General features: G+C 61.5%; 51 protein-coding genes and 2 pseudogenes (1 of these 53 only partly in view). 25 read left to right on the top strand and 28 right to left on the bottom strand.

Features of this window, described 5'->3' with window-relative positions; all coding sequences use genetic code 11:
• On the bottom strand, window positions 1-514 hold the 5' portion of the coding sequence (locus CGA21_RS24000; protein WP_110755005.1) for a cysteine hydrolase family protein. 41 nt of this gene lie to the left of the window's left edge; 514 of the gene's 555 nt are visible here — the first part of the coding sequence; its start codon is at window positions 512-514; the stop codon falls past the left edge of the window.
• A gap of 102 nt (window positions 515-616) precedes the next feature.
• On the opposite strand from CGA21_RS24000, the gene CGA21_RS23995 reads away from it, so the two are divergent.
• The 3 genes from CGA21_RS23995 (at window position 617) to CGA21_RS23985 (ending at window position 3,682) form a co-directional block, all read left to right on the top strand.
• On the top strand, window positions 617-1,609 hold the full coding sequence (locus tag CGA21_RS23995; protein WP_110755004.1) for a GlxA family transcriptional regulator: 993 nt from the start codon (window positions 617-619) through the stop codon (window positions 1,607-1,609).
• A gap of 215 nt (window positions 1,610-1,824) precedes the next feature.
• Entirely contained in the window at window positions 1,825-2,934 is a 1,110-nt protein-coding gene (locus CGA21_RS23990; RefSeq protein ID WP_188265194.1) for a DUF3182 family protein, read from the top strand.
• Window positions 2,924-3,682: an alpha/beta hydrolase family protein gene (locus CGA21_RS23985; RefSeq protein WP_020800587.1), complete on the top strand. Its 759-nt coding sequence runs from the start codon at window positions 2,924-2,926 to the stop codon at window positions 3,680-3,682. Before CGA21_RS23990 ends, CGA21_RS23985 begins: the two co-directional genes overlap by 11 nt.
• Window positions 3,683-3,782: 100 nt before the next feature.
• On the opposite strand, the gene CGA21_RS23980 is transcribed toward CGA21_RS23985, so the two are convergent.
• The 5 genes and pseudogenes from CGA21_RS23980 to CGA21_RS23960 form a co-directional block, all read right to left on the bottom strand.
• Entirely contained in the window at window positions 3,783-4,769 is a 987-nt protein-coding gene (locus CGA21_RS23980; RefSeq protein WP_188265193.1) for a lysylphosphatidylglycerol synthase domain-containing protein, read from the bottom strand.
• Window positions 4,756-6,052, bottom strand: a pseudogene (clsB, locus tag CGA21_RS23975) (cardiolipin synthase ClsB). The gene CGA21_RS23980 and the pseudogene clsB overlap by 14 nt, the downstream one beginning before the upstream one ends.
• Window positions 6,049-6,846, bottom strand: a complete 798-nt coding sequence (locus CGA21_RS23970; RefSeq protein WP_188265192.1) for an endonuclease/exonuclease/phosphatase family protein — start codon at window positions 6,844-6,846, stop codon at window positions 6,049-6,051. Before CGA21_RS23970 ends, clsB begins: the two are co-directional and overlap by 4 nt.
• Complete coding sequence (locus CGA21_RS23965) at window positions 6,843-7,769, bottom strand: DUF72 domain-containing protein (RefSeq protein ID WP_188265191.1); 927 nt, start codon at window positions 7,767-7,769, stop codon at window positions 6,843-6,845. The genes CGA21_RS23970 and CGA21_RS23965 overlap by 4 nt, the downstream gene beginning before the upstream one ends.
• 125 nt (window positions 7,770-7,894) lie before the next feature.
• Window positions 7,895-8,023, bottom strand: a pseudogene (locus CGA21_RS23960) (MFS sugar transporter); the annotation flags it as partial.
• A gap of 78 nt (window positions 8,024-8,101) precedes the next feature.
• Between CGA21_RS23960 and CGA21_RS23955 the strand changes: the two are divergent.
• Window positions 8,102-10,231, top strand: a complete 2,130-nt coding sequence (locus CGA21_RS23955) for a mechanosensitive ion channel family protein (protein WP_188265190.1) — start codon at window positions 8,102-8,104, stop codon at window positions 10,229-10,231.
• 113 nt (window positions 10,232-10,344) lie between these two features.
• Here CGA21_RS23955 and CGA21_RS23950 read toward each other — a convergent pair whose 3' ends face one another.
• Window positions 10,345-14,649 carry a DEAD/DEAH box helicase gene (locus CGA21_RS23950; RefSeq protein ID WP_188265189.1) on the bottom strand — a complete coding sequence of 1,435 codons (4,305 nt, stop codon included), beginning with the start codon at window positions 14,647-14,649 and terminating at the stop codon, window positions 10,345-10,347.
• A 306-nt stretch (window positions 14,650-14,955) separates the two neighbouring features.
• Here CGA21_RS23950 and CGA21_RS23945 point away from each other — a divergent pair, with 306 nt between their 5' ends.
• Window positions 14,956-15,840 carry a sugar nucleotide-binding protein gene (locus CGA21_RS23945; protein ID WP_110755047.1) on the top strand — a complete coding sequence of 295 codons (885 nt, stop codon included), beginning with the start codon at window positions 14,956-14,958 and terminating at the stop codon, window positions 15,838-15,840.
• On the top strand, window positions 15,833-16,762 hold the full coding sequence (locus CGA21_RS23940; RefSeq protein ID WP_188265188.1) for an NAD-dependent epimerase/dehydratase family protein: 930 nt from the start codon (window positions 15,833-15,835) through the stop codon (window positions 16,760-16,762). The genes CGA21_RS23945 and CGA21_RS23940 overlap by 8 nt, the downstream gene beginning before the upstream one ends.
• Before the next feature lie 162 nt (window positions 16,763-16,924).
• On the opposite strand, the gene CGA21_RS23935 is transcribed toward CGA21_RS23940, so the two are convergent.
• The 5 genes from CGA21_RS23935 to CGA21_RS23915 all read right to left on the bottom strand — a co-directional run bounded on the left by CGA21_RS23935 (window position 16,925) and on the right by CGA21_RS23915 (window position 20,991).
• A complete protein-coding gene (locus CGA21_RS23935) occupies window positions 16,925-17,623 on the bottom strand; it encodes an OmpW/AlkL family protein (protein ID WP_110755049.1) in 699 nt (232 codons plus the stop codon).
• Window positions 17,624-17,766: 143 nt separating this feature from the next.
• Window positions 17,767-18,282 (bottom strand): DUF3299 domain-containing protein, encoded by a 516-nt coding sequence (locus tag CGA21_RS23930; protein WP_020796268.1) that lies wholly within the window; start codon window positions 18,280-18,282, stop codon window positions 17,767-17,769.
• A 10-nt stretch (window positions 18,283-18,292) separates the two neighbouring features.
• Window positions 18,293-19,558: an ABC transporter permease gene (locus CGA21_RS23925; protein ID WP_110755050.1), complete on the bottom strand. Its 1,266-nt coding sequence runs from the start codon at window positions 19,556-19,558 to the stop codon at window positions 18,293-18,295.
• A 1-nt stretch (window position 19,559) separates the two neighbouring features.
• A complete protein-coding gene (locus CGA21_RS23920; protein ID WP_188265187.1) occupies window positions 19,560-20,270 on the bottom strand; it encodes an ABC transporter ATP-binding protein in 711 nt (236 codons plus the stop codon).
• A 136-nt stretch (window positions 20,271-20,406) separates the two neighbouring features.
• Entirely contained in the window at window positions 20,407-20,991 is a 585-nt protein-coding gene (locus CGA21_RS23915) for a DUF2796 domain-containing protein (RefSeq protein WP_188265186.1), read from the bottom strand.
• 136 nt (window positions 20,992-21,127) lie between these two features.
• Between CGA21_RS23915 and CGA21_RS23910 the strand changes: the two genes are divergently transcribed.
• Window positions 21,128-21,466, top strand: coding sequence for a hypothetical protein (locus tag CGA21_RS23910; protein ID WP_188265185.1), 339 nt, complete (start codon window positions 21,128-21,130; stop codon window positions 21,464-21,466).
• Between the two features lie 34 nt (window positions 21,467-21,500).
• Here the strand turns inward: CGA21_RS23910 and trxA are convergent, their stop codons facing one another.
• The 3 genes from trxA to CGA21_RS23895 form a co-directional block, all read right to left on the bottom strand.
• Window positions 21,501-22,373 carry a thioredoxin gene (gene trxA, locus CGA21_RS23905; protein WP_008065763.1) on the bottom strand — a complete coding sequence of 291 codons (873 nt, stop codon included), beginning with the start codon at window positions 22,371-22,373 and terminating at the stop codon, window positions 21,501-21,503.
• 128 nt (window positions 22,374-22,501) lie between these two features.
• Window positions 22,502-23,155: a class I SAM-dependent methyltransferase gene (locus CGA21_RS23900; protein ID WP_110755053.1), complete on the bottom strand. Its 654-nt coding sequence runs from the start codon at window positions 23,153-23,155 to the stop codon at window positions 22,502-22,504.
• On the bottom strand, window positions 23,152-23,610 hold the full coding sequence (locus tag CGA21_RS23895; RefSeq protein ID WP_110755076.1) for a YbaY family lipoprotein: 459 nt from the start codon (window positions 23,608-23,610) through the stop codon (window positions 23,152-23,154). The genes CGA21_RS23900 and CGA21_RS23895 overlap by 4 nt, the downstream gene beginning before the upstream one ends.
• A 127-nt stretch (window positions 23,611-23,737) precedes the next feature.
• Between CGA21_RS23895 and nrdR the strand changes: the two genes are divergently transcribed.
• From nrdR to CGA21_RS23835, 12 genes are all read left to right on the top strand, one after another.
• Window positions 23,738-24,202, top strand: a complete 465-nt coding sequence (nrdR, locus tag CGA21_RS23890; protein ID WP_003228656.1) for a transcriptional regulator NrdR — start codon at window positions 23,738-23,740, stop codon at window positions 24,200-24,202.
• The gene (ribD, locus tag CGA21_RS23885; RefSeq protein ID WP_188265184.1) at window positions 24,199-25,332 is read left to right on the top strand and encodes a bifunctional diaminohydroxyphosphoribosylaminopyrimidine deaminase/5-amino-6-(5-phosphoribosylamino)uracil reductase RibD; all 1,134 of its coding nucleotides are present in this window, start codon (window positions 24,199-24,201) and stop codon (window positions 25,330-25,332) included. The genes nrdR and ribD overlap by 4 nt, the downstream gene beginning before the upstream one ends.
• 47 nt (window positions 25,333-25,379) lie before the next feature.
• The gene (locus CGA21_RS23880; RefSeq protein ID WP_020796277.1) at window positions 25,380-26,045 is read left to right on the top strand and encodes a riboflavin synthase; all 666 of its coding nucleotides are present in this window, start codon (window positions 25,380-25,382) and stop codon (window positions 26,043-26,045) included.
• Between the two features lie 31 nt (window positions 26,046-26,076).
• Window positions 26,077-27,168 (top strand): bifunctional 3,4-dihydroxy-2-butanone-4-phosphate synthase/GTP cyclohydrolase II, encoded by a 1,092-nt coding sequence (gene ribBA, locus CGA21_RS23875; protein WP_020796278.1) that lies wholly within the window; start codon window positions 26,077-26,079, stop codon window positions 27,166-27,168.
• A 91-nt stretch (window positions 27,169-27,259) separates the two neighbouring features.
• A complete protein-coding gene (gene ribE / locus CGA21_RS23870) occupies window positions 27,260-27,736 on the top strand; it encodes a 6,7-dimethyl-8-ribityllumazine synthase (RefSeq protein WP_003228649.1) in 477 nt (158 codons plus the stop codon).
• Window positions 27,733-28,233 (top strand): transcription antitermination factor NusB, encoded by a 501-nt coding sequence (nusB, locus tag CGA21_RS23865; RefSeq protein ID WP_008000432.1) that lies wholly within the window; start codon window positions 27,733-27,735, stop codon window positions 28,231-28,233. Before ribE ends, nusB begins: the two co-directional genes overlap by 4 nt.
• Window positions 28,234-28,261: 28 nt before the next feature.
• A complete protein-coding gene (thiL, locus tag CGA21_RS23860) occupies window positions 28,262-29,227 on the top strand; it encodes a thiamine-phosphate kinase (RefSeq protein ID WP_188265183.1) in 966 nt (321 codons plus the stop codon).
• Complete coding sequence (locus CGA21_RS23855) at window positions 29,224-29,727, top strand: phosphatidylglycerophosphatase A (RefSeq protein ID WP_008059518.1); 504 nt, start codon at window positions 29,224-29,226, stop codon at window positions 29,725-29,727. Before thiL ends, CGA21_RS23855 begins: the two co-directional genes overlap by 4 nt.
• 23 nt (window positions 29,728-29,750) lie before the next feature.
• Window positions 29,751-30,488, top strand: coding sequence for a substrate-binding periplasmic protein (locus CGA21_RS23850; protein WP_188265182.1), 738 nt, complete (start codon window positions 29,751-29,753; stop codon window positions 30,486-30,488).
• A gap of 193 nt (window positions 30,489-30,681) precedes the next feature.
• Complete coding sequence (gene ribA / locus CGA21_RS23845; RefSeq protein ID WP_008059515.1) at window positions 30,682-31,299, top strand: GTP cyclohydrolase II; 618 nt, start codon at window positions 30,682-30,684, stop codon at window positions 31,297-31,299.
• The gene (locus tag CGA21_RS23840) at window positions 31,296-31,715 is read left to right on the top strand and encodes an MFS transporter (protein ID WP_110755058.1); all 420 of its coding nucleotides are present in this window, start codon (window positions 31,296-31,298) and stop codon (window positions 31,713-31,715) included. Before ribA ends, CGA21_RS23840 begins: the two co-directional genes overlap by 4 nt.
• A complete protein-coding gene (locus CGA21_RS23835; RefSeq protein WP_188265181.1) occupies window positions 31,715-32,515 on the top strand; it encodes a cobalamin-binding protein in 801 nt (266 codons plus the stop codon). Before CGA21_RS23840 ends, CGA21_RS23835 begins: the two co-directional genes overlap by 1 nt.
• A 127-nt stretch (window positions 32,516-32,642) precedes the next feature.
• Here the strand turns inward: CGA21_RS23835 and CGA21_RS23830 are convergent, their stop codons facing one another.
• The 4 genes from CGA21_RS23830 to CGA21_RS23815 all read right to left on the bottom strand — a co-directional run bounded on the left by CGA21_RS23830 (window position 32,643) and on the right by CGA21_RS23815 (window position 37,759).
• On the bottom strand, window positions 32,643-34,526 hold the full coding sequence (locus CGA21_RS23830) for a TonB-dependent receptor domain-containing protein (protein ID WP_188265180.1): 1,884 nt from the start codon (window positions 34,524-34,526) through the stop codon (window positions 32,643-32,645).
• Window positions 34,527-34,642: 116 nt separating this feature from the next.
• Entirely contained in the window at window positions 34,643-36,541 is a 1,899-nt protein-coding gene (dxs, locus tag CGA21_RS23825; RefSeq protein WP_110755061.1) for a 1-deoxy-D-xylulose-5-phosphate synthase, read from the bottom strand.
• A gap of 91 nt (window positions 36,542-36,632) precedes the next feature.
• On the bottom strand, window positions 36,633-37,520 hold the full coding sequence (gene ispA / locus CGA21_RS23820) for a (2E,6E)-farnesyl diphosphate synthase (RefSeq protein WP_110755062.1): 888 nt from the start codon (window positions 37,518-37,520) through the stop codon (window positions 36,633-36,635).
• A complete protein-coding gene (locus tag CGA21_RS23815) occupies window positions 37,517-37,759 on the bottom strand; it encodes an exodeoxyribonuclease VII small subunit (RefSeq protein ID WP_007970180.1) in 243 nt (80 codons plus the stop codon). Before CGA21_RS23815 ends, ispA begins: the two co-directional genes overlap by 4 nt.
• 400 nt (window positions 37,760-38,159) lie before the next feature.
• Between CGA21_RS23815 and CGA21_RS23810 the strand changes: the two genes are divergently transcribed.
• The 6 genes from CGA21_RS23810 to CGA21_RS23785 are packed head-to-tail and all read left to right on the top strand — an operon-like array spanning window position 38,160 to window position 48,349.
• A complete protein-coding gene (locus tag CGA21_RS23810; protein WP_188265179.1) occupies window positions 38,160-38,948 on the top strand; it encodes a YfaP family protein in 789 nt (262 codons plus the stop codon).
• A 36-nt stretch (window positions 38,949-38,984) separates the two neighbouring features.
• Window positions 38,985-40,712, top strand: a complete 1,728-nt coding sequence (locus CGA21_RS23805) for a DUF2138 domain-containing protein (RefSeq protein ID WP_188265178.1) — start codon at window positions 38,985-38,987, stop codon at window positions 40,710-40,712.
• A complete protein-coding gene (locus CGA21_RS23800; RefSeq protein ID WP_110755065.1) occupies window positions 40,697-41,347 on the top strand; it encodes a DUF1175 domain-containing protein in 651 nt (216 codons plus the stop codon). Before CGA21_RS23805 ends, CGA21_RS23800 begins: the two co-directional genes overlap by 16 nt.
• The gene (locus tag CGA21_RS23795; RefSeq protein ID WP_188265177.1) at window positions 41,344-45,900 is read left to right on the top strand and encodes an alpha-2-macroglobulin family protein; all 4,557 of its coding nucleotides are present in this window, start codon (window positions 41,344-41,346) and stop codon (window positions 45,898-45,900) included. Before CGA21_RS23800 ends, CGA21_RS23795 begins: the two co-directional genes overlap by 4 nt.
• A 1-nt stretch (window position 45,901) precedes the next feature.
• On the top strand, window positions 45,902-47,533 hold the full coding sequence (locus tag CGA21_RS23790; RefSeq protein WP_188265176.1) for a DUF2300 domain-containing protein: 1,632 nt from the start codon (window positions 45,902-45,904) through the stop codon (window positions 47,531-47,533).
• Window positions 47,534-47,536: 3 nt separating this feature from the next.
• Window positions 47,537-48,349: a YfaP family protein gene (locus CGA21_RS23785; RefSeq protein WP_188265175.1), complete on the top strand. Its 813-nt coding sequence runs from the start codon at window positions 47,537-47,539 to the stop codon at window positions 48,347-48,349.
• 386 nt (window positions 48,350-48,735) lie between these two features.
• Here CGA21_RS23785 and CGA21_RS23780 read toward each other — a convergent pair whose 3' ends face one another.
• The 9 genes from CGA21_RS23780 to CGA21_RS23740 form a co-directional block, all read right to left on the bottom strand.
• Window positions 48,736-49,482, bottom strand: coding sequence for a helix-turn-helix transcriptional regulator (locus CGA21_RS23780; RefSeq protein WP_110755069.1), 747 nt, complete (start codon window positions 49,480-49,482; stop codon window positions 48,736-48,738).
• A 228-nt stretch (window positions 49,483-49,710) separates the two neighbouring features.
• The gene (gene ppa, locus CGA21_RS23775) at window positions 49,711-50,238 is read right to left on the bottom strand and encodes an inorganic diphosphatase (RefSeq protein ID WP_020796295.1); all 528 of its coding nucleotides are present in this window, start codon (window positions 50,236-50,238) and stop codon (window positions 49,711-49,713) included.
• A 113-nt stretch (window positions 50,239-50,351) separates the two neighbouring features.
• Complete coding sequence (locus CGA21_RS23770) at window positions 50,352-51,164, bottom strand: zinc-dependent peptidase (protein ID WP_188265174.1); 813 nt, start codon at window positions 51,162-51,164, stop codon at window positions 50,352-50,354.
• A gap of 4 nt (window positions 51,165-51,168) precedes the next feature.
• Window positions 51,169-51,825 carry a DedA family protein gene (locus CGA21_RS23765; RefSeq protein WP_188265173.1) on the bottom strand — a complete coding sequence of 219 codons (657 nt, stop codon included), beginning with the start codon at window positions 51,823-51,825 and terminating at the stop codon, window positions 51,169-51,171.
• A 203-nt stretch (window positions 51,826-52,028) separates the two neighbouring features.
• Window positions 52,029-52,490: a GNAT family N-acetyltransferase gene (locus tag CGA21_RS23760; RefSeq protein WP_110755072.1), complete on the bottom strand. Its 462-nt coding sequence runs from the start codon at window positions 52,488-52,490 to the stop codon at window positions 52,029-52,031.
• A 116-nt stretch (window positions 52,491-52,606) separates the two neighbouring features.
• A complete protein-coding gene (gene eutC, locus CGA21_RS23755; RefSeq protein WP_411157087.1) occupies window positions 52,607-53,443 on the bottom strand; it encodes an ethanolamine ammonia-lyase subunit EutC in 837 nt (278 codons plus the stop codon).
• Window positions 53,440-54,834, bottom strand: a complete 1,395-nt coding sequence (locus tag CGA21_RS23750; protein ID WP_110755074.1) for an ethanolamine ammonia-lyase subunit EutB — start codon at window positions 54,832-54,834, stop codon at window positions 53,440-53,442. Before CGA21_RS23750 ends, eutC begins: the two co-directional genes overlap by 4 nt.
• A 168-nt stretch (window positions 54,835-55,002) precedes the next feature.
• Window positions 55,003-56,373 (bottom strand): ethanolamine permease, encoded by a 1,371-nt coding sequence (eat, locus tag CGA21_RS23745; protein WP_110755075.1) that lies wholly within the window; start codon window positions 56,371-56,373, stop codon window positions 55,003-55,005.
• A gap of 243 nt (window positions 56,374-56,616) precedes the next feature.
• On the bottom strand, window positions 56,617-56,745 hold a 129-nt coding region (locus tag CGA21_RS23740; protein WP_073664670.1), incomplete at its 5' end, for an aldehyde dehydrogenase family protein.

Raw genomic sequence — 56,745 nt, 5'->3', positions numbered from 1 at the left:
TGGCGTAGGCAAAACCCAATGCCGACATGAACGCGGCATGCACGTGGGCTGCTGGAACGGTCAGTCCGTTGAACTCCAGGTCACGGGAGGCACAGGCATCGTGGATCACCGTGACGCTGTAGCCGAGGTCGTTGGCGGCGCGGGTGATGCCGTCGATACACATGTGGCTCATGCTGCCGACCACCACCAGCTCCTTGATGCCTTGCTCGTCGAGAATGCTCTGCAGTTCGGTGTCACGGAACGAGTTGACGAAGTGCTTGAGCACCACCGGCTCATTGCCCTGGTTGAGGACTTTCGGGTGCAGTTTCGCACCATCGGAGCCCGGGGTGAAAAACGGTGCTTGTGCGGAGGTGAATTCGTGGCGGATGTGCACCACCGAATCACCGGCCTCACGAAAGGCCTTGAGCAGACGAACAGCGTTGTCTGCGGCGGCATCGGCGCCGACCAACGGCCACTTGCCCTGGGGGAAGTAGTCTTTTTGGATATCGACTACGATGAGTGCTTGCTTGGCCATGACGGTTTCCTCGAAGTGCGGTTTGGGTGTGGAATGAAGTATTGACCCTGACAGACCGTCCGGGGATTGGCCGCACCGACAATAGAAGGGGGAAAACTGACAATGGATGCACAAAGGGCAATCGCCGAGCTGGGCGTGTTGATCTATCCCGGCGCGCAGATGGCGGCGGTGCATGGGTTGACGGACCTGTTCGGGGTGGCCAACCGTATCGCTGCAGAGCATCAGGCGGCGCGCTTGCCTTTGTTGCGGATCAGCCATTGGCAGGTCGATGGCGAACAGGCGCCCGTTCGTGTCTATGACAGCCATCCCGCTGCGGACAGCGCATTGGTAGCGGTGTTGATTCCGCCGTCGATTGCCGGCTTCACCGAAGCCCAGGCGCCGCAAGCGCTGCTGCGTTGGCTTCGCCAGCAGCACGCCAATGGCGCGACCCTGGGGGGTGTCTGCGTGGGCTCGCTGCTATTGGCTGAAAGCGGACTGCTGGACGGTCGCAGCGCCACCACTCATTGGACTTCCGCGAAAACCTTCGCCGAGCGCTACCCGGCGATCAAGCTCAAGGCTGATACGCCCATCGTCGATGACGGCGACCTGATTACCACGGCCGGCCTGATGGCGTGGTCCGAATTGGGTCTGCGCCTGGTCAATCGTCTGTTGGGCCCCAGCATTGCCACCGGCACTGCGCGTTTTCTGGTGGTGGAACACAGCGACAGCGCCAGTGAGTGCGGCAGCAATTTCGCCCCGATTCTCAATCATGGCGATGCCGCGATCCTCAGGGTTCAACACTGGCTGCAAAGCACGGGTGCCACCGATGTCTCGCTGACGGCGATGGCTGAACGGGCAGGGCTGGAAGAACGGACGTTCCTGCGCCGATTTCGCGCGGCAACCGGCCTCAAGCCCACGGAGTATTGCCAGCACCTGCGAGTCGGCAAAGCCCGGGAAATGCTTGAATTCACCAATGGCACCATCGATCACATCGCCTGGACCGTGGGCTATCAGGATCCGGGGGCGTTTCGTTCGACATTCAAGAAGATTACCGGGCTGGCCCCCAGTGATTACCGGGCGCGGTTTGGGGCGATGCCGAGTGCGGGCCCCCGATAGACGCTTAGACGCTTCACCGCAAATCCCCTGTGGGAGCGCTTGAGTCGTGCAAAATGCCGGAATGTTGAAGGGTGTCGTGCAGAATAAAGCAGGCGCGGTGCCACTATTCTTTGTGCAACAGGTTGATTTGAGAGGCGTTTTTCTCAAGAGATGCTTGGCCTGAACCCTGCACCTCCATCAGCTACATTCATTTAGCGACAATTGAAGGGGGACGCATGACCCCAGCCAACCGCAAAAAACTGGTAGTCGCCCATTCGGTGCGCCCCGATGCGCCGCAGCACGAAGTCGAAACCAATCGCGCCCTGGCCCGTTGGCTGGCGCAAATCCTCGGGCTCAAATACGGCGGCAGCTACGACCCGCAGGTGCATGGCGGGCGGGACATCTATGTATTGCCGACCCAGACCCTGGTGGGCGCCGCTGCCGCCCGGCAGTTGGGCGTCAAGGGACCAGAGGACTTATGGGGCGGATACGTCGAGCACGATTTCATCTGCACCAAGGCCATCAGCCATGGTTTGTTGAACAGGCATGCCCATGCACCGCAAGGCTGGGCGCCGATGTTTTCCGAGCGGGTGCGCACGGTAGTGCTCGACGGTCTCAGTGTTTTCTCCTTCGACGATGCACGGCCGGCGGCGGAGCATCTGCTCTACAGCGGTCCGATCCGTATGAAGCCGATTCATGCCTGTGCGGGGCGCGGCCAGGAAGTCATCACTAGTCTCGACCAGTTCGACGAAATCCTCGCCCGTCCTGAAGCCAAGGCGCTGTTCAGTGAAGGTGTGGTACTGGAGCAGGACCTGGACCAGGTGATTACCCACAGCGTCGGGCAGAGTTTCATCGGCGCCAGGTTGCTCAGTTATTGCGGTGATCAATACTTGACCAAAGACGCTCGCGGCGAAGAGGTCTATGGTGGTTCAAACCTGCTGGTGGTGCAGGGTGGCTACGATGATCTGCTGGCGCTGGACTTGCCTGACGATGTGCGATTGGCGATCAGGCAGGCCAAGGTCTTCGACGCGGCCGCCGATGAAGCCTATCCCGGTTTCTACGCCTCGCGGCGTAATTACGACATCGCCCAGGGAATTGCCAGCGACGGCCAGCGACGCAGCGGCGTGCTCGAGCAATCCTGGCGCATGGGCGGGGCCAGCAGCGCGGAAGTGGCAGCGTTGCAGAGCTTCGTCAATGATCCTGGGATGCGCGCGATTCGTGTGTCTTCGGTGGAAACCTACATCGATCAGCCACTGCCGGCGGACGCCATCGAGGTTTACCGAGGGCCAGCGGAAAAAAGTGATTTTCTTCTCAAGTACGTAACGGTCAAATCCTATGACGGCTAGAAGCGAAAGCATTCAAATCGACATCGACGACGAACAGATGAGCGGGACGTTCCTGAGCCCCAAATCAAAAGTCCCTGGCGTGCTGTTCGTGCACGGTTGGGGGGGTAGCCAGGAGCGAGACCTGGAGCGGGCGAAAGGCATTGCCGGTCTGGGTTGCGTGTGTTTGACCTTCGACCTGCGCGGGCATACCGGCGGCACGGGTATTCCGTTGACCCGCGTGACCCGTGAAGACAATCTGCGTGACTTGCTGGCGGCCTACGACCGCTTGCTGGCGCATCCGGCGCTGGATACCTCGGCGATTGCCGTGGTCGGCACCAGTTACGGCGGATACCTGGCCTCGATCCTCACCTCGCTACGGCCTGTGCGCTGGCTGGCGCTGCGAGTGCCGGCGCTGTACCGCGATGATCAATGGCACACGCCCAAGCGCGATTTGGACAAGCTCGATCTGCGCGATTACCGCAGCACGCTGGTGCGCGCCGACAGCAATCGGGCACTGCATGCCTGTTCGCAATTCACCGGTGACGTGTTGTTGGTGCAGTCCGAAACCGATGATTACGTACCTCACGCGACCATCATGAGTTATCGCGCGGCGTGCCAGCAGACCCACTCGCTGACCCACCGCATCATCGACGGCGCCGATCATGCGCTGAGCGATCCGGTTTCCCAGCAGGCCTACACCTCGATCCTGGTGGACTGGATTACGGAAATGGTGGTGGGTGAGCGGTTGAGCATTATTCAGTCGAAATGAATGGTAGTGTCGCTCATGACGCCTTCGCGAGCAGGCTCGCTCGCACAGGGGAATGCATTTCAAATGTGGAAGCGAGCCTGCTCGCGAAGGCGTCCACCCATTATTTGGGTTCTTTCGATATTCGCAACGACTTGGCCTTGGCCTCCACCACCAGGTACATCACCAGCGTGATCAACAACGGTAACAGGAAATAAATCGCCCGATACGCCAACAAGCCCGCCACCAGGCTGCCTCGGGATACCTCGTGTTGCAGCAGTGCCACGAACACCGCTTCCAGCACACCGAGCCCTGCAGGTATGTGGGTGATGACCCCGGCGATGGCGCTGATCAGCAACACGCCAAGCACCAGCGGATAGTCCAGTTTGCTCGGTAGCAGCGTGAAAATGACCGCGGCCATCAACGACCAGTTCAGCGCCCCCAGGGCCAGTTGAAGGACCGCCATGCGCAGTGATGGCAAGTTGATTTCGACCCCGCGGATCGCCCACTCGCGGCGTTTGGAAAACTGGCAGGCCGCGAGATATCCCGCGCTCGCCAGCAAGAGTAAAACGCCCACGCCTTGCAGCGCGCCGCTACTGAGTTTCCAGCCTGGCGGCATGCGCACCAGCCCACTGCTGAACACCGCGCCGGCAATCACCATGTAGCCGAACCAGTTGGTCGCCAGGCTCAGGCCGAGGATTTTCGCAATGTTGGCCTTGCTCACCCCAAGTCGTGAATACAGCCGATAACGCATGGCGATGCCACCCACCCAGGCGCTCAGGTTGAGGTTGAAGGCGTAGCTGATGATCCCCACCGGCAGGATCTGTTTCCACGTCAGGTCCTGGCGGATGTAGGTTCGGCCGATCAGGTCGAAGCAGGCGTAGACCAGGAAACTCATCAGTGTCAGCCCTGACGCGATGATCAAGGTGCGTACCTTGAAATCGGCCAGGGTGTCGAGCACCTCGTTCCATTCGATGCGCTGGGCAAACATCGTCAAGAGGACGATCAACGCCAGGAAAAACAGCATTGTCAGTGGTCTTTTCCAACGACTCCAGCGCGATTTCGCCGGGTGCTCGGCGTGGGACGCCGCGTGCGCTTCAGTGCGGCTCATGTTGATCGCTCCCGGTCGGTGGGGGTGAACGGTTTCAAGCGTGGTTTGTGCGCTGGCAGCCAACCGGCCCATGCCGGGAAATGGCGTAGGAAGTGGAACACCAGAAAGCCCACGGTCATGTGCCAGATGCGCCCGCGTGGGGCCTTGTCCACCGACATGGCCTTGCAATGGTTATCGCTGAGTTCTTCAAGCCGATCGAACAGGTCGCGGTTGAACGCGCGGTCACGGATCAACACGTTGGCCTCCAGGTTCATCGACAGGCTCAGCGGGTCAAGATTGCTGGAGCCAACGGTGCTCCAGTCTTCGTCCACCAGCGCGACTTTGCCGTGCAGTGGCCGGTCGCAGTATTCGAAGATTTTCACCCCGGACTTGAGCAGGTAATCGTAAGTCATGCGCGCCGCCAGTTTGGCCACCAGCATGTCCGGCTGGCCCTGCAGGATCAGGCGCACTTCTACGCCGCGGCGCGCGGCGTTGCGGATTTCGCGCAGCAACCTGTAGCCCGGGAAAAAGTAGGCGTTGGCAATGACCACGCGCCGCTGCGCCGTGCGCAGCGCCAGGCGGTAGACCTCTTCGATGTCGGTCGCGTGCTCGGCGTTATCGCGGTACACCAGTCGTACCTGACCGTCGTGATCGGTGACGGCCAATTCCGAACGCCGTTGTCGACGCCGTTGCCACCAGTATTTGGCGCGGGCCGGGCGACCGCATTGCAGCAGGGCAAAGTGGTGAATGTCGGCCACCGCCGGGCCTTGCACTTCAACCGAATAATCCTGCTTGGCTTCGGGGCCGAAATCGGCCAAATGATCGGCGGAGAAGTTGATCCCGCCAATGAACGCAATCGTCCCGTCCACCACCACGATCTTGCGGTGCAGGCGTCGGAACCAGTTGGTGCGGATGCCCAGGCGCTTGGGTGCCGGGTCGAACATCTGTAAATGCACGCCGGCACCGCTCAGGGCGGAAAGATAATCGGCTGTCAGTTCTCCGCAGCCAAACCCGTCGAAGCTGGCAGTCACGCGGACACCCCGTTGTGCCGCCTCGATCAGCACCTCCTTCAATTCTTCACCGACTTTGTCCTCGAACACAATGAAGGTTTCCAGGAGGATTTCGGTGGTGGCCTGGCGCATCGCCTCGAACACTCTGGGGAAATAGGCTTCGCCGTTTTCCAGCAGTTGGACCCGATTGTTGCCTTGCCAACCGTACTCGACGTCGACGGCCGCCGGCTCGCTGATGGGCGGCGCGGCAATGGTTCTTTCCAGCGTGTTTTTTTCCATCGACGGGATGCTCATAGCTCGATCTCCACCGACAACGGTGCGTGATCCGATAGGTGTGACCAGGGACGGTTCGCCAATACCTGCGGATAGCTGGCCTTGAGGTTACGTACGTAGATACGGTCCAGGCGCAAGGTCGGCAATCGCGCGGGAAAACTGCGCGCCGGCTTGCCGTGGTGCTCGGCGAACACTTCGCGCAGACCACAAGGCTGGAGCAGGGCATCGGCGCGTTGGCGCCAGTCGTTGAAATCACCGGCGACAATCACCGGGGCGTCGCCTGGCAACGACTCAAGGCGGTGGCGTAGCAACCTGAGTTGTTCATTGCGATGGGTTTCGCGCAAGCCAAGATGGACGCAAATGGCATGCACCTCCGGGCCCTCTCCCGGCAGGCGCAATACGCAATGCAAAATGCCGCGGTTCTCGTGTCCGCTGATGGACACGTCGAGGTTGTCGTGCCGAACGATCTGGAATTTCGACAGCAAGGCGTTGCCGTGATCACCTGCCGGATAGACCGCATTGCGGCCGTAGGCAAACTGCGGCCAGAGGGTGTCCGCGAGGAATTCATACTGGGGCATCGCTGGCCAGTTGTCGTAGCGCTTGGGGTGATGCTCGTGGGTGCCGTGTACCTCCTGCAGAAACACCACGTCGGCGCAGACACTGCGCACCGCCTCGCGCAGTTCAGGCAGGATGAATCGCCGGTTCAGCGCCGTGAAGCCCTTGTGGGTGTTGACCGTCAGTACGGTGAAACGATGCACCATGGTATCGATGGTCGCCTGCTCGTCGGTGGTGCCAACCGGGTCGGAAACACTCATGGCAGCACCCCTTCTGCAGCGGGCTCACCGGGGGCGGTGAGCAACTCTTTGTCGAGGTCGAAGCGTGCCAGCAAACGGCGCGCATCGAAGGGCGCGCGGACCTTGATGTCGTTATCGAAATAGCAGAAAACTTCTCGAGACTTTCGCACCCTGGGTTTGAGGCGAGGTGCGATCAGGTGGGGATCAGCCGGTTGCCGACCATGATGCCAGGCATCGATCCGGTCACCCCAACGCTTCAGTGCCTGAGGGGTGTAGCCACTGGCGTAGAGCTCTTCGGCACCGTGCAGACGCAGGTACACGAAGTCGCTGGTGAGGTCTTCGCGATAGGGCCATTTACCGGCGGTGTCGGCAATCACCAGGGCCGTGTTGTAGCGTTTGAGCAGGCGGACAAATGCCGGATCGATGAAGCTGTCGTTGCGGATTTCCACGGCATGGCGCAAGGGCTTTTTCTTGCTTGTCTTAAGGCTGGCGTGGCCATTCACATGGGCGTCGTGCTGGCGGGCAAGGGCAGCGGCCTGCTCCGTGTCGTGGGGCAATTGCTCGAGGAAGCTCTCGAACAGTTCGGCGTCGAATTTGAAGTTGGGCGGGAACTGCCAGAGAATCGGGCCGAGTTTTTCCCTGAGTTCCAGGACGCCGGAGGCGAAAAAATTCGCCAGGGGTTTATGGATGTCACGCAAACGCTTGATATGGGTGATGAAGCGCGGCGCCTTGACGCTGAACACAAAGTGCTCCGGGGTTTCGTCATACCACTGGGCATAGCGTTCGGGCCGCTGCAGGGCGTAGAACGACCCATTGATTTCGATGCTGTTGACTGCCCTTGAGGCGAATTGCAATTCGCGCCTCTGGGCCAGTCCCTTCGGGTAGAAATCCCCCCGCCAGGGCGTGTAGCGCCAACCTGAAATGCCAATGTGAATCGCCGCCATGTCGCCTCCCGTCTGACTGCCCCCTGATCTTTTGATGACTGCCAGAGGCTGACGAAAGTTTCGGTGGGACTACGGACGGTATGCATTTCATACATCACCGCAATACCCGTAGGGGCCGGTTTGGTGGCGATCGCGTTGGCGGCTTTTTCCTCGGGCACTAGACTGGTGGCGACAGTCGAGCCAATCGAGAAAAACACCCCGTGCGCCAGGCCGGTGACGATCCGCGACAGGATCAGCGCGTAGCCCGGCGCTTGGCATTTGCCGGCCGACACCGAACTAGTCCGGCATTTCTCGATCAGTTCCTTACAGTCCTATCCAAAGGAGCGGATGCCTTGATCAGGCTCAAGACGGCGATATTAATGGGGGCGCTATTGTTCTTCGGCAGCGAGGAACTGGAAGCGGCGGCGATACCGGGTGTGCCGGCAGCGGCCACCGCCGCCACACCGCCGGCACATCCCGAACCCTTGGTTCAGGGCGGGTTGCTGGGCGCCATCAGTTCAAGCATCGATGGCATCCAGGACAAGCTCAATTTCAACAAGGACCTGCTCGACGCCTGGCGTCTGCGTGCGGATCGTGCGGCCGATGAGGTGGATCAATTGGTCAATCGTCCATCGGCCCGCTCGAGCTGGAGCGTGGCGGGCGATTTCCTGCTGCTGACGGCGGTGTGGGCAGGTGTCTTCGGCTTGCTGTGGATGTTCGGCAAGTTATTGACCGAACGCCTGTGCCGTCATCGCTTGCTGCTCAGTCGAGAGCGTGGGCAGGCATTGCTTGGGTATGTCTTGCCCTACAGTCTCCCTGCGGTGATCAGCCTGCCGTTGACGATCTATGCCAGCCAGTTCATGGCTTTGTCAGCGGGTCGGGCGCTGGCGTTGTGTTTTGCCTATGCCACCAGCAGTGGCGTGTTCGCGGCGTCGTTGGTGATGTCCCTGGTGGTACTGTTCAATGTCGGGCACAAGCGCCGGGCAGTGCAGATCATTCGCCAGGACAGCCCGCGGCCGCTGTTCGCGATCGGCTTCCTGGTCGCCCTCAGCGACGCCTTGACCAGTCCGCAGATCGCCCATCAACTGGGTAACAACCTCACCAGCAGCATCGCCGTATTGACCGGGCTCGCCGCCTCGATTGCCTTTGGTTTGCTGGTGATCCGCATGCGCCGTCCGGTCGCCCATGTCATCCGCATCCTGCCGCTGGCCCAGCGGCGGGCGCAGCCGGCCTTGCGCGAAACCCTACGGATTTTTTCCGGGCTCTGGTATTGGCCGATCCTGTTGATGGTGCTGGTGTCTGTCATCAACTTGATCGGCATTGGCGATGACAACCAGCAAGTGTTGCGCAGCGCGCTGTTCACCACGGTGCTGCTGATCGCGACGGTGTTTCTCAGTACTACGTTGCATCACTTGTTCAAGTCCCGCAGCGAATCCGATGTGCGCCGCAGTGGCGCCTACAAAGAGCGCTTCCTGAGCCTCTCCCATGCGTTGTTGCGTATCGCCATGGCCATCGTGTTCATCGATATCCTCGGACGAATCTGGGGCGTGTCACTGTTCGATTTTGCGGTCAGCAATGCGGTGGGGCGGGCGATCAGTGACGCGTTGAGCCATATCGGCTTGATCTTCCTGGTGACGTGGATGGTCTGGGTCGTGCTGGACACGGCGATCCAGGAAGCCTTGAAACCACCGCTCAACAAGCGCGGGGCACGCCAGCCAAGTACGCGGGTAAAGACGATCCTGCCGTTGCTGCGCAATGCGATCAAAATCATTTTGGTGGTGATCTGCGCCATCACCACCATGGCCAATCTGGGAATCAATGTTGCGCCGTTCCTGGCCGGTGCCGGGGTCATTGGCCTGGCCATCGGTTTCGGCTCCCAGCAACTTGTGCAGGATGTGATCACCGGTTTGTTCATCATCATTGAAGACACCCTGTCGATCGGCGACTGGGTGGTGCTCGATTCCGGGCATGCCGGCACGGTCGAAGGCCTGACTATCCGCACCCTGCGCCTGCGCGACGGCAAAGGGTTCGTGCACTCGGTGCCCTTTGGCCAGATCAAGGCCGTGACCAACCAATCGCGGCAATTTGCCTACGCGTTCTTCTCCGTGCAGTTCACCTATGACACCGATGTCGACAAGGCCATCGAACTGATTCGCGAAGCCGGGCATTCGATCAGCGACGACCCGTTCCTCAGGTACAACCTGCAAGGGCCGCTGGATGTGTTCGGCGTCGACAAGATGGACCTCAATGGCGTGGTCTTGACGGCACAATTTCGCACCGTGTCGGGAGGGCAGTATGCGGTAAGCCGGGCATTCAACCAGCGTTTGAAAAAGCTTGTGGATAACAGTCCCGAGGTGCATTTTGCGCAGACTTATCCACAGCAGGTCTTGATGCCGAGGAAGGCGGCGGAACCTGTGAATGATGGGGTGGCCGAGCCTGGGCATTCGGCGGTGTTGATGCCGGATCAGCTTCGGCCCCAATAAATTTGTTGGCAGTGATGGCCTCTTCGCGAGCAGGCTCGCTCCCACAATGGATTTATGTACACCGGTCCAATGTGGGAGCGGGCCTGCCCGCGAAGGGGCCGGATGAGACAACATCAATGCCGGATCAGCTTGCTCTGCACTTCAGCCATAGCCCGTTGATCCAGCTCCCGCCAAAAACACGGCTTGCCAGCTATTTGCGCAGCCACCGGCAGACCATCGCGATACACCAGTCGATTACTCGCCAGCGCCGGCACTTTCGCACCGGGCAACAGGGTGCCGGCGAGGTTCAGCGGATCGACCCCGCAGACCGCGATCAGGCTGCCATCCTGGGGCCGACGCCGGACTTCGCGCAGCAATGGAATCGCTTCTGGCAGCGCGAACTGTTCCCCCGCCAAGCCACTGACAAAGCGCCCGCCACGAATCTCACCGCGCGCTTCGAGCCGATGGAAGGTGCGCAGCAATTCCCGCCAGCTCGGCAGCCAATCGGCCTCACGTTCGAGCAATCGCCAGAACACCACGCCGTAGCGGCGCAACAAGGTCATGGCGATGTGTTCCAGGGTGTCAGCGGGTGTTGGCATCGGCCGCGGGTTATCCACAACCGGCGCGGCCACCGGGCGTCGCAACAGTGCCCAGCGCCCGGCATCGTCCATGCCGCCGACGAAGGCCCCGCGCCCGCGTCGGCTGCTGCGTTGCTGGCGCTTGCTGGCCGGCGTGATCAGCGCCCGCAGGCCGGCAAAGCTGTCGGCGTTCACCAGCCCGGCGCCCACCAGTTCCTGCAGGGCGATTTCCAGTTCCGTGCGCAACAGGTGGGCTTCGTGAATCAGCTCATCGAAAAACAGCGCGCCGTGCTGGCTGAGGGCGGCGTGAACCTTCTGTGTCTTGGGCGACAATTCGCTGACCGGCGTCTGCTCGGTCAAGTCGCTCCAGAGACCGACCCGCTGACGCGGCAACAACACGATCGGCGTGCTGCGCAGCGCGGTGCCGGTGCTGCGGTTGCGTGCGGTCAACCGGGTCCAGACCAGCTTGCCGCTACGGCAGGCATCATCGAGCCAGGTGGGCGAATAGTCCTTGAGCCTCGCGGGCAGCAGGTCGCTGTCCCAGGCCGAAGCTGCAGCGGGGTAGCCTTCGAACTGAGCACTGATGGCCGATAACATCGAGCTGCCCTGGCCTCGGGTGGCGTTGGACAGGTGCTGCCAGTCGAACAGAAATCGCATGAAATCCTGCAAGGCCACGGGCTCGATTTCCCGGCGCAGGCGCTTGACCGTATAGCGGTGAATCCGTGCCAGCAGGTGTCGCTCGCACCACTCATCTTCAGTGCTGCCCGGAGTGAACCGGCCGCGCAGCACATAGCCTTCGTGTTCGAGTAGCGCCAGCGCCCGGGTGACGTGTGTCGCTGGCAATTGGAGCGGTTCGGCGATCGCCTGCAGCGGCAATGGACCAAACGCGCTGAGCCGTGCGCGAATCACTTCAAGCACCGCGTCGTTCACTTCCCAGTGTTCATCGAACCCCGGCAACGCCTCCAGCGCCGGCATCAAGGCAGCCTGTGGATAAATGGCCCGCAGGCAGGTCAGTCGTTCCCGCGCCAGCCAAAGTGAATGGCTGATGCGGCAGGCGCGGCCGCTGTCGGCCAAGGTATTGAGCCAATCGAGCCACGGGGCGTTGGCGCTGGCCTCGGCTTCGGTGATGCACGCCAGGCTCATCAACGCCTCGTGCATTTCATCCACACCGCCTGGTGTCGGCCAGGCTTCTTCGCGCACGGCGGCAATCGCCTCGAGGTCCAATGCACCGAGGTCATCGGTGGATTCTGGCTCGCTCCAGCGTCGATTGATAACGGCTTGTGTGCGGCGCTCTTCCAGTGGCGCGTCGTCAAGAAAGGTGTATGGCCGGGCGCTGAGGATTTCCGCCGCCAGCGGCGAGGGCGCCGGCAGGTCTCGGCTGATCAGGCTGACCTCACCGCGCTCCATGCGCCGCAACAGCGCCAGCCAGCCTTCACTGTCCATGGCGTCGTGCAGGCAATCATCGAGGGTTTGTTCCACCAGCGGATGGTCGGGGACTTCCCGTTCGCCGACCAGGTTTTCCACGCAGGCAATCTGATCGGGAAACACATTGGCGATCAGGTCTTCACTTTTCATGCGCTGGATCTGCGGCGCGACCTTGCGCCCGCCGGTATAGCGCGGCAACGCCAGTGCCACACCGGCATTCCAGCGCCAGCGCACACCGAACAACGGCGCGTCGAGCACGGCCTGGATCAGAATGTGTTGCGCACTATTGCTGTGCAGATAGCGCCAGACCTCATCGAGTTCAAAGCTGTGGCTGGTGGACAACGACAAGACGATGGCGTCCTCGCTGGCGGCCGCCTGCAATTCGAAATTGAAGGTGCGGCAAAAACGCTTGCGTAGGGCCAAGCCCCACGCGCGATTGATGCGGCTGCCGAACGGGCTGTGGATGATCAGTTGCGTACCGCCCGACTCATCGAAAAACCGCTCCATCAGCAGCGTGTCTTGAGAGGGCAGGGCGCCGAGGGACTGGCGCGCACGGGCGAGGTATTCGACCAGTTGTTCGGCGCTGGCCAGGTTCAGGCCGAGGTTGTCGGTCAACCAATCGAGGCTTGGCTGCAAATTGCCTGGCGTGGCGCCCAAGAGCTCATCGAGTCGGGCCTGCAGGCGCGCTACGGCAAACGACAGTTCAGCACTGCGCCCCGGGGCTTCGCCAAGCCAGAACGGAATCGTCGGCGGCTGGCCCTGAGCGTCTTCGACCCGGACCTTGCCGGTTTCGACCCGCAGGATCCGGTACGAGGTATTGCCCAACTGGAACACATCGCCAGCGATGCTCTCCACGGCGAAATCTTCGTTGACGCTGCCGATATTCAGCGCTTGCGGCTCCAGCAATACGGCGTAGTCGGCGTTGTCCGGAATCGTCCCGCCGCTGGTCACGGCCGTCAGCTTGGCGCCGCGACGACCGCGCAGGGTACGGTTCACGGCGTCGCGGTGCAGATAGGCGCTGCGAATACCCTGCCGCCCGTTGTAACCCTCGGCAAGCATCCGCAGCAGCGCCTGATAATGTTTTTCGTCGAGCGCGGCATAGGGCGAGGCCTGCCGGAACAACGCCAGCAAGGCGTCCTCTGGCCATTCCTGGCAACTGACTTCGGCGATGATCTGTTGCGCCAGGACATCCAGCGGTGCCTCGGGGATCAGCAGGGTGTCGAGCTCGCCCCGGCGCACGCAGTCGAGCAGCGCGACGCATTCAATCAGGTCGTCGCGGGTGGTCGCGAACAAACGGCCCTTGGGCGTGCCGCCGACCTGATGTCCGGAGCGTCCAACCCTTTGCAAAAAGCCGGCAATCGAACGCGGCGAGGCGATCTGGCACACCAGGTCGACGTCGCCAATGTCGATGCCCAATTCCAGCGACGCGGTGGCGATCAACACTTGCAGCTCGCCGCGCTTGAGCCGCTGTTCGGCGTCCAGGCGAAACTCCTTGGCCAGGCTACCGTGGTGGGCGGCTACGGCGTCCTTGCCCAGGCGTTCGCTCAGGTGCCGGCTCAGGCGCTCGGCCAGGCGCCGGGTGTTGACGAACACCAGCGTAGTGCGGTGCTCGCGGGCCAGGGCGGCCAGACGGTCATAGACCAGTTCCCAGACATCGTTCGCCATCACCGCCGACAGCGGCACGGGTGGAACCTCGATGCCCAGATCTCGTGGGCGTGCATGGCCGATGTCGATGATTTCGCAGTCTCGATCGCGGCCGACCAGGAAGCGCGATACCGCTTCTATGGGTTTTTGCGTGGCCGACAGGCCGATACGCACCAGCGGTTCGGCGCACAACGCCTGCAAGCGTTCCAGGCTCAGGGCCAGGTGGCTGCCGCGCTTGCTGGCGGCGATGGCGTGGATTTCGTCGACGATCACCGTGCGTGCGGTGCCGAGCATTTTTCGGCCTGAGTCGGAGCCGAGCAGCACGTACAGCGATTCCGGGGTGGTGACCAGAATGTGCGGCGCGGTCTTGCGCATCGCCGCGCGGTCTTTTTGCGGTGTATCGCCGGTGCGCACGGCGGTGCTGATGCGCAACTCGGGCAGGCCCATCACCCTCAACTGTTCGCTGATGCCGGCCAACGGGTTTTGCAGGTTGATCTGGATGTCGTTGGACAGCGCCTTGAGCGGCGAAACGTAGACCACCAGGGTTTCGTCAGGCAAGCCTTCGAAGGTTTCCAGGCCACGGTGGACCAGGTCGTCGATGACGGCGAGGAAGGCGGTGAGGGTCTTGCCGGAACCCGTGGGGGCGGCAATCAGGGTCGAGCGGCGCTGGCGGATCAGCGGCCACGCCTGGGCCTGGGCGGCGGTGACCGTCGCGAAAGTCTTGCTGAACCAGGCGCTGACGGCGGGGTGGAAGCCGGCCAGGGCACTGTCTGCGGAAATGGGCAGGTTCATGGTCTGATTTATGCGGGTGACTCAGTGAAGATGCAAGTACCGCTCAAGACCTTTGCTGGCCTTTACGGCCCCTTCGCGAGCAGGCTCGCTCCCACATTGGGCCGGTGTACACAATTTCATTGTGGGAGCGAGCCTGCTCGCGAAGAGGCCAGTAGCTGCACTACAAATCTCGGACATCTACACTTTACGGATGACGGTTGCGCACTAAACCCGCAAAATGCAACGATTCCGGCAACTATCGACGACATTGCCCGCGGGCGCCGTCGATTAAGCCATCGTTCCAATCAGACTGGGCCTGCTGACTCTATGCGAATGCGCCTTATGTTACTGGGCGGCGGAAATGCCCTTGGGCAGGCGCTGATTCGCCTCGGTGCGGAGGAAGACATCGGTTTCCTCGCCCCCCGCCCACCTCAAGACGGCTGGGATGCCGCGAGCCTGACGCAACTGCTCGACGACACCCGTCCGGACGCGTTGATCAACCTCGCCTACTACTTTGACTGGTTCCAGGCGGAGACGGTCAGCGAACAGCGCCTGGCCGGGCAGGAGCGGGCGATCGAGCGCCTGGCCGAACTGTGCCAGCATCACAACATCGTCTTGCTGCAACCCTCGAGTTATCGCGTGTTCGACGGCTCCCGGGCGACAGCCTACAGCGAAAAAGACGAGCCGCAGCCGCTGGGCCTGCGTGGCCAGGCATTGTGGCGAATCGAACAAAGCGTACGCGCCACCTGCCCGCAACACGTGCTGTTGCGTTTCGGTTGGCTGCTCGATGACAGTCCCGACGGCACCCTCGGGCGCTTCCTCAGCCGCGCCGAGCAGTCACAGGAGTTGTTGATGGCCGACGATCGCCGTGGCAATCCGACACCGGTGGACGACGCGGCCCGCGTGATCATTTCGGTGCTCAAGCAACTGGACTGTGGCGCGCCGCTGTGGGGCACCTACCACTACGCCGGGCATGAGGCGACCACGCCACTAGCCTTGGGGCAGGCGATTCTCACCGAAGCACGCGCCCTGCATCCGCTGGCTGTCGAAGCCCCGACCGCCCAGGCTCACGCCGCGCGACCGGACGCCGCCGAAGAACCGCAGCACGCGGTACTGGCCTGCAAGAAAATTCTGCACACCTTCGGAATCAAGCCACGCGCCTGGCGTGCGGCCCTTCCGGGTCTTTTGGACAGGTTCTATCGTCATGGCTGATTGCCCCGTTTTGATTACCGGGGGCGCCGGTTTCATCGGCTCCCACCTCACCGATGCCTTGCTCGCCAAGGGCTATTCGGTTCGGATTCTCGATAATCTGTCTTCCGGTAAACGCAGCAACCTGCCGCTGGATAATCCCAAGGTCGAGCTGATTGTCGGCGACGTGGCCGATGCCGCCTTGGTCGCCCGTGCGGTGGCCGGTTGCGGTGCCGTGGCGCACCTGGCGGCAGTGGCATCGGTACAGGCGTCGGTGGACGATCCGGTGAAGACCCACCAGAGCAACTTCATCGGCTCGCTGAATGTCTGCGAAGCCATGCGCCAGGCCGGCGTCAAGCGCGTGCTGTTTGCCTCCAGTGCCGCGGTGTATGGCAACAATGGCGAAGGCGAGTCGATCGGTGAAGACACGCCCAAGGCACCGTTGACACCCTATGCGTCGGACAAGCTGGCGAGCGAGCAATACTTTGATTTCTACCGGCGCGAGCATGGGCTGGAACCGGTGATTTTTCGCTTCTTCAACATCTTCGGCCCGCGCCAGGATCCTTCCTCGCCGTACTCCGGGGTGATCAGCATTTTTAGCGAGCGCGCGCAGAAAGGCCTGCCGATCACCGTGTTTGGCGACGGTGAGCAAACGCGGGATTTTCTCTATGTCGAAGATCTGGTCGATTTGCTGGTGCAGGCTATCGAGAAACCCCAGGTGGAAGACGGCGCGGTAAACGTCGGCTGGAACCAGGCGACCAGTCTCAAGCAAATGCTTGCAGCCCTCGAGGTGGTCGTTGGCAAGCTGCCCCCGGTGAGCTACGGCCCGGCACGCTCCGGCGATATTCGTCATTCACGCGCCAACAACCAGCGTTTGCTGGAGCGCTTCAGAGCGCCCGAGCCGACGCCGTTGAGTGTCGGGTTGGCGCGGTTGCTGGGACAATAGAAAAAGGCGCCGGTCGAGGCGCCTTTTTTGTTGCTTGCAGATCGGCCACGCTCTGCGTGGGAATGCCTCAATGGACGCTCTGCGTCTGCTCTCGGGACGCGGAGCGTCCCTGGCTGCATCCCACGCTGAGCGGGGGAACGATCATCACCACCACGTGAATGCTTAGAACTTGTAACCCAGGCCGACCATGTAGATGAACGGATCCGCATCCACGTTCACCCGTGCCCGGGTGCCCGGCGCGATGGCGTTGTTTTCCACGGTCGCACGCGTGTCGATGTCGATGTAGCGCATCTGCGCGTTGAACAGGATGTTGTCAGTCAGCATGTAATCGGCACCTACCTGCCAGGCCACGCCCCAGGAGTTTTCGGTCTTGAAGTTGCTGAAACCATTGGCGCGCGCTTCGCTGCTCAAGTGTTCGTCATACATCCAGGTGTAGTTGACGCCTGCACCGACATAGGGCTGGAACGCGGACTTGGGGTCGAGCGGGTAGTACACCAGGCTCAAGGTCGGCGGCAGTTGATTAAAACTGCCGAGTTTGCCGTTGGCTGCGCTCAGGGCAGTGCCCTTGAGTTTTACGTCATGCTCGAACGGCGTGGCCGCCAGCAATTCGATGCCAACGTGATCGGTGATCATATAGGCGAAGTTAAGGCCCAGTTGTGTGTCGCTGCTCAGCGTCGCCTCGCCGCCCAGGTCGGCACCGCTCAATGGGCCCTGATCGACCTTGACGCTGGAACTGTCGGTATTCGGGTCGACGGTGATCGCGCCTGCACGCAGGAGGATATCGCCTTTTTCGTGAGCGTGGGCGAGCGGGGCCGCGAGCGCGAGGGCAAACAGCGAGGCGCCGAGCAAGGACTTGTTCATGGGGGCTCCAGAGGACGTTAAAAATGTTCGATGTCCAATGGTAAGTCGGCTAACGATTTGGTCTTTTGATGCAGCTCAATGAAAGTGGGATGAGATTTTTTTTGCGGAACCTATGAGGGGCTCTTCGCGGGCAAGCCTCGCTCCTACGGCAATTCATACAGGTAAATCTTGTCCGCCTCCATCTGGTAACCGGCATCCGCCAACTCGCTGGTGGACGCTTTTACCTGCAACGCACCCTCGATCCAGTACGGCTGATACAGCTCGTCGAGCTTCACGCCCACTTCGCTTTTGACATGCACGATCTGGTTCGACGGCGGTGGCGGTACGTGAATGCAGGCGCCGAAATACGGCACCAGCAGAAACTCCGTGGTGCGACCTTCTTCACTCACTTCCAGAGGCACGATGTAGCCCGGCAAGCGAATGTTCTGCCCGTCGAGGGCCTTGACCACCGGCGCGTTGGGCATGTCCTGCTTCGCGGCCGGTGCCGATTCGGCAGCCAGTGCATCGCTCATCTTCGACAGGTCATGCAGCGGCGTCATGTTCGGCACTTCCGCGGCCGCATCCGGAGGGATCATTTCCGACCAGGTCAGCTCTTTCGGCGCAGCCGCCCACAATGGCAGGGCGACCAGCATCAACAGCGCAAAGACAGCGCGGGGCATTTCGACTTCCTCATAAACGGATCGACAGGCCATCGGCCAGGGATTGGCGATAGGCGCGCCAGGCAGGCACGCTGCCCATCAGCAACGCAGCGATCAGGATGCCACCGAGTAGCGTCCATTCATATTCACTTGGCCACGCCAGTGGCAGAAACAGGCCGTAATTGGCTTGCACGTAACCCTGTGCCGCAGCGATGCCGATGTAAAGCAGCGCCACGCCTGCAACCACACCGGCCAGCGCCAGGGCAAAAGCCTCCAGTACCAGCAGCGTCGCGACATGCCAAGGTCGCGCACCTACCGAACGCAGGATCGCCATCTCCCGGCGGCGTTCGTTGAGGCTGGTAAGAATCGCCGTGAGCATGCCGATCAACCCGGTCAACACCACGAACAGCGACACCACGAACAAGGCTTTTTCCGCGGTGCTCATCAAGCTCCACAACTCTTGCAACGCAACGCCCGGCAAGATCGCCAGCATCGGCTCGCCGCGGAATTCGTTGATTTCGCGCTGCAAGGCAAAGGTTGAAATCTTGCTGTTGAGACCGAGCATGAATGCGGTGATCGCTTGGGGCGTCAAGTCCATGTTGCGCGCCTGATCGGCGCTGATCCGCCCGTTGCCACGGGCCGGCACGCCGTTATGCCAATCAACGTGAATGGCCTCCATCCCGCCGAGGCTGATGTGCAGTGTGCGGTCCACCGGGGTGCCAGTACGCTTGAGAATGCCGACTACGGTGAATGGCTTGTCGTCATGCTTGACCAGGCTGATCACGGCCACACCGTGGGCCAGCACCAGCTTGTCGCCGAGTTTGTAGTGCAATGCGTCGGCCACTTCGGCGCCGAGCACCACTTCGAACGGATCGGTGGCGAAGGCACGGCCATCGGCCAGTTCCAGGTGTTGCTGGCGGCCATACTGGTAGTGTTCGAAGTACGCCTCGGTGGTGCCCATCACCCGATAACCGCGATGGGAGTCGCCGAGTGACATCGGGATGGCCCACTTCACTTTCGGGTTGTTGGCGAAGTGTTCGAAGCTGTCCCAGCGGATGTTGTTGGTGGCGTTGCCGATGCGGAACACCGAGTACAGCAGCAGATTGACCGAGCCGGAACGTGCGCCGACGATCAGGTCAGTGCCGCTGATGGTGCTGGCGAAACTGGCCTTGGCCTCGGTGCGCACCCGTTCCACAGCCAGCAGCAGGCACACGGACAGGGCAATGGCGAACGCGGTGAGAATCGCGGTGAAACGGCGATTTGCCAGGCTGGCCATGGCTAGACGAAACAGATACATCTCAAACCTCGAAAGACGTGGCGGCGCGATTGAGTTCGGCCAGCGACAGGTGGCGGTCGAACAGCGGCGCCAGGCTCTGGTCATGGCTGACGAACAACAGGCTCGACCCGGCTTCGCGGCATTCGGCGAACAGCAGGCGAATGAAGTTCTCCCGGGCGTCGTAGTCGAGGGCCGAGGTCGGCTCATCGGCGATCACCAGTTCCGGTTGACCGATCAGCGCGCGCGCGGCGGCCACTCGTTGTTGCTGGCCGATGGACAGGGAGTCGGCGCGGCGAGCGAGGATGTTGTCGTCCTTCAAACCCAAATGGGCGAGCAGGGTGGCGGCGGCCTGATCGATGCTGCCGTGGCGCTGTTTTGCCCGCTCGGCGCGCAGTTTCGAGAAGTGGCAGGGCAGTTCGACGTTCTCGCGCACTGACAGAAATGGCAGCAAGTTGAACTGCTGGAAAATGTAGCCGGTGTGATCGACGCGAAAGTGATCGCGGGCCCCGGCAGAGAGTGCCGTCAGCTCCTGGCCGAGCAGGCGAATGCTGCCGCGATCGGGCTTTTGCACACCGCCGAGCAGGCCGAGCAGGGTGGTCTTGCCGCTGCCGCTGGGGCCCTTGAGGAACAGGGTTTCCCCCGGTTCCAGGCGAAACGCCGGGATATCCAGCAATGGCGGATGACCGGGCCAGCTGAAGCCCAGGTCGGACAGTTCGATGAGTACTTGGGTCATGGCGCCGATTTTATGAATGTTGATTAACCTGTGGGAGCGGGCTTGCTCGCGAAGGGGGAGTGTCAGTCGACATCTATGTTGCATGACACACTGCCTTCGCGAGCAAGCCCGCTCCCACATTGGTTTTGAAGTGAATTCAGAATTTGAGGGCGGCAGCCTTCGCCGTCACTTCAACCCCTTGCTGCCCGCTCGGGCCGATCAGTTGTACCTGAATTTTCTGGGTCGCCGGGAATGTGTTGAAGATATTCGCCAGGTCCAGGGTTTTCAGCGCAGCGGGTGTCGTGCAGGTGAACTGGTAGTGGGCGTGGATTTCGCTGTGATCGTGGTGATGCTCATCCTTGGCATCTTTGTCGTGATCGTCGTCGGCGTCCGGCTTGTCACCAAAGAGGGGGCTTTGCAATTTCTGAGAAGCCACCCCACAACCGGCTGCTGTCGGCAGGTTGAACAACGCCAAGGGTTTTTCAAGCTGACTGCGGACTGCGGCGACCTTGGCCTTGTCAGCGTCGGTGGTGGCGGCATGCTCGAACCCCACCAGGTTCATCGCCGGACTTTCCAGCTCCAGCTCCAGGGTCTGGCCGTCCAGCGCCGCGTTCAGGCGCCCGACGCCGTGCTCGTGGGCGCCGAGGCTGCCGTGCTCATGGTCGTGATCATGTTCGTCGGCGGCATGGGCGACAGCCAGCGGCAACAAGGCAAACGGCAGGGCGAGAAGCAAGCGGCGCATGGCGAGTCTCCGAAAGACAAGATGAAAAAAATGTTATGTAATCTTATAACGTTAGTGCGCGAATTGTGACTGTCAGCTTGGCGTTGCACAAGCCCCATGGGAGCATGGGCATGAAGAAATGTTCGGGAGCTGACTCATGTTGCGAATTCGCGGAAGCATCGGCGACTGGCCGGTGGATTTGACGCTGGAGATGGATGACGCCGATTGGGCGCGGCTGGGTGCGCAACTGCAGGTGGAAAAAACCGAAGTCAGTGCCCCAGCGGCGAAACCGCTGAATCAGGACGACGCGCTGTGGCAGGTTGCCAGGGATTTGCTGCGCAAGGCCGGGAAATTGAGCGGGCCGGACTTGCTCGATCAACTGGAAGGGCTGGCCGGCAGTGCGGCGGCGGGCAAGCGCCTGTTGGTGCGCTTGCGTCATAGTGCGGATGTAAAAGTCGAGAGCGGCGGCGATACGCCGATTTATCGCTGGCTGTAGGAGCGAGCATGCTCGCTCCTACAGGACGGGGCTGTTAATACAACGCAGCAAAGAGCTTGCGGCGGTAGGTCGTCACCAACGGATGATCGTTCCCCAGCAGTTCGAACACCTGCAGCAAGGTCTTGTGCGGCAAACCTTCGCTGTAGCTGCGGTTGCGGATGAACAACTTGAGCAGGCCATCCAGCGCCGCGTCGTACTGCTGGCGCGCAAGTTGTTGCACGGCCAGTTGGTAGACCGCTTCATCGTCCTGTGGGTTTTTTGCCAGGCGCGCTTTCAGGTCGGCGGCATCCGGCAAATCCTTGGCCTGGCCGAGGAACTTGATCTGCGCCTTGGCGCCGGCCAGGGCGGCCTTGTGTTCATCGCTCTTGACCGCGTCGAGTACGGCTTGCGCCTCGCCCAGCTCACCGCGCTCGGTGAGGCAGCGGGCGTAAAGAATCAGCGCCTTGGCATTGGTGTTGTCTTCGCCCAGCAGCACTTTCAGCAGGGCTTCCGCATCGGCGAAGCGGCTGTCATCGAACAAGGCCTGGGCCTGTTCGAACGGATCGGCGGCCGCCGGTGGCGGCATTTGGACATGGGGCTCGAGCAGCGCCCGCACGGCCGACTCCGGCTGCGCACCGGCAAAACCATCGACCGGCTGGCCATCCTTGAACAGCACCACGGTCGGCAGGCTGCGAATACCGAAGCGGGCGACGATGTCCTGTTCGAGGTCGCAGTTGACCTTGGCCAGCAGCAGTTCGCCCTGATAGCTCTCGGCAATGGTCTGCAGCATCGGCATCAGCACCTTGCAGGGCGCACACCATTCGGCCCAGAAATCCACCAGCACCGGTTTGTGAAAGGAGTTCTCGATCACCGACTGGTCGAAATCGGCAGTCGTGGCGTCGAAGATGTACGGCGTTTGCTGACTCATGGGGGATCTCTTGGAAGCGTGAATGTGCTCACTATAAGGGCTGGCGCAAAAGATCGCAGCCTTCGGCAGCTCCTACAGGATCGGGTTTACACACGGTCAATGTAGGAGCTGCCGAAGGCTGCGATCTTTTAACGGTTTGCGTGGTACAGGCTCACATGCCGAAACTCTTCGGGCTCACACAGATCCGGCAAGGTCATGGCTTCGAGCATTTCAATGCGCCGGTACAACGGATGCCGGAAATCCCGTACCCGCGAGTCCGCCACCAGCGCTTCCCGGCCACGACTGAGGAACTCATCGAGCAGCGGCAAATTCGCCCGGTCGTACAGCACATCCGCCACCAGGATCAGGTCAAAACGGTCGTCTTCGGCGAAAAAATCCGTCGAGTAAGTGAGCGCTACGTCATTGAGTTCGGCATTCGCCCGACAGGCGGCAATCGCCAGCGGGTCAAGGTCGCAGGCCACCACTTCCAGCGCCCCGGCCTTAACCGCGGCAATCCCCGCGACCCCGGAGCCGGCACCGAAGTCCAGCACCCTTTTGCCTTCGACCCAATGCCGGTTCTGCGCCAGATAGCGAGCCACGGCCAGACCGCTGGCCCAGCAGAAACTCCAGTACGGCGGCTCATGCAGAATGCGCCGGGTCTCTTCCGGGCTGAAGGCGCGGTCCATGTTGTCGCCATCGATCAGCCACAGCTGCAGATCAGTCTCCGGCAGCCCACAGGCGACCAGTCGCGCATCGCCGAGCAGTTCACCCAACGCCTGTTGCAGGTCCAGCGGCGTCTTCATGGCGCTTTGACGAATTGCAGCTGGCCCAGCGCCTGGGTGGTCGGCTGATAGATGCGCTGTGACGGCAGGTGCAGGATCAGTTGGCCGGACTGGCTGGCGCGGCCGCGCAGTTCAACACGGGCGCCGGCCGGGAACGATTCTGGATTGAAGCGCAGATGAAACGGCAATGCCTGGTTGGTGCCGATCAGGTTGGAACTGGCGAGCAATTGTTGCGGACGGTCCTTGTCGTCGATCACCAGCAGGGCCAGCTCGACTTCGGCGCCATCCGGGACGCCTTGCAGGGTGCCGCTCAATTCACGTTGATGGGCCGGCAAAGGACCGAGGTTGGCCGACTCTCGGGCTTTTTTCTGCGCTTGTTGTGGCGCAGGGCCAGGCGTTGGCGGCTGGGGGGCATCGCTGCTGCAAGCCACCAACAGGCTTAAAAGGCTGAGCAAAACGAGCGGTCGTAACGGCATTGGCAGCTCCGGAAGGGTGAAATCCATGGATCCAGTGATCATCCCGTCTGTATACCGCAAACCCTATGGCTTGTCTTGCCACCCGGATGCGCTACCATGGCCCTCCCTTTTTTTGTTGCCTGCCACCATGCACTGTCCCTTCTGCGGTGCCAACGACACCAAGGTCATCGACTCGCGTCTGGTCGCCGAGGGCGAACAGGTACGCCGCCGGCGCGAATGCCTGGCCTGCGGCGAACGTTTCACGACGTTCGAAACCGCTGAACTGGTGTTGCCGCGCCTGATCAAAACCGACGGCAGTCGCCAGCCGTTCGACGAAGAAAAACTTCGCGCCGGCATGCAGCGTGCGCTGGAAAAGCGCCCGGTGAGTGTCGAGCGCCTCGAATCGTCGCTGGTGCACATCAAACACAAACTGCGCGCCACCGGCGAGCGTGAGGTCAAGTCCCTCGTGGTCGGTGAACTGGTGATGGCCGAGCTGCAAAAGCTCGACGAAGTCGCCTACATCCGCTTCGCTTCGGTGTATCGCCGCTTCCAGGACCTCAATGAGTTCCGCGAAGAGATCGATCGCCTGGCCCGGGAACCGGTGAAAGAATGACCACGTCCGCTGAGCTTGCCATCCTCGACGCCCACTACATGGCCCGCGCGCTGGAGTTGGCGCGCAAAGGTCATTACACCACGCACCCCAACCCGCGGGTCGGTTGCGTGATCGTGCGCGACGGGCAGATCGTCGGCGAAGGCTGGCACGAGCGCGCCGGTGAGCCCCATGCCGAAGTCCACGCCTTGCACGCTGCCGGTGAGCTGGCCCGTGGTGCTACCGCCTACGTGACCCTCGAACCCTGCAGTCACCACGGTCGCACGCCTCCGTGCGCCGATGCGTTGGTGAACGCCGGTGTGGCGCGGGTCGTGGCGGCGATGCAGGACCCGAACCCGGAAGTGGCCGGACGTGGCCTGCAACGCCTGGCCCAGGCCGGCATCGCCACTGAAAGCGGTGTGCTGGAGGGTGAAGCGCGAAAGCTCAATCAGGGCTTCCTCAAGCGCATGGAACATGGCTTGCCGTTCGTGCGGGTCAAGTTGGCCATGAGCCTGGACGGTCGCACGGCGATGGAAAGCGGCGAAAGCCAATGGATCACCGGCCCCGCGGCACGTTCGGCGGTACAACGCCTGCGTGCCCAGGCCAGTGTGGTGCTGACCGGTGCCGACACCGTGCTGGCAGACAACGCCCGCTTGACCGTGCGCGCCGATGAGCTGGGCCTGGATGCCGATCAAACCGCTTTGGTCATGAGCCGTCCGCCGCTACGCGTACTGGTCGACGGGCGTCTGCGCGTACCGTTGGATGCCCCGTTCTTCAAGGCCGGCCCGGCGCTGGTCGCCACCTGTGTAGCGGTGGAAGAGCAATACGCCAATGGCCCGGAATGCTTGATCGTGCCTGGCTACGACGGTCAGGTCGATCTGCGTCAGCTACTGGTCGAACTCGCCCACCGTGGCGTCAACGAGGTGCTGGTGGAGGCCGGTCCACGGCTGGCCGGTGCTTTCGCTCAACTCGGTTTGGTGGATGAGTTCCAGATTTTCATTGCCGGCAAGTTTTTGGGCTCTTCGGCGCGGCCGCTGCTGGACTGGCCGCTCGCGCAGATGAAGGATGCACCCGAGCTCAAAATCACCGAAATTCGCGCGGTGGGCGATGACTGGCGAGTCACCGCCATTCCTTCACCGGCAGCGAGCGTATAATTTCCGGCCATCGCTACAGCGCTGGCTCTGTTCTCGAGGAGAACCCCATGTTCACCGGCATCATCGAATCCATCGGCAGTATTCGCGCATTGACCCCTAAAGGCGGAGATGTACGGGTCCACGTCGAAACCGGCAAGCTCGACCTGAGCGACGTCAAACTGGGCGACAGCATCGCGGTCAACGGCGTGTGCCTGACCGCCGTTGAACTGCCGGGCAATGGTTTTGCGGCTGACGTCAGTCGTGAAACCCTCGACTGCACCGCCATGAATGACCTCAAGAGCGGCAGCCCGGTCAATCTTGAGAAAGCCCTTACCCCGACTACACGCCTGGGCGGGCACCTGGTCAGTGGCCACGTCGACGGCGTGGGCGAAGTCGTTGCCCGTACCGAGAACGCCCGTGCCGTGGAGTTCCGCATCCGCGCGCCGAAGGACCTGGCCAAGTACATCGCCCATAAAGGCTCGATCACCGTCGACGGCACCAGCCTGACCGTGAACGCGGTCGATGGCGCCGAGTTCCTGCTGACGATCATTCCGCACACCCTGAGCGAAACCATCATGGCGTCTTACCAGCCAGGCCGCCGGGTGAACCTGGAAGTGGACTTGCTGGCCCGTTACCTGGAGCGTCTGCTGCTGGGCGACAAGGCCGCTGAGCCAACTACCGGCAGCAACATTACCGAAAGCTTTCTCGCCGCCAACGGCTACCTCAAATCCTGAAACTCAATTTCTAAAAGAATGGGGGTGCCTTGTGGCGCTCAATAGCATCGAAGAACTGGTTGAAGACATCCGCCAAGGCAAGATGGTCATCCTCATGGATGACGAAGACCGCGAGAACGAAGGCGACCTGATCATGGCCGCCGAGTGCTGTCAGGCCGAACACATCAACTTCATGGCCAAGCACGCCCGTGGCCTGATCTGCATGCCGATGACCCGCGAGCGCTGTGAACTGCTCAAGCTGCCACTGATGGCCCCGCGCAACGGCTCCGGTTTCGGCACCAAGTTCACCGTATCGATCGAAGCGGCCACAGGCGTCACCACTGGCATCTCTGCCGCCGACCGTGCGCGCACCGTGCAAGCGGCTGCCGCCCGTGATGCCAAGGCTGAAGACATCGTCAGTCCCGGCCACATTTTCCCGCTGATGGCCCAGGCCGGCGGCACCCTGGCCCGCGCCGGCCACACTGAAGCCGCGTGCGATCTGGCGCGCATGGCCGGTTTCGAGCCGAGCGGGGTGATCTGCGAAGTGATGAACGACGACGGCACCATGTCCCGTCGTGCCGAACTGGAAGCCTTTGCGGCTGAACACAACATCAAGATCGGCACCATCGCCGACCTGATTCACTACCGGATGATCCACGAACGTACCGTTCAGCGGATTGCCGAGCAGCCTCTGGACAGCGAACTGGGCCAATTCAACCTGGTGACCTATCGTGATTCCGTGGAAGGTGACGTGCACATGGCCCTGACCTTGGGCAATGTCTGCGCCGAAGAACCGACCCTGGTGCGCGTGCACAATATGGACCCGCTGCGCGACCTGCTGATGGTCAAGCAGCCGGGCCGCTGGAGCCTGCGCGCCGCCATGTCCGCGGTTGCCGAGGCCGGCAGCGGCGTGGTGCTGTTGCTCGGACACCCGCTCGATGGCGACGTGTTACTGGCGCATATCCGCGAAACCGCAGACCACGCGGCGGTGAAAAAACCGACCACCTACAGCACCGTGGGTGCCGGTTCGCAGATCCTGCGCGACCTGGGCGTACGCAAAATGCGCTTGATGTCGGCACCGATGAAATTTAATGCGATATCCGGTTTCGATCTGGAAGTTGTAGAATACGTGCCCTCCGAATAATGACCGGTTGTTTCCGGCCTTGAATTCGCGGTTCAAATATCACCGAGGGGCGCGTACGAGACGCGTCCCGGCTCTTTAAGAGATCTATCGAATGACCCTGAAGACCATCGAAGGTACCTTCATCGCCCCTAAAGGCCGCTATGCTTTGGTAGTAGGCCGTTTCAACAGTTTCGTCGTTGAAAGCCTGGTCAGCGGTGCTGTTGATGCCCTGGTTCGCCATGGCGTGAGCGAAAGCGACATCACCATCATCCGCGCCCCTGGCGCCTTCGAAATTCCGCTGGTTGCGCAGAAAGTCGCTCAGAAGGGCGAGTTCGCGGCAATCATCGCCCTGGGCGCGGTCATTCGTGGCGGTACTCCGCACTTCGAATACGTGGCTGGCGAGTGCACCAAGGGCCTGGCCCAAGTGTCCATGGAGTTCGGCGTACCGGTCGCTTTCGGCGTCCTGACCGTCGATTCCATCGAGCAAGCCATTGAACGTTCCGGCACCAAGGCCGGGAACAAAGGTGCCGAAGCTGCCCTGTCCGCTCTGGAAATGGTCAGCCTGCTGGCGCAGTTGGAGGCCAAGTGATTAGCGACGAAAGCGATCGTTTCAACCCGCGCGATCCAAAACCTGCGGATGCTGGCAAGCCATCGAAAAGCGTCAAGCGTCGCGAAGCCCGTCAGCTCGCGACTCAGGCGCTGTACCAATGGCACATGGCCAAGCAATCGCTGAACGAGATCGAAGCGCAGTTCCGGGTCGATAACGATTTCACCGATGTCGATGGTGCGTATTTCCGCGAAATCCTGCACGGGGTTCCGCAATTCAAGACCGAAATCGACACCGCGCTCAAGCCTTGCCTGGACTTGACCATCGAAGAGCTGGACCCGGTTGAACTGGCGGTTCTGCGCCTGTCCACCTGGGAGCTGCTCAAGCGTGTCGACGTCCCGTATCGCGTTGTGATCAACGAAGGGATCGAACTGGCCAAGGTCTTTGGTTCTACCGATGGCCACAAGTTCGTCAACGGTGTGCTCGACAAGCTGGCCCCGCGTCTGCGTGAAGCTGAAGTGAAGGCGTTCAAGCGCTGATTGGCGCTTGGAATGTCGACACAAAGCCATGGGCGAGTTTGAGCTGATCCGCAATTTCTTCGCCGCCGCGCCTTGTGCGCAGGGCGGTGAAGGCGTTGCCCTCGGGATTGGCGATGACTGTGCCTTGCTGGCTGTTCCTCCCGGGGAGCAGTTGGCGATTTCTACCGATACCCTGGTGGCCGGCGTACATTTCGCCGACCCCTGCGATCCATTCCTGCTCGGTCAGCGCTCGCTGGCCGTGGCGGTCAGCGACTTGGCTGCCATGGGCGCCACGCCCGTTGCCTTTACCCTTGCCCTGACCTTGCCGACGGTGACCGCCGATTGGTTGCAGGCTTATGCCCGTGGTTTGAACCTTATGGCGTCGAGCTGCGGCGTGGCGCTGGTGGGCGGCGATACCACCCGCGGGCCGCTGAGCCTGACCATGACGGTGTTCGGGCGCGTGCCGGGTGGTTTGGCGCTGACCCGCAGCGGTGCGCGGCCGGGCGACCTGCTGTGTGTGGGCGGCAACCTTGGCAATGCCGCCGGTGCCTTGCCATTGGTGCTCGGCCAGCGCACGGCCCAAGCGCGCATTGCCGAGCCGCTGCTGGCGCATTACTGGTCGCCGCAACCGCAGCTTGGATTGGGTCAGGCGCTGCGTGGCAAGGCCACTTCGGCCCTGGATATCTCCGATGGTCTGCTCGCGGATTGCGGGCATATCGCGCTGGCCTCGAAGGTCGGCATCGAAGTCGAGCGGGATCGCTTGCCGCTGTCGCAAAGCCTGGTCGATTTTCTTGGACTGGCGCACGCACAGGTTGCGGCCCTGAGTGGCGGCGACGACTACGTACTGGCTTTCACCCTACCGTCTGTCGAATTGCCGCTGTTGCTGGCCGACGGCTGGCCGATCCATGTGGTCGGGCGGGTGGTAGCAGGGCAGGGCGTGACGCTGCTGGACGCCGACGGCAAGGACATCACCCCGCAAACCCGGGGCTACCAACATTTTCGGGAGACACCGTGACAGATCACCCCAAACAGGTTCCGGCGGAGTTCGTACCGCCATCGGTCTGGCGCAATCCCTGGCATTTCCTGGCGTTCGGCTTTGGCTCGGGCACCTTGCCAAAGGCTCCGGGCACCTGGGGGTCGCTGGTTGCGCTACCCTTTATCCCGTTATGGCAGATGCTGCCCGACTGGGGTTACTGGTTGATGCTGGGCATTACCATGCTGTTCGGCTTCTGGCTGTGCGGCAAGGTGGCCGATGATTTACGGGTACACGACCACGAAGGTATCGTCTGGGACGAGATGGTCGGAATGTGGATCACCCTGTGGCTGGTGCCGGAAGGTTGGCAGTGGCTGCTGGCAGGATTCTTGATGTTTCGCTTCTTCGACATCCTCAAGCCGTGGCCGATTCACTGGGTTGACCGGCATGTGCACGGAGGCGTTGGTATCATGCTCGATGACGTGTTGGCTGGAGTGTTTGCGTGGTTGGCGATGCAGGGGCTGGTATGGATTTTCGCCTGAGGGATTAATTGGGAGAACTAGGGATGGCTCGACGCTGGTGGGTAGCGATGGTGTTGGCGGTATTTGGTGCACTCGCCCAGGCGGAGGAAGCAACCCCCACGCCGTCCGTGATTCATCTGGCCAGCGAAGACTGGGAAGACTATACCGCTGCCGACGGCCACGGCCTGGGTTGGGACCTGTTGCGCAAGATCTTCGAGCCGGCGGGGGTAAAGCTGGACATCCGCAGCGAACCCTATGTGCGCTCGATGGGCCTGGCCGAGCGGGGTGAAGTCGATGCATGTGTCGGTTCCTACCATGAAGAATCCAGCGATGTGCTTTATCCGCACTGGAACTTCGATACCGACCATATCTACGCCCTGGGCCTGGCCAGCAGCCCGCAACCGACCCCGCAAACCCTGGGCAATTACCGTCTGGCGTGGGTGCGTGGCTACGATTACCAACATTATCTGCCCAATGTCCGTCGCTACAACGAAGTACTACGTCGTACTGGCATCGTTTCGATGCTGACGCAGAACCGCGCCGACTTCTACATAGACGCACTGACCGAAGTCGATTGGGTGCTCAGTCGGGCAAAGGATCCTTCGCAGTTTCGCCGCACGCATATCGCCGAATTACCGTTGTACCTGTGCTTTGCCAAGACCCCGACGGCCCGCAGCCTGATGGCGTTGTTCGACCAACGCATGGCGCAGTTGGTTAAAAGCGGCGAGCTCAAACCGATCTTCGAACGCTGGAAGCAACCCTACCCATTCGATGAGGAATAACCTGTAGGAGCTGCCGCAGGCTGCGATCTTTTGATCTTAAATACAAAATCAAAAGATCGCAGCCTGCGGCAGCTCCTGCAGAGATCAAACTTTTTGATCGTTATGGCCGATAATTCAGCCTAAGCGTCGGTTGGAACCTGCTGTTACAATGCCGGCCTGCGAATCTTCAGACTTTTAGATCAGGAGCACACCGGTGCCTGTCGTTTTTGTCGCCGCTTCCAAGCTGCCAACGCCTTTTGCGCAATTCATCATGCACGGCTTTCTCGATGAGGCCACCGGCCGCGAGCACGTCGTGCTGAGTCTGGGTGAGATCGCCGATGGTGCCCCGGTACTCGGTCGGTTGCACTCCGAGTGCCTGACGGGCGACGCCTTGTTCAGCCAGCGTTGCGACTGCGGCTCGCAACTTGAGGCTGCGCTGCAGGCCATCGCTCGTGAAGGTCGGGGCGTATTGTTGTATTTGCGCCAGGAAGGCCGTGGCATTGGCCTGCTGAACAAGATCCGCGCCTATGAGCTGCAGGACGGCGGTGCCGACACCGTTGAGGCCAACGAGCGCCTGGGCTTTGCCGCCGACCAGCGCGATTACGCCATGTGCCTGCCGATGCTTGAGCACCTGGGGGTGAAATCCCTGCGCCTGATGACCAACAATCCACGCAAGGTCAAAGCCTTGACCGACATGGGCATCGCGGTTGCCGAGCGCGTGCCGCTGCACACGGGTCACAATCCGCACAACAAACTCTACCTGGCAACCAAGGCCAGCAAACTCGACCATATGATGGGTAATGAACATCAGGGCGAGGTAGACCGGGCGTGACGCGCGGCCAGGTACGGCGGCGACTGTCCGTCAGCTGGTGGCAATACCTGGCGTTGGCCTTGTTGCCGCTGTTCGTGATCAACGCGGTGTTTGGCCAGGGTGAAGCCATACTGCCGGTTCTGGCAATGCCGTTGTTCATCGCCGGTGTCGCCTCGATGTTTGTCAGCCTGAAGTTTTTTGGCGGCTATAAACATGCGTTGATCGCCACCCAGAAAGCTCTCGATACCCCTGAAGAGCCTGGTGCATGGATCCGCCTGGCGGCCAAGCGGCGCACGGCGTTCCTCGCGGCCGGCCTGCCGGCCTGGATCGGTGCGTTGGCGGTGTTTGTCGGTCTCGAAGCGGTGCCGCTGATGCTGCTGGCGCTGTCGACCGCGGTGCTGTTCTACCTCTACCGAATTCCGCGTCAGCTCGGTTGATGCGCCCTGTCTGGCTGGCGGTTTTGCTGCTGGCTATCAGCGGCTCGGCCATGGCGGTGGAGCGGGTTGTCAGCCTCGCTCCGTCCCTCACTGAGATGGTCGTCGAACTGGGTTCGGCCGACTTGCTGGTCGGCGTGCTGGATGCCGGTGAGCGTCCCGCTGAACTCAAGGACTTGCCCTCCGTGGGGCGCTACGGCCAGTTGGACATGGAACGTTTGCTCAGCCTCAAGCCTGATTTGTTGCTGCTCTGGCCCGGCAGTGTCGGCCCCGCCCAGCGTGAACAACTCAAGCGCTTGAACATCCCGACGTACGTCGCTGAACCGCATGATTTCGCGCAACTCACCGCACAGATCGAAGCCATTGCCTCGCAACTCGGGCGGCCTGAGCGTGGGGCGGTATTGGCCAACGATTTGCGTCAACGCCTGGCGCAGCTGCGTCAACGCTATCGGCGGGACCAGCCGTTGCGTGTGTTCTACCAAGTCTGGGATAAGCCGCTATACACCGTAGGCGGAGGGCAGATCATCAGCGCTGCGCTTGAAGTCTGTGGGGCGCAAAACGTATTCGGCGACCAGACACTCCCCGCGCCGCAAATCAGTGTCGAAGCGGTCCTGCAGCGCGATCCCGAGGTGATTCTGGCCGGTGATCAGGCGCAACTTGATGCGTGGAAGGCATGGCCGCAGGTGGCGGCGGTGCGGCAGGGGCAGTTGCGGTTGGTCACGGACAAGGGACTGGAGCGACCGAGCGGGCAGATGGTCGAGGCAACGGCCAAGTTGTGCCGCGAGATTGCACCTGACCGCTGAGACCGAGGTGCGGCCTTCGCGGGTAAGCCCGCTCCCACACTAGACCGAGTTCAGGCATAGAGTTCGTGTGCGACACAGATCGAATGTGGGAGCGGGCTTGCTCGCGAAGAGGCCAGCACAGACACCATCAGATTTCCGGGGTCCAAGTCACCCCAAACACCCACGCCCGACCTTCCTCGCGATATCCGTACTGGCTGCCTTCATGGCTGTAGAGTGCCCGGCTGTAACCTTTGTCCAGCAGGTTGTCCGCCTTAAGCTCCAGGCTGATCGCTCGATTGAGTGCCCAACTGCTGCGCAACCCCAACAATCCATAACCCCCCAATGGCTGTTGATTGTTCAGGTCGTCATAGCTGCTGCTCACAGCTTGCCAACTGGCGCCCAGGCCCAGGCGGTCGAACTGTCGATCCAGATCCCAGCTCAATGTGCGACGTGCGCGACGGGCCAGGGTATGCCCCGTATCGCGGTCCCGCGGGTCGATAATCGCCACGCCGAGGTTGCTCTGCCAGCCGAACAGTTCCTGTCTTAATGTTGCTTCAAAGCCGTTGATGCGTGCCGAGGCCACGTTCTCTGGCCGTGAGTTGCTGCCGAAGATGATCGCGTCTTCGAGGTCTGTGCGGTACAGCGAGGCTTCCAGGCGGCTGCTCTCGGTCAATTGGCTGCGCCATTGCAGCTCATAGCTTTTCGAGGTCTCGGGTTTGAGGTCCGGGTTGCTGAAGTCGGGGTAGTACAGGTCGTTGAAGGTCGGCGCCCGGAAACCTTCGCTGTAGGTCAGTAGCACGTCGTTGTCGGGGTTTAGCGGCAGGGTGAAGGTGCCGCTCCAGCTGTTCTGGCCGCCGAACTGTTGGTTCTGGTCGCGGCGCAGACCCAGTTCGGTAGAGAAGCTGTCAGCCTGATAACGATGCTGGATAAATGCCGCGCGGTTCCAACGACTGTCCACGTCGAACGGCGTGCTGCTGTTGACGCGGTCTTCGTACCAGTCGCCGCCGAGGATCAGGCTGTTGCGCTGGTTGAGTGTCAGGTCGTTCTGCCAGTTCACCGAGTCACGGTAGGTATTGAACACGCTGCGCTCATCGCTGAGCTTGTCGAACGTCTTCTCGCGGTTTTCGCTGTGGCCGAACTCGACGCGGGTTTTCCACAGGTCGTTGACCCTTGCATCGACGTAGCTGCTGAGACTGCTCACGTCGAATTCGTTGTAGGGCTGCTGCTGGACTGACTCGAAGGTGTTCAGGTCGAAGCGACCGAACGGATTGTCGAATTCGCTTTTGCCCCGGTTATCCAGCAGGTTGGCGCCGATCTCGACGTCGTCGCTGAGGGCGTGACTCACGCTCAGGCTCAGGGATTTGTTGCGGTAGGCGTCGTGATCACTGTCGCTGGGATACGACTCATGGGTGCGATCGATCCCGGCGGTTTCATCCAGGCTGGCGCCGAGGTTGAAGCGGGTCTGCTCATCGCCACCAGACAAGCCGAGGCTACGCTCCCAGGTCTGGTTGCTGCCAAACCCCATATGCAGCCTGGGTTGCAGGCCGGGGTCGCTGCCACGCCGCGTGAAGATCTGGATCACCCCGCCAATCGCATCGCTGCCGTAGATCACCGAACGGGAGCCGCGCAGCACTTCCACGCGCTCGACCTGGTCGATGTTGATGTGTTGCAGGTTGCTGTCGCCGGAGGACGAGTTGCCGATCCGCTGGCCGTCCACCAGCACCAGGCTCTGGGCCGACTGCGTGCCGCGAATGTAAATTCCCGGCAGGCTGCCGCGCCCGCCGGTTTGTGCCACTTGCACCCCCGGTACACGGCGCAGCAGGTCAGTGACGCTGTTGGGTTGCAGCCGGTCGATGTCTTCGCGGGTGAAGACCGTGTTGGCGGCGCTGCTGTCGTTGCGCGCCTCGACTTGGCGGTTGGCGCTGATCAGTACGTCGGGCAGCTTCAGGGCCTGGTCGCGATCGAAGGTGTCGGCCAGCACTGGGCCGGCTGGCAGCAGGGTCAGTGCCAGGGCGAGGCGAGAGATATTCATATTTTTTTCGTAGACGCGCAGGAGTACACAGTCCCTGTAGGAGCCGGCTTGCTGGCGATGGCGTCCTTGAAAATGCCATCGCCAGCAAGCCGGCTCCTACAGGTGTGATATCGGGTTTACAGGGCCAACAGTTGCAGACGCTCGCGGATCGAAGCCTCGATCCCGGCTTCATCCAGCCCACACTCAGCCAGCATTTGCGCCGGCTTGGCGTGTTCGACATAAATGTCCGGCAAGCCCAGGTGCAGCATCGACTTGAGGATGTTCTCGCGAGCGAGAAATTCGCTGACCGCACCGCCGGCACCACCCATGATGGCGTTTTCTTCGACGGTCACCAGCAGCTCGTGGCTGCCAGCGATTTCGCGAACCAGCTCTTCATCCAGCGGTTTGACGAAGCGCATGTCGACCACGGTCGCGTCCAGCGTCTCGGCGACTTTCAGCGCCTCGGCCAGTTGCACGCCGAACACCAGCAGGGCGACCTTGCTACCCTGGCGGCGAACCACGCCCTTGCCGATTTCGATCGGCTCGAGGTCTTTCTCGATGGTTGCATTCGGGCCGTTGCCGCGCGGGTAACGCACGGCAGCCGGGCCGTTATACAGATGACCGGTCGAGAGCATCTTGCGCAGTTCGTTTTCGTCGCTCGGGGTCATCACCAGCATGCCGGGTATGCAGCGCAGGAACGACAGGTCGAAGCTGCCCGCGTGGGTCGGACCGTCTTCGCCCACCAGGCCGGCGCGATCGATGGCGAACAGCACGTCGAGGTTTTGCACCGCGACGTCATGCACCAACTGGTCGTAGCCGCGTTGCAGGAAGGTCGAATAGATCGCCACCACCGGCTTCGCGCCTTCGCAGGCCATGCCGGCCGCAAAGGTCACGGCGTGTTGCTCGGCAATCGCCACGTCGAAGTAGCGCAGCGGGAACCGCTCGCTGAAGGCCACCAGGTCCGAGCCTTCCTTCATTGCCGGGGTGATCCCGACCAGGCGTGGGTCGGCAGCCGCCATGTCGCACAGCCACTCACCGAACACACCGGAGTACTTCGGCCCGCTGGCTTTTTTCGGCGGGTTGGCCGGCGCATCGACAGGTTCGAGCTTGGTGATGGCGTGGTAACCGATCGGGTCGACCTCAGCCGGGGCGAAGCCTTTGCCTTTCTTGGTGACGATGTGCAGGAACTGCGGGCCCTTGAGATCGCGCATGTTGCGCAGGGTAGCGATCAGGGTTGGCAGGTCGTGGCCATCGATCGGGCCGATGTAGTTCCAGCCCAGCTCTTCGAACAGCGTGCCGGGCACCAGCATGCCTTTTGCGTATTCTTCGGTGCGACGGGCGATTTCCCAGGCGCCGGGCAGGCGCGACAGGACTTTCTTGCTGCCCTCGCGCATGCTCGCGTAGGTACGGCTGGAAAGGATCTTCGCCAGGTAGTTCGACAAACCGCCGACGTTGCGCGAGATCGACATGTCATTGTCGTTGAGGATCACCAGCATGTTGGCGTCCACTTCCGGCGCGTGGTTCAGCGCTTCGAACGCCATGCCGGCCGTCAGTGCGCCGTCGCCGATCACGGCAATCGCCTTGCGATCACTGTTTTGCAGACGGGCGGCAATCGCCATGCCCAGGGCTGCGCTGATCGACGTGCTGGAATGGCCGACGCCAAAGGTGTCGTACTCGCTCTCGGAACGACGCGGGAAGGCGGCGACCCCGTCTTTCTGGCGCAGGGTGGCCATGCGCTCGCGACGACCGGTGAGGATCTTGTGGGGATAAGCCTGATGACCCACGTCCCACACCAGCCGGTCGTCCGGGGTGTCGAAAACGTAATGCAACGCGATTGTCAGCTCGATGACGCCCAGACCTGCACCGAAATGCCCACCGGTCTGACCGACCGTGTAGAGCAATTCCAGGCGCAACTCATCGGCCAGGGTTTCCAGCTCGGCTTCGCCTAACCGGCGCAGGCCGTCCGGCGTATTCGCGCGGTCGAGCAGGGGCGTGGTCGGGCGCTTGCGGGGAATCTCATGAAACGTCGTGGGCATCAGGCGAATCGTTATAGGTATAAAAGATGCGGCAGTTTACCTGATGCATCGGCCCCTGCCCACGCGTTGGTCTTTTTTGGCGGATTCGCCGTCAGTTGCGTCGCTCGACGATGTAGCGGGCCAGTTCACGCAGGGGCTCGGCAGCCGCGTCAAACGGTCGCAGCGCATGCAGTGCCTGATCGCGCAGTTCCAGGGCGTAGGCCTTGGCGGCGTCCAGGCCGAGCAGTGCCGGGTAGGTCGGCTTGTCGCGGGCAATGTCGGCGCCTTGGCGTTTGCCCAGGGTTTCGGTATCGCTCTCGACGTCGAGAATGTCGTCCTGGACCTGGAATGCCAGGCCGATGGCCTGTGCATAAGTCTGCAGGGACTTGAGTTCGTCCTTTTCGGCGCGACCACTGGCCAGGGCGCCGAGCTTGACGCTGGCTTCGATCAGCGCGCCGGTCTTGTGCCGGTGCATGTATTCGAGCGCCTGCTGATCGAGCTTCAGGCCCACCGAGCCAAGGTCGATGGCCTGGCCGCCGACCATGCCCGCCGGACCTGCCGCCAATGCCAGTGTGCTGACCATTTCAAGGCGGATCTCGGCATCGACGTTGCTCAGGCGTGGGTCGAGCAGGGCGCTGAACGCCAGGCTCTGCAAGCCATCGCCAGCGAGGATCGCGCAGGCTTCATCGAATTTCTTGTGCGTTGTCGGCTGGCCGCGGCGCAGATCGTCATCGTCCATGGCCGGCAAATCGTCGTGCACCAGCGAATAGGCATGGATCAGCTCTACCGCGCAGGCCGCGCCGTTGGCTTGCTCCGCCTTGCCGCCCAGCGCTTCGCACGCAGCGTAGGCCAGCAATGGTCGCACCCGTTTGCCGCCGTTCATCACGCTGTAGCGCATGGCGTCGTACAAACGCGCCAGCTCAGGGCCTGGCGCGATGAACAGGGTTTCCATGGCGGCGTTGACGCGGGCCTGGCTGGTCGCTGAATACGCTGCAATCATTCTGGTTGATCCGCGTCGAAGGGTTCCTCGGCCAACTCGCCATCACGCTCGAGCAACACTTGAACCTTTTGCTCGGCCTGGGCCAGCGCCGCCTGGCAATCGCGGGTCAGGCCGATGCCTTGCTCGAAAGCGGCCAGCGAGTCTTCCAGCGATAATTCGCCATTCTCCAGACGCTCTACCAGCGTTTGCAGGTCAGCGAGGGACTGTTCGAAATCCAGTGCAGCTTTTTTGCGGGCCATGGCGGCGATTTCCGGTTGACGTTAAACCGGCGCGACACTAGCAGATAGGGGGTTTATGGGCAAATGAGCAAGGTATTTCGGCCGCCGTTTCCCTGAGGCTCGATGGCACTGCAGGCGCGAGCTTGCTCGCGATGGTCGTGAATGAAAACGCGTGGAACCAGATGCCCAACGGTGTCTTCGGGTTTTTCGCGAGCAGGCTCGCTCCTACAGAGTTGGGCACCACAACCGTGATTTGTACCGCATTCCAGGACTGATCTGATTGTGAGGATGCAGACGAACGACTAACCTTCGCGCCGTTAAGACTCGCAATTCATGGGTTTCAGACGAAACGCAGTACCCACATCTGTAACGCGCCGAGGATCAGGCGCAAGGTTTCGTCATGCATGGCAGGAGGCATTACATGCGCTCATTTCTTTTGCTGCTGATCGGCTGGGCCTGTGCGCCCGCCCTGGCCGCGCCCAGTGCCGAGCTGTCGGAACCGGTGGGCGGCTGGCGCTTCAACGGTTTGCTGGACCGTACGGAAAATCCGCAAGTCGCCTATCCCACGCCACCCATCGACCGTGGCGTGCAGCGCAATCGCACGATGATCCAGGGCCAGCTCAAGGCCGTCGGCACCCAGCGCGGGCCCCACACGCTGGCGGTCAACGGCAACCCACTGAACCTGTACACCGACGACCAGGGTCGTTTCGCCCGGCCCTATGCGTTCGGCGCCGGTTCCAACAGCGTCGAAGTGCGCAGTGCCGAAGGCCAGCCGCTCAAGCGCGTGCAGTTCTATGAAGCCAATAACCTGCGCACGCCCGCGCGGATTCGCGTGGTGCTGGGGTGGGACGATCCAAAAGCCGAACTTGACCTGCACATCGTCACCCCCGACGGCCAGCACGCGTTCTGGGCTCGGCCGGCGATGAGCAATGGCGGTGGCCTCGACCCGGACGGCGTCGACGGCCCCGGCCCGGAAATGTTCACCATGACCGCGCCGTTGCATGGCACCTATCTGGTTTACGTCAACTATTGGGGCAACTTCGGTAGCGGCGGCTATAACTTCGATGAAACCAGCAATCAGAACGAGGTCATTACGTCGCAAATCAACCTGGTGCTCAACGAAAACACCGTCGACGAAAAACGCGAAACCTTCATCGTGCCCCTGCGCGCAATCGGTGACCTGCTGCTGGTCAAGACTTTCAACTATTAAGCATCCCGCTCCACGGATGAATTCGGGTTTTGTGAAATGAGCGATGACACTGTTTCCCCGGCCGCTGAAACACCTGGCCCCAAGCCGTCCCGCTATTGGGCAGGAAAAAATGTCCGGGCCATTGTGATCGGGCTGTGTCTGGTCGTGGGCGTGGCTGCTGGCATGGGCTGGTTGATGCTGAAAAGCAAAGCCCCGGCCCCGCAACTGGCGGCGGAAAAACTCGGCATGAGCCGTCCCGATGGCTTGCTCGAGACCCACTCCCTGAGCCAGTTGCCCAGGGACCTGCTGGCGGTGCCGTTCCTCAAGGAAACCCTGACCGAAGATTTCGTCTTCTATTACCAAAACCACGCCGATCGCCTCGGGCTGATCGGCAGCTTGCGGCGGATCATCTACGAGCATGAGCTGAAGTTGCAGGACACGCTGATCGAGCAACTGTTCGATCAACCGGCGGACGTTGCGTTGTGGCGCGGTGCGGATGGCCGGCTCAAGGATTTCCTGCTAGTGATGGATCGCGGTGGCCTGGCCAAGGTGCTGGAGCCGATTGCCAAAGTGGCGCTGGATGATTCGCAGTTGAGCAAACTCGCAGACGTGAAAGTCGGCAACGACGACGTGGCGCTTTATCAGCTCAGCTACAACGCCAGCAAGGCGCTGCTGTTTGCCTCCCATGGCGACAAACTGGTGGTGCTGTCGAACCCAACCAAACTCTACGATCCGCAAAGTGGAGCGACGCAGGAGCCGGGCAGTGTCTCGACCCAAGCCATCGCCGCGCTGCTCAACGGCGACAAACTGTTCCCCGAAGCGTTTGGCTTGCAACCCCGCGCGCCAGAAGTGAAGCAGCGACTGTCGGTGAATGCCAGCGTGCTCGCCATGGGGTATCAGCGCTTCATCCCGAATTTCGCCGGGTTGCGCTTCGACATGGATGACAAGGGCTGGCACAGCTTCCTGGCCATGGATGAACTGGACGACCAGCCGGACTTTGATTTCAAGCCGATCTGGCAAGCCATGCCGATGGGCGCCAGCGCTTGCGTGGCGGTGCCGCTGGCTGCCGAGCAACAGAAGCCGCTGCTGCTCAAGCTCGGTGCTGACGAGACTGCGGCCCAGGCGTTGACCGAGCACATGGCCGGTGCGGCGGGCCTGTGCTGGTACGCCGATTCGCGGCTGTACACACCACTGCTGGTGGCCAGCCTCAAGGATGAAGACAGTGCCAGCCTCGATGGCGAACTGGGCAGGCTGTTCGGCTCGATGGTCGGCGCCTATGAAGGCAAGGTCGATGAGCATGTGTTCCCGGTGATTGAGAAACAGCAAGGTGACAACCGCCAGTGGCAGCGGCAGGTCAGTTCCCGTTTCGGTCCGTATGCGGCCAAGGATGCCGCGAATCCCGATGCGATTACCGGCCAGGCTTTCATGACCGTCAGCCTGGCGCGCCACGGTTCGACGCTGTTGTTTTCCCTCGATGACAAACTGCTGGACAAGGCCCTTGGCACCCTCGACAAGCGCTTCCCGCCGATGGCCGACGTGGTGCCCAAGGACCTGCTGATGCCGGTGTACTTCGGCCCGGACGCCATGGCGCAGTTGATGCAGCGTGAAACCCTCGACAGCCTGCCGCAAGACATGGAACCGGTGTTCTACAACGCGGCGCAAACCTACCTGATCCCCAAATTGCGCAAGCTCGGCGGATACGGCAAGTACGCCCTGACCCTGCCCGAGGGCACCGAACCCGATGGCCACTGGCAATGGCTGCCGCTGCAATGGACAGCCCTGTGAACTTACTGATCCGCAGCCTCGGCCTGCTCGCTCTGCTGTTGAGCGCAGGCGCCGGGGCGATCGAAACACCGGCGCTTGATCCGCAGCAATCCCAGGTGTTCCGCGCCTGGTTCGTGCGCATCGCCCAGGAACAGCTGAGTCGGGGGCCGAGCCCGCGTTGGTACCAGCAGGACTGCGCAGGTCTGGTGCGTTTTGCCGCCAACGAAGCGCTGAAAGTCCATGACGATAAATGGCTGCGCAGCAATGGCCTGTCCAACCGCTACCTGCCGCCGGAACTGGAGTTGAGTGCGGCTCAGCGCGGGCTGGCCCAGCAATGGCAGCAAGGTGGTGGCAAGGTCGGACCCTACGTCAACGCGATCAAGCTCATCCAGTTCAACAGCCAGCTGGTTGGCCGCGATGTCGCACAGGCGCGTCCCGGCGACCTGATGTTTTTCGACCAGGGCGACGACCAGCACCTGATGATCTGGATGGGCCGATACATCGCCTATCACACTGGCACCACTACTCCCACCGACAACGGCATGCGTTCGGCAAGCCTGCAACAACTCATGACATGGAAGGACACCCGATGGATACCCGATGCAGCCAACCCCAACTTCATCGGCGTCTATCGACTGAATTTTCTCTCCCAATGATGGGTGCGCGCATGTTGCGTTTTCTGCCTCTGCTGTTGGCTTTGGTGCTGCCATTTTCGACGGTCAACGCCCAGGACGCTGTCGAACCCAGCGGCTACACAACGGTGGCCGGTGAAAGTTTTTTCCTGCTGGCCGACAGCAGTTTTGCCAGCGACGAACAGGCGATGGTCCGTCTTGAAGCGCCGGGTCGCGACTACCGTCGCTTGCGCATGGAACCCTATGGCGGCGCCGACATTCGGGTGTACCGCATCGACAAGCCGCTGGACTTCCTCAAGCGCCAGAAGAACCTGCACCGGGTCGTCAGTGACGGCCAGTTCAAGGGCGAAGGCCTGTCGAATACGCTCGCTTACTTGTGGGACAACTGGTACCGCAAATCTCGTCGGGTCATGCAGCGGGCGTTCTCCTACGAGTCGCGTAAACAAGTCACCGAGGAAGTACCGGAACTGAAGATGGGTAGCGCCATGGCTGCGCCAACACCCTACGACGCGCAGCCACAATTCGCCCTGATTCCAGGGCTGCCGGTGGTCAGTCAGTTTCGTTATCCGCTGTGGCAAGCCAAACCCATCCAGCCGCCCGAAGGCGTGAACCTCGCCGGGTCTTCCAGCGAGTTCGTCAGTGTGGCGCCGGGCAACGTCTACATCCCATTGGGCAACTTGAAACCAGGCCTGTATCTGGTGGAGGCGCTGATCGGCAAGTACCGCGCGACCACCATGGTGTTCGTCTCTAACACCGTGGCGGTCAGCAAGATTGCCGGGGATGAACTGCTGGTGTGGGCTGCGCGTAAACACGAAGGCAGTTCGGTGCCCAAGGTCAACGTGCTGTGGACCGATGGCCTGGGTGTGATGAGCAGCGGTGCAACCGATGCCGATGGTTTGCTGCGCCTGAAACACGTCAGCCCCGAGCGCTCGTTCGTGATTGGCGAGGATGAAGAGGGCGGCGTTTTCGTCTCGGAAAACTTCTACTACGACAGCGAAATCTACGACACCAAACTCTTTGCCTTCACCGATCGCCCGCTGTACCGACCCGGCGATTGGGTGTCGCTGAAAATCGTCGGGCGCGAGTTCAAGAACGCCCGGGATTCGGTGCAGCCCGTCGCAGCCGACGTTAACGTGACCGTATTGGATGCGACCGGGACGGCGCTGCAATCCCTGGCCTTGAAGCTCGACTCCAAGGCCGGTACCCAAGGCCGCTTCCAGTTGCCCGACAATGCTGTCGCCGGTGGGTACGAGTTGCGTTTCAACTATAAGGATCAGGCCTACAGCAGCGCTTTTCGCGTCGCTGAATACATCAAGCCGCACTTCGAAATTTCCCTGAACCTGGCCAGGCAGGATTACCGCACCGGCGAACCGGTCAAGGGCAACCTGGTGCTGCTCTATCCGGACGGCAAGCCGGTGGTCAATGCCAAGCTGACCCTGAGCCTGCGCGCCCAGCAATTGTCGATGGTCGACAACGAGCTGCAATACCTGGGGCAATTCCCGGTGGAGCTGACCAGCACCGAACTGACCACCGACGCCAAGGGTAATGCCGTTGTCGATTTGCCGGCCGCCGAGAAACCGAGTCGCTACATGCTCACCGTGTTCGCCAGCGATGGCGCGGCGTATCGGGTCAAGACCACCAAGGAAATCCTCATCGACCGCGGGGCGGCGAATTTTCGCCTGAGTGCGCCGCAGCGCTTCAGTGCGGTGGGCGACAAGGTTGCGTTCAGCTACGTCAATCAAGGCGAGCAGAGCGCAGCGGTCACGCCTGCCAGCTACGGCTGGGTACGCCTGGAGGATCAAGGCACCGGCGAGGGCAAGCTCGCGGCAACCGACAAGGGCTTCAGCCTGGCCTTCGAGCGTCCCGGTACTTACAACCTCTCGCTCAAGGATGACCATGGTCGCACCCTCGGTGCCACCGGCCATTCTGTCACCGGCGAGGGCGTCAAGGCGGTGCCGGGAACCGTGGAAATCGTCCTCGACAAACCCGAGTACAAGGCTGGCGATGAAGCGCTGGCGCTGATTACTTTTCCCGAGCCGATCAGCGATGCGCTGCTGTCCCTGGAGCGCGACAAGGTCGAGGCCACGGGGCTGCTGTCCAAGGGCGGCGACTGGCTGAAGCTGGAAAAACTCAGCGACACCCAATACCGCGCACGCATTGCGGTGCAGGACAGCTTCGCGCCGAACCTGACCTTTTCGGTGCTATACACCAAGGGCGGCCAGTACAGCTTCCAGAACGCCGGGATCAAGGTGATTACGCCGCAGATCGACGTGGCCATCGCCACTGACAAAGAGACCTACCGACCCGGTGAAACCGTGTCGGTCGACCTGAGCACGCAGTTCGCCGGCAAGCCGATTCCGGCGCATCTGACGGTCAGTGTGGTCGACGAAATGGTCTATGCCTTGCAGCCGGAAATCGCGCCGTCCATCGACCAGTTCTTCTACCATCCGCGCCGCAACAATGTGCGCACCAGCGCCAGCCTGTCGTTCATCAGTTACGACGTCGCGCTGCCTGGCAGCCCTGGCGCACCGGGCAAAGCCAACCGCAGCGAGCGGGGCGTCAAGGTGCTGGAGCGCCCGCGTCGCGAAGACGTCGACACTGCCGCCTGGCAACCGGAGCTTGTGACCGATGCCAGTGGCAAGGTCCGTTTCACCTTCAAGATGCCGGACTCGTTGACCCGCTGGCGCATCACCGCCCGGGCCATCGCCGATGACGGCCAGGTCGGGCAGAAGAAGCAGTTCGTGCGCTCGGAGAAACCGCTGTACCTGAAGTGGAGCGGGCCGACCCGGTTCCGCGCCGGCGACAAACCGGATCTCGGGGTGTTTGCTTTCAGCCAGGCGCAAAACCAGGTCAAGGCCGAGCTGGTGATTCATTACGCGGGCAGCGAACAGCGGGTTCCCGTCACGCTCGACAGCGGCATCAACTACATACCGCTGCCGGCATTCGGGCTGGTCAATGGCGAGTGGAGCGCGGAACTTGTGCAGGACGGTAAAACCGTCGATGCCTTGGCCGTGCGCCTGAGCGCAACCGGCGAAGGCTGGCAAGTCACGCAAAGCCAACGCCTGGACGTAGTTGGCGCGGATACGCCGCTGAACCCACCGGCGGATGCAACGGATATCCGTCTGCGTCTGGACGACAGCCCGCAAGCACTGTTCCGTGCTGCCCTCGATGATCTGCTGGGCTATCCGTACGGCGGCGTCGAACAGACCGCCAGTCAATTGCTGCCGTTGAGCATCGCCTATCCAGCCTTATCGTCGAACCCGCAGGTCCGCGATCGCTTGCGCTTGATCATGCAGAATAGCCGCCTGCGCCTGGTGCAGATGGCCGGCCCTTCGGCGAGCTTCACCTGGTGGGGCCTGGACGGCGAGCCGGACGCGTTTCTCACCGCCTACGCGTATTACGCCGACTGGCATGCCAGCCGGGTAATGGCGCTGAACCTACCGCCAGAGCACTGGCAGCGAGTGTTGGAGGTATACGCGAAACAGGCGAAGAACACGCCGCTGTTGCAACGGGCGCTGATCCTGTCGTTCGCCAGACAGATGCAATTGCCGGTCGACACCTTGCTCAGCGGCTTGATGGAAGACCTGATCCGCGCCGGTGAGGGCAGTGCCGCAAACGTCATGGACGTGGCTGGCGATAGCCTGGTCATGACTGATCCGGATTCGGCGCTGGGCCTGGCTGCTGCGCGGGCTTTGACCGCCTCGCTGGCCGGGCAATCGAAGGTCGCTCTGCCAGCCGCATTCAAGCGGCAATTGACTGACGCACAGCAGCGACTGGCCACCAGCTCCGAGCCATTTGCCGAGGCGCTGAATGCATCGCTGCAACCTTTCGATCAGGCGCATGCGCAAGCGTTGTTGCTGCGTTTACTGCCACAGCAATCCACCCTGGAACGTGCGTTGGCGCTGACCTGGTTGCAACGCAGCATCGAACAGGCCGCGCCGGCTGTGACCTTGAAACCGGGTGACGGCTGGAAGCAGGAGCAGGGCGCGACGGGTGAAGTCTATTGGGCATGGCAAGGCGCACAGGTCCCCGGCGTCTTGTCGCTGAGCGGTGCGCAGGAGCGTCCATTGAGCGCCGCGCTGAGCTTCCAGAGCAAACAGCCAGCGGTCGATCCGCTGCCTGTGACCATTACCCGTCGCCTGTCGCGACTGGTGCCGGGCGATGAAGCCTTCACCTTCAAGCTGCAGCCGGTCGGCAATGCTCCCTTGTCCAGCGACAACCTGTATCTGGACGAAGTGATCCTGACCAGCAAAGCCGCCAGACCCTTGCGTTACGGCCTGCTCGAAGTACCGCTGCCACCGGGTGCGGATGTCGAACGCACGACCTGGGGCATCAAGCTCATGGGCAAGGCCGGGACCGAACCTTCGGCGCTGGAGAAGGCCCGTTTCGAGCCCGGACAAATGGCCTATGCAGTGCCGGTGGATGCCTTGAGTGGCGAACTGCGTCTGCGTCACCTGGTGCGCTTCTCGCAGAAAGGCCAGTTCAGCCTGCCCCCGGCGCGTTTTACCCAGGTGTACGCGCCACAGCATCAGGCTCAGGAGCAAAAACCGGCGCTCGGTCAGGTGACGGTTCACTGATATGCGTCGGCCTTGGGTCTGGTTGCTGCTGTGTCTGATTCCCGCGCTGGCCAGTGCGCAGGAAGAGCCCTTGCGCCTGGCTTTCAAGGATCAGTTGCTGACGGTTAGCCGCACGCAACTGCTGTCGCGTGAACCGTTGTCCACCAGTCTGCAAACGCCCTTGGGCAGTGTCTGGAAGCTGTTCGTGTACGGATGGCTGGTGGACACCGGCGCGCGTGAGCCGGCGTACGAGTGTCGCGGGCAGTCGAAGGAAGACGTCTATTGTTGCACCACCGGTGGCAGGATCGAGCGGGATCAGGCGTTGGTGAAATCCTGCGGGCTGTATTTCGAGCCGGCGCGATTGGGTATCGATGTTTCTGGTTGGCGAGCGTATTGGCAGGCTCGTCAGGCGCCGGAGTGGCTGCTGGACTTGCCATCCTTGCAGCCAGCCACCCGGGTTTCGGTGGTGGAATTGTTGAGCATGTTGGCGCTGATGCCGGCGCAGGGCCAGGCGCGTCGGGTATTGCTGGATGTGCTATTGAACGCGGCGGATGGCAACGTCGTGGGCGAGCTCGGCAGTCGCTTGCGGGTGAAGACCTGGAGCTGGTTCGGGGACCGGGATACTGCGTCGCGTCAGGGTGGATTCGCCGGTTGGACGACGGATGGCACGCCGATCTGGGCGGGAGGGCGCGGAACCAGTCAGCGGGTTCTGCGCGATTACGCCCAGGCGTTGTCCGTGGTGCTGCCGACGTCCTGGGCGGTGGACAGCGGCCAGTGTGTCGAGGTCGATCTGTTCTCCCGCTATCCACTGCAGCGGGTCATGTCAGGTGAGCGTGTCATGTCGTCCGGCCTGTTGCGGGGCGATTACCGGGTCGAGTTCGTCAACGGCAACCAACTGGATATCCACAGTGACGGCGACCTGTTTTTACTCAACGACAGCCCTTCACCAAAACTGGTCGCCCGCCTCGATCGCGAAGAGTACGTCGCCCGAGTCTTGCAGCGTGAAGCCAGTGCGGAACCCGCCGAGGCCGCCAAGGCCTTGGCCGTGGCCATTCGCACCTACCTGCTGCAAAACGCCACGCGCCGCGGTGATTGCCTGAGCATCGACGACAGCAGCCAGCGCCAACGCGTCGCCCCACGCCCCGCCACGGCACAGGCACGCAGCATCGCCGCCTGGACCAGTGACCTGGTGCTCGCCGGCGGCACCGTGACCTACCACTCCAATCAGCCAGGCCTCGACAGATTGTCCTGGCAACTTGCCGTGGACCAAGCCAACGCCGGCCAGCGCTACGACGCCATCCTGCTCCACGCCTACCCGCGCGCCAGCCTCAGCCGCTGGGACAACCCTGTTGCCTCCTGCGAATCGCTACCCGCCGCGCAAGACTGGCTGCAAAAGCAACGCCGCGGCTGGCGCCCCCGTCTTGAAAGCGAAGCCGGCTACAACGAAGTCAGCACCTTCGCCGTATGCCGCCTGGCCTTCGGCCGTCCCTTCGTCGACCGTGAACGCCAGCGCATCTACGCGCGCGGCGTGCTCTCGCTGCAGGACCGCCTCGACTTGACCCACGAATACCTGCACCTGGCCTTCGAAGCGCACCCGAACGGCCAGGATGAAACCTACATCGAAGCGCTCGCCCGCCACCTCTTGCTGGAATAGGCCATGACTGATCGTTATCCACAGGTCTTGCTGCTGCTCTGCGCGTTTGCCGTGCTATCGCCGGCAACCGCCGCCGACAGCGTCAAACTCGACACCCCCTCTGGCGGCTGGCGAACCGGCGCCGCCGAAGGGGAAGGCGAAAATTTTCGGCAGGTCGTCAACTACCCGGCGTCATCGGTGAACACCCCGGCGGGACAGGCAAACACCGCACGTATCAAAGGTCAGATCAAAGTCGCGCCGAAGAACGGCGAGCCCGGACGGCTGATCGTCAACGGTGTCAGCATGCCGCTGAAAATCGATCCCGCGGGCGGCTTCGATCGGCCGTTCTCATTCCCCAATGGCAGCAACAGCGTTGAAGTCCGCAGCCCCGACGGCCAGCAACGCCGCCGCGTGCAATTCCTCAACGCCAGTGGTGGAGCGACTCCAGCCAAACTGCGCGTGCTACTGGCCTGGGACAGCGACGGCACCGACCTTGACCTGCACCTGATCACCCCCGACGGCGCCCACATCTGGTACGGCGACCGCGCCGTGGCCAACGGCGCCGCACTCGATGTCGACGTCACCACCGGCTACGGCCCGGAAATCTTCGCCATGCCCGCGCCGATCAAGGGGCAGTATCTGGTGTATGTGAATTACTTTGGCGGTGGCTATCGCAGCGACGAGGAAGGGCAGGAGGATGCGGTTCAGCCGTTGACGACGGCGCAGGTGACGGTGATTACGGAGGAGGGGACGCCGAGTGAGAAGATGGAGACGTTTTTGGTGCCGATGCGGGCGGTGGGGGAGTTGACGTTGGTTAAGTCGTTTAATTATCCGTGAGAGAGACTGGCGGATGACATTATTACGGGCATTAAAAAGCCGGCTTGTGGCCGGCTTCTCGGGGACTGGCTTGGTTCATTTTTGGTAAACCGCGCCAGCCTTCAAAACGTACACCCGGATCTTGCGTCCGGCTGTGGGACTTGGCGAGAAAGTCATCTGCCTTGTCGGTGCGATCAGGGCCGCTTGGCGGGTCGATGCGCAAATGTGGGGCGCAGCATACTGATTTTTTTGTGAAATTCCCAGCTTGGTGTGTGAGAGGGCGTTTCTGGGGAGCTCAGTCAGGGGGTGGAGCAGGGTTTCGGCGAATTGACTGGCGCGTTCGCGGGCAAGCCTCGCTCCTACGGTGGTGCGCAATACCTGTGGTGTCCGCGAGATACGCCTTGTTGTTACAGGAACGGTATCGGTGGCCGGCGTTTGTTCAGGGTTGACCACCAGAATACCCAGCCCAGTACCCTGATGTTCTGCTCTTCGATTTGCGCCGGCCTGAAGATTTCATCGGGGTAATCTGCGCGGTTATGGCTGCGCAAGCGCAGGGAGTTGCCCGGCAGTCGGTGCAGGTATTTGATGCGCAGCATGCCGTCATGTTCGATTGCGTAGATTTCGCCATCGACAATCTGGGTCAGCCCGCGATCGATCGCCAGGGTGGAGCCGTCATCGATTTTCTCGGCCATGCTGTTGCCGATCATCGCGGCACCGATGGCGTCGGTGTGATTAATTTCCAAAGCGTCGAGGTGGCTGCGGGGCAGGCGCAGGCATTGTTCGCGGTCTTCGACGACGTGGGTCTTGTTGGAGCCGGGGGCCGTGATGACTTCCTTGTAGAACGGCAATTCGATGTCGATAGGTTCGACTACGGTGTAGACACCTCGGATCGCCTGGGCGTCGAAGGGGTTGCCGGAGTCGTCGAGCAGGCGCAAGTGCCTGGCGTCTTTCGAGCCTTCGCCGGTTTTCAGCCAGTCGCTGTTGACCGAAAGTTTTCTGGCGACTTCTTCCATGCAATGGGCGGGCACGCCGCGGCTGTACCAGTTGTGTACATTTTGCGGAGCCGTATCCAGGAATTCGGCGAATCCTGTCGTCGTGATGTTCGCTGCTTCAAGGAGCGCTTTAAACCGAGGGCCGCTAGTGTTCTTTTTCATGACCGGAAGTCTACTGGCGCCGGTCGGGGGTTTGAATAAACGTCCCGTTCAAATTTCGCGTGAAATTTACGACTTGATGTGAGACGTGTTGGGTAAAAAATAAACAGGGCAACCTGAGAGCCTAAAGCGTTAAACGAATAGTTTAAATCGGCTTTACAGGTGCCCAAAAAAAACCCCGGATCACCGGGGTTCTTCTTGAAACTGATGGCTCAAAGCCTGCAGCTGCTCTTAGCCTTTATAGTTGGCAACCGACTGGGTGATCGCAGCACGGGCGGCGTCTGCGCCGTCCCAGCCTTCGATCTTCACCCATTTGCCTTTTTCGAGATCTTTGTAGTTCGCGAAGAAGTGCTCGATCTGCTGGATCAGCAGTGGAGGCAGGTCGGTGTATTCCTTCACGTCGACGTAAAGCTGGGACAGCTTGTCGTGTGGAACCGCGATCACTTTGGCATCGCCGCCGCCATCGTCGGTCATGTTCAGGATGCCGACTGGGCGAGCGCGGATCACCGAACCTGGAGCAACCGGGTAAGGGGTTACGACCAGCACGTCGAGGGGGTCACCGTCGTCTGCCAGGGTGTTCGGGATGTAACCGTAGTTGGCCGGGTAGAACATAGGGGTGGCCATGAAACGGTCAACGAACAGGCAATCGCTGTCTTTGTCGATTTCGTATTTGATCGGCGCGTGGTTGGCCGGAATCTCGATCGCGACGTAGATGTCGTTCGGCAGGTCTTTGCCAGCCGGAATCTTGCTGTAGCTCATTGGGCGTTGCCCCCGTTAGTTGACCAGAAATACTTGGCCGGATTGACCAAAAAGTGGCGGCGATTATAGGCATATTCCTACGGCGACGCCACGTACCAGAGGTCGTGTAGACCTTAGTCGTGTGCCTGATAGACCGGGTTCTCGGCCAGAAGTTGCCGCAGCCTCGCCAGCGGGTCCTGGCGATAGAACAGCTTGAGTTGCTCGTAGACCTGTGGATAAGCCTCGTGCAGCAAATCAGGGGCACTGAAGAAATATTCGCTGGTGACAGCGAAAAACTCGGCCGGGTTTTCGGCGGCATACGGATCAATGGCGGTCTCGGCGTCTGGATTGCGCTCCAGTTGGCGGTCGAGGTCGTCGTAGGCCTCTTGCATGATCCTGGCCCAGTCGCTGATGCGCATGTTCGTGTGCAGCGGGGGCAAGCCGTTGGCATCGCCATTGAGCATGTCGAGCTTGTGCGCCAGTTCGTGGATCACCAGGTTGTAGCCCTCCCAGCCGCCGCTGGCCATGACACCGGGCCAGGCCAGGATGATCGGCCCTTGCTGCCAGGCTTCACCGCTGTGCTCGGCGTCCCATTCGTGCTCGACCCCACTGGCGTCGCGATGGCGCTGGGGACTGAGGAAGTCGTCGGGGTAGAGCACGATTTCGTGAAAACCCTGATACCAGTTCAGGTCGCCCAGATGCAGCAATGGCAGTTGCGCCTGGGCGGCGAGCAGCAGGCGTTGTTCCTGATGCAGTTCGACACCGGGCAGGGCGGTCAGGTGTTTGTCTTGCAGAAACAGTACGCAGGCTTCACGCAGCCACTGGTCCTCGGCGGCGCTGATGCCATCCAGGAAACTCAGGTGATGACGCACCCGCTGCCACATGTCGTCGGCTATCGGGTGCCTGGCCAGGATGCGTCGACGTCGCCAGGCGGCAATGGACCACATTCTGTCAGCGCGATGCGGTTTTGGAGTTCGAGCTGCCAAAACGGCTGCGCACGACACCAATGATCATCGGCACCAGCGACAGCAGGATGATGCCGACCACCAGCAGCGACAGGTTCGATTTGATGAAGGGTACGTTGCCGAAGAAGTAACCCAGAGTGACCAGGCCACCGACCCAGAGCACCGTGCCCAGCACACTGAAGGCGAAGAAGCGTGGGTAAGGCATTTTCGCGACGCCGGCGACGAAAGGGGCAAAGGTGCGGATGATCGGCAGGAAACGCGCCAAGGTCACGGTTTTGCCGCCGTGCTTGTCATAGAAGTCGTGGGTTTGTTGCAGGTAGTCGCGCCGGAAGATCTTCGAGTTCGGGTTGCTGAACAATCGTTCGCCCGCCGTTCGTCCGATGATGTAGTTGGTGCTGTCACCGAGGATCGCCGCGAGCATCAGCAAGCCGCCCAGCAAAACCGGGTCCATGCCGCCACCGGCCGCGACGGCGCCAGCGATGAACAGTAGCGAATCGCCCGGCAGGAAAGGCATGACCACCAGGCCGGTTTCACAGAAGATCACCAGGAAGAGAATGGCGTAGATCCATGGCCCGTAGTTGTTGACCAGCAAATCGAGGTAGACATCGAGATGCAGGACGAGATCGAGCGGGTTGAAATCCATGGACGGCACCTGTGGTAACGGCCCGGTTCGGCAGGCCTGCGGATGACTTCGCGTAAGACTACAGACAGGAGGTAGTTTTTCTTACAAGCCGGAAAGAACGGAATTATACGGGCTGGGAAGTGAAAAGCGTGTGGCGTTTGTAGCAGGGGATTTCTGCGAGAACCAGATCGCAGCCTTCGGCCGAACGCTGCGATCTTTTTTCCTTACAACTCGTCGCTGATCGGCAATATGTAGTTCTTGAACTCGGTGTCTTCCTTGAATCCGATGGATTCGTAGGTTTTCTGCGCCACTTCGTTGTTGCTGCTGGTGGACACGCGCATGCGCACCGCGTTGGTTTCCTTGGCCATTTTCTTCGCCGTGCGGATCAGGTTGTCGGCGACCAACTGGCGGCGGGCGTCTTCGGCGACGTAGATGTCGTTTAGGATCCAAACGCGTTTGAGCGAAAGCGAAGAAAAGCTGGGGTACAGCTGACAGAAGCCCAACAGTTTGTTGCTGTCGTCATCGGACAGTGCCAGGTAGATCACCGATTCCTTGCGCCGCAGGCGTTTCTCGAGGAACGCCCGGGACGAGTCCGGGTACGCCAGGGAGCCATAAAACTCGCGATATTTGACGAACAATGGGGTGAGCAGATCCAGGTGTTCGAGGGTCGCTTGAATAATCCGCATGGTAGTTCTCGTCTTCAAGTGGCTGTCTTCACGTGCTTTGGCGGCAAAGGGTACTCACTGGCAGCCGTGCATCGATCCTGCCTGAAAAGGATTGGAAAGTGCAATGCGGAAGCGGTTCAGGTTTGCGGCGAATCCAGTAGGAAATTTCCTTTAATGTCCGCTCCTGCGTCTGACTCCAGCGTTTGCACCTGCGCTTCGTCCTTCAGGTTGACGCCCGATAGCTGTCGCCGGCATGCCTCGCGCATCAAATACAGCAAACGGTGTGCCGCCATGCCGTAAGTCAGGCCTTCAAGGCGCACATTCGAGATGCAATTGCGATAGGCGTCGGTCAGGCCGACCTTCGGATTATAGGTGAAATATAATCCCAGGCTGTCTGGAGAGCTCAGGCCAGGGCGTTCGCCGATCAGGATCACAGTCATTTTTGCACCCAACAGTTCGCCGATTTCGTCGGCTACCGCGACCCGCCCCTGTTCCACCAGCAGCACCGGTGCCATTGACCATCCATCGGCCGAACTCTGCTCGGCAAAGCGCGCCAGGAACGGCAGGGTATGGCGATGCACGGCCAATGCCGACAAACCGTCGGCCACTACGATGGCAAGATCGACCCCGGCAGGATTGGCGGCGGCGTATTCGCGCAGTTTTTTTACCGACTCCACGCTCAATTTTCGCCCCAGATCGGGGCGTTGCAGATAACTGTTGCGATCGGTTGCAGCGCTATGCAGCAACAAGCTGTCGCGACCGCATTCGGCCAATTGCTCGCTGAGGGCGACATGGTCAAACGGCAAGTGCACCGCGTCTCGCGCCTGGGCGTGGGCAAACTGGAAGTCCAGTTGTGCACGGGTCGGCAGGCTGGTGCCGGTGCGGCCCAGGGCAATGCGTGCTGGGGTCAGGCGTCGCAGTTCCAGCCACGGGTTGTGCGGATCAAAAGGTGGTTTTTCCATATCGACACTCATCCCAATTGCGCCAAGGCCTGGCGGAAGGCCGGCGGCAGGCTGTTACCGAAGAGGACCTTGCCGTCCGGTTGCGTGAAAATGCCCATTTTCGCCAGCCATTGCTCGAACTCCGGCGCAGGCTTGAGTCCCAGCGTCTGGCGGGCGTACAACGCATCGTGGAACGACGTGGTCTGGTAGTTGAGCATGATGTCGTCGGAACCGGGGATGCCCATGATGAAGTTGATCCCGGCGACCCCGAGCAGGGTCAACAGGGTGTCCATATCATCCTGGTCTGCCTCGGCATGGTTGGTGTAACAGATGTCGCAGCCCATCGGCACGCCCAGTAGCTTGCCGCAGAAGTGGTCTTCGAGACCGGCGCGGATGATCTGCTTGCCGTTGTAGAGGTATTCGGGGCCGATGAACCCGACTACGGTGTTCACCAGGAACGGCTTGAAATGGCGGGCCACGGCGTAAGCCCTGGTTTCGCAGGTTTGTTGGTCGACGCCGTGGTGGGCATTGGCCGACAGGGCGCTGCCCTGGCCGGTTTCGAAATACATCAGGTTCTTGCCGAGCGTGCCGCGGTTGAGGCTCAAGCCGGCGTCGTACCCTTCCTTGAGCACATTGAGATTGATGCCGAAGCTGGCGTTGGCCGCCTCGGTGCCAGCGATCGACTGGAATACCAGGTCCAGGGGTACGCCGCGATTGACCGCTTCGATCGAGGTGGTGACATGGGTCAGCACACACGCCTGGGTCGGGATTTCGTAGCGTTGGATGATCGCATCGAGCATTTCCAGCATGGCGCAGATCGAGGCGATGCTGTCGGTGGCCGGGTTGATGCCGATCATGGCATCACCGTTTCCGTGCAGCAGGCCATCGAGGATGCTCGCGGCAATGCCGGCCGGTTCGTCAGTCGGGTGGTTGGGTTGCAGGCGGGTAGACAGGCGACCGCGCAGGCCCAAGGTGCCGCGGAACTGCGTAACGACCCGGATCTTCTGCGCGACCAGCACCAGGTCCTGTACGCGCATGATCTTCGACACGGCAGCCGCCATTTCCGGGGTCAGGCCCGGGGCGAGGGCGCGCAGGACCTGTTCGTCGGCGGCGTCGCTGAGCAGCCAGTCGCGAAAACCACCGACGGTGAGATGGCTGACCACTGCGAAAGCCTGTTTATCGTGGGTGTCGATGATCAGGCGGGTGACTTCATCGGTCTCATAGGGAATCAGGACTTCCTGCAGGAAGTGGCTCAGCGGGATGTCGGCCAGCACCATCTGCGCAGCGACGCGCTCGCCGTCATTGAGGGCGGCGACGCCAGCCAGGTAGTCACCGGAGCGTGCCGGGGTGGCCTTGGCCATCACTTCCTTGAGGTTTTCAAAGCGATAGGTCTGGGCGCCGACGGAATGGGCATAAACGGCCATGGGCGGTGTCCTCCAAATAACTCAAATTCACTGCTTATCCTTTGTAGGAGCCGTCGAGTGCAACGAGGCTGCGATCTTTTGATCTTGCCTTTAAAGATCGCATCCTCGTTGCACTCGACAGCTCCTACAGGGGCGTGGTGTGCACCTTGATAGGGCGTTGCCGGGCTGCTAGATACCTTCGAGCATAGCGTCAGCTGGTGCTTCGGAGCGTTGCCGCGCGGTCAATTGGAAATACAGGTAGCCGGCCGCCATGAAGCCAAGGAAGATCAGGCCGATCAAGGTGTTGAACCACGCCATCGCGACCAGGCACACCAGCGCCAGGAACAGCGCAATCCCCGGTACGACCGGATAACCCGGTGCGCGGAAGGTGCGCTCGAGGTTCGGCTCGGTTTTACGCAATTTGAACAGGCTCAGCATACTGATGATGTACATGACGATGGCACCAAATACCGACATGGTGATCATCGCCGCCGTCAGCGACATGCCTTGCAGGTTGACCAGGCCATCGCTGTAGATGGCTGCAATGCCGATGACGCCACCGGCCAGGATCGCCCGGTGCGGGGTCTGGAAGCGCGAAAGCTTGGCCAGGCTGCGCGGCAGGTAACCGGCGCGGGCCAGGGCGAAGAACTGCCGGGAGTAGCCGAGAATGATTCCGTGGAAACTCGCCACCAGGCCAAACAGGCCGATCCAGACCAGCATGTGCATCCAGGTCGAATTGTTGCCGACTACCGCTTTCATGGCCTGGGGTAGCGGGTCGTTGATGTTTGCCAGTTGACGCCAGTCGCCGACGCCGCCGGCCATTACCATTGTGCCGATGGCCAGGAACACCAGGGTCAGGATGCCGCTGACGTATGCCCGGGGAATCGTACGTTTCGGGTCCTTGGCTTCCTCGGCGGCCATGGCGGCGCCTTCAATGGCTAGAAAGAACCAGATCGCGAAGGGAATGGCGGCGAAAATGCCGGGAATGGACGCGATAGTGAATTCACTGGAGCCAGACCAGCCATTGAGCACGAAATTGCTGAAACTGAACCCTGGCGCGACCACGCCCATGAACACCAGCAGTTCGGCGACCGCCAGCACGGTCACCACCAGTTCGAAGGTGGCGGCGATGCTGACGCCGAGAATATTGAGGGTCATGAACACGAAGTAGGCGCCGACGGCGGCGATTTTCGGGTCCAGTTCCGGGTATTGCACGTTCAGATAGGCACCGATGGCCATGGCGATGGCTGGCGGCGCAAATACGAATTCGATCAGGGTGGCGATGCCGGCGATCAATCCGCCTTTTTCACCGAAGGCTCGCCGACTGTAGGCAAACGGCCCGCCGGCATGGGGAATCGCCGTGGTCAATTCGGTGAAACTGAAGATGAAGCAGGTGTACATCGTTGCCACCATCAGGGCGGTGACGAGGAACCCCAGGGTCCCGGCGGTGCCCCAGCCGTAACTCCAGCCGAAGTATTCGCCGGAGATCACCAGGCCAACGGCAATGCCCCATAAATGCAGGGTGCCGAGTGTGGGTTTGAGCTGTGTGGTAGTTGTCATAAGTCCTCGCTGGCCTTTTTGATCTTCATTGGACTTTCGGGTGCTGCGTTTGGGCGGATTGCGGGCACGCAAAGGCCGTGCCAGAGCGGCCAAAGGCAGTTGTACGCGGTTATTAGGGACGCCTTCGCGAGCAGGCTCGCTCCCACAGTGAGCGGGGTCGGCCCCACAAAACCCCTGTGGGAGCGAGCCTGCTCGCGAAGGCGGTGGGAAGGACGGCACGGAAATCCCGCGCCGCCCTGGTTTTTAGAAGAAGCCCAGCGGATTGATGTCGTAGCTCACCAGCAGGTTCTTGGTCTGCTGATAGTGGTCGAGCATCATCTTGTGGGTTTCACGGCCGACGCCGGACTTCTTGTAGCCACCGAACGCGGCATG

It is taken from the genome of Pseudomonas sp. PSB11 (assembly GCF_014596605.1).
Classification (GTDB): Bacteria; Pseudomonadota; Gammaproteobacteria; order Pseudomonadales; family Pseudomonadaceae; genus Aquipseudomonas; species Aquipseudomonas umsongensis.
This window is presented reverse-complemented; position numbering and strand designations above follow the sequence as displayed.

Coding starts and splice junctions, on each gene's coding strand:
- CGA21_RS23995 (WP_110755004.1), top strand. CDS start 617: ATGGATGCACAAAGGGCAATCGCCGAGCTGGGCGTGTTGATCTATCCC.
- CGA21_RS23990 (WP_188265194.1), top strand. CDS start 1,825: ATGACCCCAGCCAACCGCAAAAAACTGGTAGTCGCCCATTCGGTGCGC.
- CGA21_RS23985 (WP_020800587.1), top strand. CDS start 2,924: ATGACGGCTAGAAGCGAAAGCATTCAAATCGACATCGACGACGAACAG.
- CGA21_RS23980 (WP_188265193.1), bottom strand. CDS start 4,769: ATGAGCCGCACTGAAGCGCACGCGGCGTCCCACGCCGAGCACCCGGCG.
- CGA21_RS23970 (WP_188265192.1), bottom strand. CDS start 6,846: ATGAGTGTTTCCGACCCGGTTGGCACCACCGACGAGCAGGCGACCATC.
- CGA21_RS23965 (WP_188265191.1), bottom strand. CDS start 7,769: ATGGCGGCGATTCACATTGGCATTTCAGGTTGGCGCTACACGCCCTGG.
- CGA21_RS23950 (WP_188265189.1), bottom strand. CDS start 14,649: ATGAACCTGCCCATTTCCGCAGACAGTGCCCTGGCCGGCTTCCACCCC.
- CGA21_RS23945 (WP_110755047.1), top strand. CDS start 14,956: ATGCGAATGCGCCTTATGTTACTGGGCGGCGGAAATGCCCTTGGGCAG.
- CGA21_RS23940 (WP_188265188.1), top strand. CDS start 15,833: ATGGCTGATTGCCCCGTTTTGATTACCGGGGGCGCCGGTTTCATCGGC.
- CGA21_RS23935 (WP_110755049.1), bottom strand. CDS start 17,623: ATGAACAAGTCCTTGCTCGGCGCCTCGCTGTTTGCCCTCGCGCTCGCG.
- CGA21_RS23930 (WP_020796268.1), bottom strand. CDS start 18,282: ATGCCCCGCGCTGTCTTTGCGCTGTTGATGCTGGTCGCCCTGCCATTG.
- CGA21_RS23925 (WP_110755050.1), bottom strand. CDS start 19,558: ATGTATCTGTTTCGTCTAGCCATGGCCAGCCTGGCAAATCGCCGTTTC.
- CGA21_RS23920 (WP_188265187.1), bottom strand. CDS start 20,270: ATGACCCAAGTACTCATCGAACTGTCCGACCTGGGCTTCAGCTGGCCC.
- CGA21_RS23915 (WP_188265186.1), bottom strand. CDS start 20,991: ATGCGCCGCTTGCTTCTCGCCCTGCCGTTTGCCTTGTTGCCGCTGGCT.
- CGA21_RS23910 (WP_188265185.1), top strand. CDS start 21,128: ATGTTGCGAATTCGCGGAAGCATCGGCGACTGGCCGGTGGATTTGACG.
- trxA (WP_008065763.1), bottom strand. CDS start 22,373: ATGAGTCAGCAAACGCCGTACATCTTCGACGCCACGACTGCCGATTTC.
- CGA21_RS23900 (WP_110755053.1), bottom strand. CDS start 23,155: ATGAAGACGCCGCTGGACCTGCAACAGGCGTTGGGTGAACTGCTCGGC.
- CGA21_RS23895 (WP_110755076.1), bottom strand. CDS start 23,610: ATGCCGTTACGACCGCTCGTTTTGCTCAGCCTTTTAAGCCTGTTGGTG.
- nrdR (WP_003228656.1), top strand. CDS start 23,738: ATGCACTGTCCCTTCTGCGGTGCCAACGACACCAAGGTCATCGACTCG.
- ribD (WP_188265184.1), top strand. CDS start 24,199: ATGACCACGTCCGCTGAGCTTGCCATCCTCGACGCCCACTACATGGCC.
- CGA21_RS23880 (WP_020796277.1), top strand. CDS start 25,380: ATGTTCACCGGCATCATCGAATCCATCGGCAGTATTCGCGCATTGACC.
- ribE (WP_003228649.1), top strand. CDS start 27,260: ATGACCCTGAAGACCATCGAAGGTACCTTCATCGCCCCTAAAGGCCGC.
- thiL (WP_188265183.1), top strand. CDS start 28,262: ATGGGCGAGTTTGAGCTGATCCGCAATTTCTTCGCCGCCGCGCCTTGT.
- CGA21_RS23850 (WP_188265182.1), top strand. CDS start 29,751: ATGGCTCGACGCTGGTGGGTAGCGATGGTGTTGGCGGTATTTGGTGCA.
- CGA21_RS23835 (WP_188265181.1), top strand. CDS start 31,715: ATGCGCCCTGTCTGGCTGGCGGTTTTGCTGCTGGCTATCAGCGGCTCG.
- CGA21_RS23830 (WP_188265180.1), bottom strand. CDS start 34,526: ATGAATATCTCTCGCCTCGCCCTGGCACTGACCCTGCTGCCAGCCGGC.
- dxs (WP_110755061.1), bottom strand. CDS start 36,541: ATGCCCACGACGTTTCATGAGATTCCCCGCAAGCGCCCGACCACGCCC.
- ispA (WP_110755062.1), bottom strand. CDS start 37,520: ATGATTGCAGCGTATTCAGCGACCAGCCAGGCCCGCGTCAACGCCGCC.
- CGA21_RS23815 (WP_007970180.1), bottom strand. CDS start 37,759: ATGGCCCGCAAAAAAGCTGCACTGGATTTCGAACAGTCCCTCGCTGAC.
- CGA21_RS23810 (WP_188265179.1), top strand. CDS start 38,160: ATGCGCTCATTTCTTTTGCTGCTGATCGGCTGGGCCTGTGCGCCCGCC.
- CGA21_RS23805 (WP_188265178.1), top strand. CDS start 38,985: ATGAGCGATGACACTGTTTCCCCGGCCGCTGAAACACCTGGCCCCAAG.
- CGA21_RS23800 (WP_110755065.1), top strand. CDS start 40,697: ATGGACAGCCCTGTGAACTTACTGATCCGCAGCCTCGGCCTGCTCGCT.
- CGA21_RS23795 (WP_188265177.1), top strand. CDS start 41,344: ATGATGGGTGCGCGCATGTTGCGTTTTCTGCCTCTGCTGTTGGCTTTG.
- CGA21_RS23790 (WP_188265176.1), top strand. CDS start 45,902: ATGCGTCGGCCTTGGGTCTGGTTGCTGCTGTGTCTGATTCCCGCGCTG.
- CGA21_RS23785 (WP_188265175.1), top strand. CDS start 47,537: ATGACTGATCGTTATCCACAGGTCTTGCTGCTGCTCTGCGCGTTTGCC.
- CGA21_RS23780 (WP_110755069.1), bottom strand. CDS start 49,482: ATGAAAAAGAACACTAGCGGCCCTCGGTTTAAAGCGCTCCTTGAAGCA.
- ppa (WP_020796295.1), bottom strand. CDS start 50,238: ATGAGCTACAGCAAGATTCCGGCTGGCAAAGACCTGCCGAACGACATC.
- CGA21_RS23770 (WP_188265174.1), bottom strand. CDS start 51,164: ATGTGGTCCATTGCCGCCTGGCGACGTCGACGCATCCTGGCCAGGCAC.
- CGA21_RS23765 (WP_188265173.1), bottom strand. CDS start 51,825: ATGGATTTCAACCCGCTCGATCTCGTCCTGCATCTCGATGTCTACCTC.
- CGA21_RS23760 (WP_110755072.1), bottom strand. CDS start 52,490: ATGCGGATTATTCAAGCGACCCTCGAACACCTGGATCTGCTCACCCCA.
- eutC (WP_411157087.1), bottom strand. CDS start 53,443: ATGAGTGTCGATATGGAAAAACCACCTTTTGATCCGCACAACCCGTGG.
- CGA21_RS23750 (WP_110755074.1), bottom strand. CDS start 54,834: ATGGCCGTTTATGCCCATTCCGTCGGCGCCCAGACCTATCGCTTTGAA.
- eat (WP_110755075.1), bottom strand. CDS start 56,373: ATGACAACTACCACACAGCTCAAACCCACACTCGGCACCCTGCATTTA.